This is a genomic window from Rectinema subterraneum (assembly GCA_009768935.1).
GTDB classification, from domain to species: Bacteria; Spirochaetota; Spirochaetia; order Treponematales; family Rectinemataceae; genus Rectinema; species Rectinema subterraneum.
The window spans coordinates 1-40,484 of the sequence record WESA01000023.1; the positions used below are offsets into that span (position 1 = coordinate 1).

General features: G+C 49.7%; 35 protein-coding genes and 2 tRNA genes. 18 read left to right on the top strand and 19 right to left on the bottom strand.

The genetic code is table 11. The features are described from left to right. From GAP13_RS07150 to GAP13_RS07190, 9 genes are all read right to left on the bottom strand, one after another. Positions 1-270: hypothetical protein (locus tag GAP13_RS07150; protein ID WP_503473379.1), on the bottom strand; the 270-nt coding region annotated here is incomplete at its 3' end. A gap of 77 nt (positions 271-347) precedes the next feature. After that, on the bottom strand, positions 348-1,700 hold the full coding sequence (rseP, locus tag GAP13_RS07155) for an RIP metalloprotease RseP (protein WP_158907639.1): 1,353 nt from the start codon (positions 1,698-1,700) through the stop codon (positions 348-350). Then, positions 1,694-2,839, bottom strand: a complete 1,146-nt coding sequence (gene dxr / locus GAP13_RS07160) for a 1-deoxy-D-xylulose-5-phosphate reductoisomerase (protein ID WP_158907640.1) — start codon at positions 2,837-2,839, stop codon at positions 1,694-1,696. The genes rseP and dxr overlap by 7 nt, the downstream gene beginning before the upstream one ends. A 40-nt stretch (positions 2,840-2,879) precedes the next feature. Next, the gene (locus tag GAP13_RS07165) at positions 2,880-3,758 is read right to left on the bottom strand and encodes a phosphatidate cytidylyltransferase (RefSeq protein WP_158907641.1); all 879 of its coding nucleotides are present in this window, start codon (positions 3,756-3,758) and stop codon (positions 2,880-2,882) included. After that, positions 3,755-4,447, bottom strand: a complete 693-nt coding sequence (gene uppS / locus GAP13_RS07170) for a polyprenyl diphosphate synthase (protein ID WP_158907642.1) — start codon at positions 4,445-4,447, stop codon at positions 3,755-3,757. Before uppS ends, GAP13_RS07165 begins: the two co-directional genes overlap by 4 nt. Before the next feature lie 12 nt (positions 4,448-4,459). After that, positions 4,460-5,014: a ribosome recycling factor gene (gene frr, locus GAP13_RS07175; protein ID WP_158907643.1), complete on the bottom strand. Its 555-nt coding sequence runs from the start codon at positions 5,012-5,014 to the stop codon at positions 4,460-4,462. Positions 5,015-5,102: 88 nt separating this feature from the next. Further along, positions 5,103-5,954, bottom strand: coding sequence for a translation elongation factor Ts (gene tsf, locus GAP13_RS07180; RefSeq protein ID WP_158907644.1), 852 nt, complete (start codon positions 5,952-5,954; stop codon positions 5,103-5,105). Between the two features lie 12 nt (positions 5,955-5,966). Beyond that, positions 5,967-6,848 carry a 30S ribosomal protein S2 gene (gene rpsB / locus GAP13_RS07185; protein ID WP_158907645.1) on the bottom strand — a complete coding sequence of 294 codons (882 nt, stop codon included), beginning with the start codon at positions 6,846-6,848 and terminating at the stop codon, positions 5,967-5,969. Between the two features lie 117 nt (positions 6,849-6,965). Continuing rightward, complete coding sequence (locus GAP13_RS07190) at positions 6,966-7,631, bottom strand: Maf family protein (protein ID WP_158907646.1); 666 nt, start codon at positions 7,629-7,631, stop codon at positions 6,966-6,968. A gap of 86 nt (positions 7,632-7,717) precedes the next feature. Here GAP13_RS07190 and GAP13_RS07195 point away from each other — a divergent pair. After that, positions 7,718-7,791 (top strand) — tRNA-Arg (locus GAP13_RS07195). Here the strand turns inward: GAP13_RS07195 and GAP13_RS07200 are convergent. Next, on the bottom strand, positions 7,792-8,949 hold the full coding sequence (locus GAP13_RS07200) for a cytochrome c biogenesis CcdA family protein (RefSeq protein ID WP_158907647.1): 1,158 nt from the start codon (positions 8,947-8,949) through the stop codon (positions 7,792-7,794). It abuts the tRNA gene before it with no gap. A gap of 193 nt (positions 8,950-9,142) precedes the next feature. On the opposite strand from GAP13_RS07200, the gene GAP13_RS07205 reads away from it, so the two are divergent. From GAP13_RS07205 to GAP13_RS07215, 3 genes are all read left to right on the top strand, one after another. After that, positions 9,143-10,234, top strand: coding sequence for a hypothetical protein (locus GAP13_RS07205; RefSeq protein ID WP_158907648.1), 1,092 nt, complete (start codon positions 9,143-9,145; stop codon positions 10,232-10,234). A 42-nt stretch (positions 10,235-10,276) separates the two neighbouring features. Continuing rightward, the gene (locus tag GAP13_RS07210; RefSeq protein ID WP_158907649.1) at positions 10,277-10,930 is read left to right on the top strand and encodes a hypothetical protein; all 654 of its coding nucleotides are present in this window, start codon (positions 10,277-10,279) and stop codon (positions 10,928-10,930) included. Positions 10,931-11,002: 72 nt separating this feature from the next. After that, positions 11,003-12,460 carry a hypothetical protein gene (locus tag GAP13_RS07215; protein WP_158907650.1) on the top strand — a complete coding sequence of 486 codons (1,458 nt, stop codon included), beginning with the start codon at positions 11,003-11,005 and terminating at the stop codon, positions 12,458-12,460. A gap of 5 nt (positions 12,461-12,465) precedes the next feature. On the opposite strand, the gene GAP13_RS07220 is transcribed toward GAP13_RS07215, so the two are convergent. Further along, the gene (locus GAP13_RS07220) at positions 12,466-13,035 is read right to left on the bottom strand and encodes a ribonuclease H family protein (protein WP_158907651.1); all 570 of its coding nucleotides are present in this window, start codon (positions 13,033-13,035) and stop codon (positions 12,466-12,468) included. A gap of 77 nt (positions 13,036-13,112) precedes the next feature. Here GAP13_RS07220 and GAP13_RS07225 point away from each other — a divergent pair, with 77 nt between their 5' ends. The 5 genes from GAP13_RS07225 (at position 13,113) to fdxA (ending at position 18,960) form a co-directional block, all read left to right on the top strand. Then, complete coding sequence (locus GAP13_RS07225; protein WP_158907652.1) at positions 13,113-14,912, top strand: ABC transporter ATP-binding protein; 1,800 nt, start codon at positions 13,113-13,115, stop codon at positions 14,910-14,912. Then, the gene (locus GAP13_RS07230) at positions 14,905-17,004 is read left to right on the top strand and encodes an ABC transporter ATP-binding protein (protein WP_158907653.1); all 2,100 of its coding nucleotides are present in this window, start codon (positions 14,905-14,907) and stop codon (positions 17,002-17,004) included. Before GAP13_RS07225 ends, GAP13_RS07230 begins: the two co-directional genes overlap by 8 nt. Positions 17,005-17,007: 3 nt before the next feature. Then, positions 17,008-17,904: a pseudouridine synthase gene (locus tag GAP13_RS07235; protein ID WP_158907654.1), complete on the top strand. Its 897-nt coding sequence runs from the start codon at positions 17,008-17,010 to the stop codon at positions 17,902-17,904. 10 nt (positions 17,905-17,914) lie between these two features. Beyond that, positions 17,915-18,679 (top strand): purine nucleoside phosphorylase YfiH/LACC1 family protein, encoded by a 765-nt coding sequence (locus GAP13_RS07240; RefSeq protein ID WP_158907655.1) that lies wholly within the window; start codon positions 17,915-17,917, stop codon positions 18,677-18,679. Positions 18,680-18,789: 110 nt separating this feature from the next. Then, on the top strand, positions 18,790-18,960 hold the full coding sequence (gene fdxA, locus GAP13_RS07245) for a 4Fe-4S ferredoxin (protein ID WP_158907656.1): 171 nt from the start codon (positions 18,790-18,792) through the stop codon (positions 18,958-18,960). A 71-nt stretch (positions 18,961-19,031) separates the two neighbouring features. Here fdxA and GAP13_RS07250 read toward each other — a convergent pair whose 3' ends face one another. Then, positions 19,032-20,363, bottom strand: a complete 1,332-nt coding sequence (locus GAP13_RS07250; RefSeq protein ID WP_158907657.1) for a cyclic 2,3-diphosphoglycerate synthase — start codon at positions 20,361-20,363, stop codon at positions 19,032-19,034. A 318-nt stretch (positions 20,364-20,681) separates the two neighbouring features. On the opposite strand from GAP13_RS07250, the gene GAP13_RS07255 reads away from it, so the two are divergent. Beyond that, positions 20,682-21,926 (top strand): arginine deiminase, encoded by a 1,245-nt coding sequence (locus tag GAP13_RS07255; protein WP_158907658.1) that lies wholly within the window; start codon positions 20,682-20,684, stop codon positions 21,924-21,926. Between the two features lie 128 nt (positions 21,927-22,054). Here the strand turns inward: GAP13_RS07255 and GAP13_RS07260 are convergent, their stop codons facing one another. Beyond that, positions 22,055-25,642 (bottom strand): adenosylcobalamin-dependent ribonucleoside-diphosphate reductase, encoded by a 3,588-nt coding sequence (locus GAP13_RS07260; protein WP_158907659.1) that lies wholly within the window; start codon positions 25,640-25,642, stop codon positions 22,055-22,057. 200 nt (positions 25,643-25,842) lie between these two features. Between GAP13_RS07260 and GAP13_RS07265 the strand changes: the two genes are divergently transcribed. The 4 genes from GAP13_RS07265 (at position 25,843) to GAP13_RS07280 (ending at position 28,871) form a co-directional block, all read left to right on the top strand. After that, positions 25,843-26,907: an N-acetylmuramoyl-L-alanine amidase family protein gene (locus tag GAP13_RS07265; RefSeq protein WP_158907660.1), complete on the top strand. Its 1,065-nt coding sequence runs from the start codon at positions 25,843-25,845 to the stop codon at positions 26,905-26,907. Between the two features lies 1 nt (position 26,908). After that, the gene (locus tag GAP13_RS07270) at positions 26,909-27,361 is read left to right on the top strand and encodes a GerMN domain-containing protein (protein WP_158907661.1); all 453 of its coding nucleotides are present in this window, start codon (positions 26,909-26,911) and stop codon (positions 27,359-27,361) included. 65 nt (positions 27,362-27,426) lie between these two features. After that, positions 27,427-28,719, top strand: a complete 1,293-nt coding sequence (locus GAP13_RS07275; RefSeq protein ID WP_158907662.1) for a RelA/SpoT domain-containing protein — start codon at positions 27,427-27,429, stop codon at positions 28,717-28,719. Between the two features lie 80 nt (positions 28,720-28,799). After that, positions 28,800-28,871, top strand: a tRNA-Glu gene (locus tag GAP13_RS07280). Positions 28,872-28,962: 91 nt separating this feature from the next. Here GAP13_RS07280 and thiI read toward each other — a convergent pair. From thiI to GAP13_RS07300, 4 genes are read right to left on the bottom strand one after another with little or no spacing between them, the layout of a single operon-like run. Beyond that, positions 28,963-30,195, bottom strand: a complete 1,233-nt coding sequence (gene thiI / locus GAP13_RS07285) for a tRNA uracil 4-sulfurtransferase ThiI (protein ID WP_158907663.1) — start codon at positions 30,193-30,195, stop codon at positions 28,963-28,965. A 13-nt stretch (positions 30,196-30,208) separates the two neighbouring features. Continuing rightward, on the bottom strand, positions 30,209-31,393 hold the full coding sequence (locus GAP13_RS07290) for a cysteine desulfurase family protein (RefSeq protein ID WP_158907664.1): 1,185 nt from the start codon (positions 31,391-31,393) through the stop codon (positions 30,209-30,211). Then, the gene (locus GAP13_RS07295; protein ID WP_158907665.1) at positions 31,390-31,722 is read right to left on the bottom strand and encodes a ferredoxin-thioredoxin reductase catalytic domain-containing protein; all 333 of its coding nucleotides are present in this window, start codon (positions 31,720-31,722) and stop codon (positions 31,390-31,392) included. Before GAP13_RS07295 ends, GAP13_RS07290 begins: the two co-directional genes overlap by 4 nt. Positions 31,723-31,759: 37 nt before the next feature. After that, complete coding sequence (locus tag GAP13_RS07300) at positions 31,760-32,062, bottom strand: glutaredoxin family protein (protein WP_158907666.1); 303 nt, start codon at positions 32,060-32,062, stop codon at positions 31,760-31,762. Between the two features lie 98 nt (positions 32,063-32,160). Between GAP13_RS07300 and lepA the strand changes: the two genes are divergently transcribed. Beyond that, positions 32,161-33,975 (top strand): translation elongation factor 4, encoded by a 1,815-nt coding sequence (lepA, locus tag GAP13_RS07305; RefSeq protein ID WP_158907667.1) that lies wholly within the window; start codon positions 32,161-32,163, stop codon positions 33,973-33,975. Between the two features lie 201 nt (positions 33,976-34,176). Here the strand turns inward: lepA and GAP13_RS07310 are convergent, their stop codons facing one another. Beyond that, positions 34,177-35,772, bottom strand: coding sequence for a peptidylprolyl isomerase (locus GAP13_RS07310; RefSeq protein ID WP_158907668.1), 1,596 nt, complete (start codon positions 35,770-35,772; stop codon positions 34,177-34,179). 97 nt (positions 35,773-35,869) lie between these two features. Beyond that, positions 35,870-36,805, bottom strand: a complete 936-nt coding sequence (locus GAP13_RS07315; RefSeq protein ID WP_306769196.1) for a hypothetical protein — start codon at positions 36,803-36,805, stop codon at positions 35,870-35,872. 66 nt (positions 36,806-36,871) lie between these two features. On the opposite strand from GAP13_RS07315, the gene GAP13_RS07320 reads away from it, so the two are divergent. From GAP13_RS07320 to uvrB, 3 genes are all read left to right on the top strand, one after another. Further along, on the top strand, positions 36,872-37,393 hold the full coding sequence (locus GAP13_RS07320) for a cob(I)yrinic acid a,c-diamide adenosyltransferase (protein WP_158907670.1): 522 nt from the start codon (positions 36,872-36,874) through the stop codon (positions 37,391-37,393). Between the two features lie 29 nt (positions 37,394-37,422). Beyond that, entirely contained in the window at positions 37,423-38,712 is a 1,290-nt protein-coding gene (locus tag GAP13_RS07325) for a S1C family serine protease (RefSeq protein ID WP_158907671.1), read from the top strand. Further along, positions 38,709-40,484, top strand: a 1,776-nt coding sequence (gene uvrB / locus GAP13_RS07330) for an excinuclease ABC subunit UvrB (RefSeq protein ID WP_158907672.1), incomplete at its 3' end; no start/stop codon positions are given. The genes GAP13_RS07325 and uvrB, both read left to right, overlap by 4 nt.

Below are 40,484 nucleotides of genomic sequence, written 5' to 3' on the forward strand. Positions count from 1 at the left end.
CGAAGCAGAGAAGAATCGTGAGAGTGCGCGAATGCTCATGGAAGAGCTGAGCAGGGTTTCGATCTGGGGATAGGCGATTCTGCGCTTGGCGAAGTAATCAAGGCTGAAGGTCTGGGTAGAGAAGTACTTGCCGCAGGCTTGGCAGCGGAAGCGCTGGACCTTGCCGAAGGTTTTGGTCACATAGAAGCCAGCGGCGACGAACCAGCGTTCTTTCGGTGCGTGCTGATGATACGCACAGGCCGGGTTTGGGCAGAAATGAAAGTGATGCATGAAGACCTCCTCTCTTTGTAGACGCAAGAAAAGAGGCCTTCACTTCAAATTCATATGCAGGGTTCGTGACACTATACTTATCTTGCGGCAAAAAAGAATATATCGCTCATCGTCGCAACCACAAACAGAACGAGAACAAATGCAGCTCCGATGAACTGGTACCGGTACAGCGTTTTTGCGCTGAGCGGACGCCTTCGTGCCAGTTCGATGAAAAAAACGAGGATCAAGCCGCCATCCAGGACGGGGAGGGGAAGCAGGTTCATTATGGCAAGCCCGACAGACAGAAATGCGAGAAAACTCAACACCGGAACAAGTCCTGCCAATCCTTCCACTTTGATTTGCTCGGATGCTGCAGTGCCGATCAAGTATGTAATGCGCGCAGGCCCCGAAACAGCCTTGAAAATATTGACGCCGCGGAACAAGAGCCCGATGCTCCTAATCGTCAAAGCGAATGTGGACATGGTTTCCTTTGCTCCTTTTGCTATTGCATCAGGCAGCGACGAGGCTTTATCTGTGCGCGTTATGCTGACAAAGGCAATCCCGGTTTCTTCAAGTGATTTCGCGATGATGGTTGTGCTGAGATTTTGGCCATTGCGCTCAAGTGTCAATTCAACAGGGCCATTGGCGGCTTTGAATGAATTCATGAGATCTATTGTATTGCGAATGGGCTTGCCGTTTGCAGAAAGGATTTTGTCGCCTGGCTTGAGGTCGGCAATGGCTGCAGGGCTCTGTTCCTTTACAGAAGAGACAAGGGGATCGATCCATGGGTATACACCGATTACTCCAGCTCCAGTATTTGCATCAAGCCGTGGAGTCAATACCAGATTCTGAATTGAGCCATTGCGTAAAACCTGGACAGAAAGCGCTTTGCCGGGATTGCTCGCGATGATTTCTTGAAGATCGCTGTAATCGCGAATAGTTCTGCCATCGATAGACTGCAGTATGTCTCCAGTTTGCAAGCCTGCCATATCCGCTGGGTTGGAAGACCCGGCTTGCATAGTCGTGCCTGTTTCGCTCGAGAGCACGATCCTGTTTGGCGCAGTCCGAATGGTCGTACCAATAGCGACGACGAAGGTGAAGACGAGCACTGCAAAAATCATGTTGAAGAGCGGCCCTGCGAGCGCAATCGCGATGCGTTTGAGGGGATGTGCGGCATAGAAACTTCCTTTATCAGCAGGAATGAAATCAAGCTTCTGCTCGATCGCAGCACGAAATCCATCCTCACCTTTCAATTTGCAATAGCCGCCGATTGGCAGTACTCCTAGCCGCCATTCCGTTTTTTTGCCTTTATGCGTAAGAAGAGCAGGACCCCAGCCCACTGAAAAGGCTTCTACATCGACGCCTACCGTCCGTGCAATCAGAAAGTGGCCGAATTCATGCACTATTACTACCAGCGAAAGGCCAATAAGGCCGAGAATAATCGTCACCATGCAATATGCTCCACAAGTTCCTCTGAGATCTGTCGCGCTTTCATGTCGATATCGAATATATCTTCGAACGAACTGACAGGCAAATTCCAGGAATGTGCAAGCGTTTCGGATACAACCTGCGCTATCTGCGTAAAGCGTATTCTGGCGGCATCGAAACGGGCAACCGCAATTTCGTTTGCGGCATTATAGGCAATGCACGCCGCATCTCCCGCATCCATCGCATTCCTTGCAAGCCACACAAGCGGATATCGGTTTCGCTCAGGCTCAAAAAATTCGAGGGTTTTTCCAGCAAGTTCTGCATGCCCAAATGGTGAGGGATACGTATGCGGCCAATGCAGCGCAGCATGGATGGGCAAGCGCATATCCGGTTCGGAAATCTGCGCATAGAGTGCTCCATCGAAGGTGCGGACCATTGCATGCACATAGCTCTGTGGGTGGATGAGAACCCGAATGTGTTCTTGCGGCATATCGAAAAGCTTTGATGCTTCTATGAGCTCAAGCCCCTTGTTTGCCATGGTTGCAGAATCGATGCTTATCTTTCTGCCCATTTTCCAGACAGGGTGCTTGCATGCATCATCAGCGGTCATTTCAGCAAGCCGTTCGAGAGGCAGAGTCCGGAAAGGCCCGCCGGATGCAGTGATCGTCAGTTCTGCAATTGCATGCATGCCAATTTTTTGGGTGAGCTGGAACAATGCAGCATGCTCGGAATCGACCGGTATTATGGAGAGATCATTGTCGTCGGCAAGCTGTTTCAGGAGCCGATATCCCATGACAATCGATTCTTTGTTTGCAAGCGCAAGGTGCATCCTGTTCTGCAAAGCGAGAATCGAAGCGGATAGCCCTGCTGCTCCCGCAATTCCATTCACGACAATATCTGCTTGTACAGCTGACAAAAGCTGTGCAAGCGCTTCGGGGCCAGCCCAATCTGCCCCCGTTGGTGCGCTTGCAGCATCTCCTGTATATGCCGCACGTGCGTGTGGAAATTCATTTTTAAGCGACAGCAGAACCTTGGCATTGTGGTGAACAGAAAAACCAGCGAGCACAAGGGGTTCTTCTGTGGCAGCACTCTGTCGGATGACTTCGATGGATTGTCTGCCGATGGAGCCAGCGGCTCCAAGGATTATTATTCGTTTTGGCATTGCGCTATTTTTCCGGATTCTTGCATCATACGCTTTCTTGTCATAAAAAGAAAAGCCGAGCGAGATACGAGAAGGCAACAAAAAAAGGTGCACTGAAATAGAGGCTGTCAAAGGAATCCAGCACACCGCCTCGTCCAGGCACAATCACGCCTGAGTCTTTCATGCCTGCGGATCGTTTGAGCGCGCTTTCGAAAAGATCACCAGCAATCACGAAAAAAGCCATTCCCGCCCCAAGGATCAGACTGAGTACCAGGTACCTCGAACCTTCTGGCTTCCATGATCCCGCCAGCGGTCCCAGCCCCAGAAATGCTCCAGCGATCGAACCGATAGCGCCACCAATGAACCCGGCTACACTCTTATTCGGCGAGACATCGACAACATTTCTTCGTTTGCCAAAGAGTTTCCCAAAAAGCCATGCTAGGCTGTCGTTGCCGAAGGTGAGAAGGGCAAAGGTGATAATCGCATTTTTGGCATCAGGAAAACCAGCCACAATGAGCATAAGAAAGCCTGGCAGAATGCCAGTATAGAAATGCGCAAGCGAAATTGAACCCGCGGTCGACAAAAGCAGCGGAAAAGATTCCTTTTTGCTGAAGGCGATCGGAGAGAGCACAATCATCAAGCACAATATCGATATCAGGAACATGACAGCTGCGGCCTCCAGAGGACGAGCTCCCGCTACGCAAGCGATATATACAGCTAATGACTGCACGAGCCCGACAATCGTGACAAAATTCCCTGGGTCAGCGCGCTCAGACTTGCGGAGCATAGCGCGAAGCTCAAGCGATGAGAGATACTGTACCGCAAGCACAAGAAGTGCGAGCAGAGCGTAATGGCCAAATGGCAAAAAGAACAGGACGAGAGCAAAAAGAGGGATGCCTCCAAAAAAAAGGAGGAGTCTCGATCGGGTATTCGCGTTCAATGAGCAGCTCCGAAACGGCGTTCGCGGTGCGCATAATCAGCGAGCGCGGCATGAAAATCTTCCGGCATGAAATCGGGCCAGTACTTGGGCGAAAAATACAGCTCGCTATACGCCGACTGCCACAACAGGAAATTGGAAAGCCTCATTTCACCACCGGTTCTGATTATAAGGTCAGGGTCGGGTATTTCGGGATGGTCAAGGGATTGCTGGATAGCATTTTCATCGATATGTGGGCTGTCGGTACGGCAAAGGCGCTGCACGGAACGCACGATTTCATCTCTCCCGCCATAGTTGATTGCCAGATTGACAGTGAGCGCATGGTGGTGCTTTGTGTCTTCGATAGCTTTATCCAGCTCGATGATCACTTCGCCAGGCAAGCCTGCTCGATCCCCTGAATGGACAATTCGGATTTCGTTTTCGCGATAGAAATCAAGCTCTTTTGTCAGGTGCACACGAATCAGCGACATCAGAAAGCCGACTTCCTGGGTAGTGCGTTTCCAGTTTTCTGTCGAGAATGTATAAAGAGAAAGGAATTTCACACCTTCTTTGCGGGCAGCGAGCACAATTCTCTTTGCTGCTTCGAGTCCTTTCTGGTGGCCTTCGGTGCGCGGCAGCCCTCTCGCTTTTGCCCATCGCCCATTGCCATCCATAATGATTGCGACATGCGATGGCACGCGATTTTCATTCATTTTAAGAAATCCTTACACTTCCATTATCTCTCTTTCTTTTGTTTCGAGAATTTGGCCGATCTGCGCGATGTAGGCATCTGTCAGCTTCTGCAGTTCGGTCTCTTCCTTTTTTACTGCATCTTCTGCTACTCCGCCGGCGCTCTGCAGCTTTTTGAGTTCCTCAAGTCCGTCGCGTCTGATATTCCTTATGGCGACGCGCGACTGTTCGGCAATATTCCGGGCAGTCTTGACGAGTTCTTTTCGTCTTTGCTCGGTGAGCGGCGGAATTGCGATGCGAAGGACTTTGCCGTCATTCGAGGGGTTGAGGCCCAAATCAGATTTCAGAATAGCCTTTTCAATCTCGCTGAAGAGCGAGCGATCCCACGGCTGAATGACGATTAGTCGGGCTTCGGGAACAGAAATGGTTGCTACCTGGGAGAGCGGTGTTTTTTGACCGTAGTAATCGACACGCACTTTATCGAGGAGGGCAGGGGACGCGCGGCCTGTCCTGATGGCATTGAATTCATCGTGGAGTGCGCTGACTGTCTTTTTCATTCTCTCTTCGTATGCAGCTTTGATCGATTCCATACTTCCTCCCTGATCCCATTATAGTAGGCGCGAAAAGGGCGGCCGGAAAAGACCGCCCTTGCCATGCCCAGCCTTGCTGGCATTATTCTCAGTTCTGTCCGACCTTTGCAAAATAATAATCGACAATAGCGAGCGAAAAGCCGGTTTCTTTTGAAATTTGCGCAAGCGCATCGGCAACAGATACTTTTTCGTCGCGAACGAAGCCCTGGTTCATGAGGCAAACCTCTGAGAGCAGTTTCTTTACCTTCCCTGCAAGTATGCCTTCGATAACCTTCGCTGGCTTGCTCTTCATTTTTTCATCGAGCTCCACTTGTTTCTGGAAAATATCCTTTTGCTCGGCGAGCCAGCTTGCGGGAACCTTGGATTCATCGAGGAACATCGGGTTGAATGCGGCTACATGGAGCGCCACATCATGTACAAAGGAAGCGACCTTTTCATTTTTGAATGCATTCGGATCGCTGGCTCTGAACTTTACAACCACGCCAATTCTGCCTTCTCCATGAAGATAGGAATGAAGATGCTCATTCATGCCTGCATTGAAATAGGCAACACGCTTGAGCGCGATGTTTTCCTTGATGAGCGAAGCTATGTCCTTTACCATCGATTCAAGGCTTTCGTTCTGGCTCGATGCTTTCTGGCCAAGCGCAGTTGCAGCAATTTTGGTTCCTGCATCGATGAAATCCTTGTTGCGCGCGACAAAATCCGTCTCGCACGCAAGTTCGACAAGCGAAAGCTCGCTCTCGTTCTGGGCTACGAAAATACGGCCCTCGTTCGTTGCGCGACCTGCCCGTTTCTCCACCCCTGCCATGCCCCATTCGCGAAGGAGCTTTTCAGCAGCTTCGAAGTTGCCGTTCGACTCCGTAAGGGCTTTCTTGCAATCCATCATGCCTGCGCCAGTTCGTTCGCGCAGCGCTTTTACGTCAGAAGCTTTGATTTCCACGGTATTTTCTCCTCAATTCTCTTCATAGAGCCGATCCTCGTCGATAATCGGCGCTTCGACTTCTGCCGGCTCTTCTGGTTCTTTCTCTTGAGCAATAGGAACATTCGAATACGTTTCGAGGTCGATTTCGACTTCATCTTCTTCTGTTTTAGCAGGAGGCGCAAGCTCTTGCTCCTCCTCAGCGGGAAGCGTTTCAATTATCTTGAGGCCTTCCGAGGCGCCTGCTTCGATTACTGCATTTGCAATAATCTGCGTGAAGAGGCTTATCGATCTGATTGCGTCATCGTTGCCAGGAATCGGATATGTGATTCCTTCTGGGTTGCAGTTTGTGTCAACAATTGCGACGATGGGGATGCCGAGGCGCTGTGCTTCCGCGACCGCAATGGCTTCTTTGCGGGTATCGACTACAAAAAGAATGCCTGGCAGGCTTGTCATTTCCTTGATGCCGCCGAGGTTTTTCTCGAGTTTTGTCTTCTCTTTGAGCAGGCTGGCAATTTCTTTTTTTGTGAGACTGCTGAATGTGCCATCTACTTCCATGCGCTCGATTTTTTTGAGCCTTTGTATCGATTTTCGTATGGTAGAGAAGTTGGTCAGCATGCCGCCGAGCCATCGGCTGTTTACATAGAACTGCTCGCAGCGCTCCGCTTCTTTCTGGATAGCGGATTGCGCCTGTTTTTTTGTTCCTACGAAAAGTACTGTCTTTCCGGAACTGACAACTTTCTGGACTGCATCGTAGGCTTCTTTGATTGCCTGAATGGTTTTCTGCAGATCGATAATGTGAATGCCATTGCGTTCCGCGAAGATATATTTCTTCATTCGCGGATCCCAGCGCTTGACCTGGTGTCCGAAGTGCACACCTGACTCAAGCAGGTTCTTCATGGTGACTACTGCCACGTAGACCTCCCGTGATCGGATAATGATCCGATCCCCTTCCTTTTATCTCGTCCTGTTTATTCGGAATTTGAACAACAGGCGGAAAATGTCCGGCATTTCGAGCCGGATTGTCGGTGTTCAGCCTTGAATTTCTTCAGAAGACAGATAACCCGACTGACGGAGAATGCCATATAATTCACGAATTGGCAAGCCCATGACGCCAGAGAAAGAGCCTTTTATGTCTTCTATGAAATAAGAGCCGGCTCCCTGAATCCGATATGCGCCCGCAGCTCCTTTCCATTCTCCCAGGTTGATGTACCACGCAATGTCAGCAGCGCTCATTGGTGAGAATTGGACCTCGGAAACGGAGAGGGCGACATGGGGCACATCGTTTTCCATGTCCAAAAGGCACAGACCGCTGAACACATATTGCCGATTTCCTGCTTCCATGGTGAGCATTGCATATGCATCTTGCTCGTCAATTGGCTTGCCGATAGTGTGCCAGCCTTCCGGTGTCCTGAAAGCGACCAGCGTGTCAGCTCCAAGCGCGAAACGGGGTTCTGCAGGTTTTTCCATAGGTTCAGGGAGGGGATCAGAGTACAGCTTTTTGCCTTCTATCCATCGCTCTTTTCCACGCCGCGCTTTTGTCGCAGCAAGCGCAACAACTCGCTCGCCCGGGTCGAGATGATCGAAGATCTGCTCATCTATGCGGGGGACGACAGTTATAAATGGAATATGGAGCGATTCGAGAATAGAGGCTCGCCGCGGGGATTCGCTCGCCAGGAGTATAGGATCTCCGTACATATACTATGAATGTAATAAGAGCCGCGCGGCTCGCCAAGCTTGCCTTGACTTAATACCGCTGAATCTTTATTATGCGGCAGATGCAAGGGCGATTAGCTCAGCTGGATAGAGCGTCGGCCTCCGGAGCCGAAGGTCGCGCGTTCAAATCGCGCATCGCTCATTAACTTGCCCAGACCAATACCGCGAGAGCAACAAAAAATACTGCTGATAGCAGCCGCACCAGCGCGAGGTGGCTTCCATACCAATGACGGATCTTTTCATGGCGCAGACCAAAGAAAAATAGCACAAAAACCAGGCTTAAAGGAAGAATAAAGGCAAGATTGTACATGAGCAGAAGCAGAATGCTCTTTGAAGACCGCATGCTCTGGTTCATATATGCCAGCGTCGGCAGGTAAATTTGGCCTGTACACGCCAATTCTATAAAAGATACAAGAAAGCCCGAGATCGCTGCGCCAAGAATATACAGCGGAAGCTGGTTGAAGTACCGGATGAACCGGTGATTCAGCTGTTTGAAAAATGTAGGCATCTGCAATACGGAATCGAAAGCTCTTCCCCGGGAAGCAGCAATGGCATCGCGCACATTCAGAACGGCAAAAATAGCGGCTATAGCAGATATGAAAATGTTGATATATATCGAAAATCGATTTTCCGACAAGTATTTGCGGAGTGCGCCAAGCAGTCCCAATCCTATAAGAAAATAAGCGATAAACACGGACACAATGAAAGCCAATCCAACCCACAGCAGGGACCGCTGATCTTTTCGTTTGAGCGCCATGAACGAGAGGAAAAAGAGCATGGTTGAGAATGCGCAGGGGTTAATGCCATCGAGCAAGCCTGCAAAAATTGTTGGTAAAGCAGAGGCGGCAAAAGCTGCATTTGAATTCTTTGCGGCTAGAGCAGATTGGTCAGTCTGACGAATAGTTGGCATATAGCTACCATGTGATAGAAAATATTCAATTTCTTTTGGCATATTTTCTTCGATGGCGTTGCTGCCGCGGTAGACATTGGAGCCGATGAACAATACCGGAAATACAGTGAATTTCAGCCCTCTCTGTTCGAGCATCTCGACGCACAGTTCGTATCCCTTGGTGGAAAGAATATCGTGGGTTTCAAGAGCTATGTGGATACCATATGTTTCTTCCAGTCGGGGTTTCTGAATGTAGAGAAACGAATCGCAATGGTTGCAGCCTGTTTCAGTAAAATAGGTTCCTTGCATTTCGGGGCGAGAAGCATTCTGCGGCGATACAAAAGGGGCCGCATGGAAAGAAAAAAGAATAATGCCAGCAACAATAATGTAGGAAGTTTTCTGTCTTCGCATAGGACTCCTGCTCAGCAATGCAAAATGCGCTTTGTTCGCCTTTTCCTGATGAACACCGGTTCTGGATTTATAGCCGAGAAAATGTCAGCATACAATATCTTTTTGATTAGAAATTGGTAGTTTTTTCCGATTCGGTTTATTTTTATATTTTTTACTTGCAAGATGCCAAGACATGTCTGATAATACAAATGTTATGAAAAAGAAAAAATATTTCGCTCTAGTTCTTGCAGCATATGCAATAGCTGCTCTGCTTATTGGATGTGCCTCAAAGCCAGCTTCGCCGGCTGTTTCCGCTGAATCTCAGCAAGCGAAAAATATTGTGCAGAGCACTTCGACGCCGGATATGCCCGCGACTCCGCCTGCACCATCACCATCAGCTCAGGATCCTTCTGCAGCTGCAAAATCGGTTGTAGGCAGTCAGCCCATGCCCGGGCAGGCTCAAGCCCCTGGAGCTGTCCCTGGCACGCCTCAGGCGGGTACGGCTTCCTATGAAGCACTCACTCCGGACGAAAGCCACTTCCTTCAGAATTACCTCGGCAGGCTCAGCTACCTGGTGTATTACAATGAGGCGTCCGGACTTGATCCGCAGCTTGCAAAAGCTGCAGTTTCTCAAGCCAACCGCTATCTTATCGAAAAGCTGGGTCTTTCCGTCATTGATTTCGACCAGATACAAAAAAACAAAAAGGATCAGATGAGCGCCTACCAAGCTGAAACAGGCGGCTCAATCGACATTATCACCTACATCGCCCAGAAATTGAATGCCGATGTGTATGTGGAAATCGATGCCAAGACCTCGTATTCGGGCGGGCCGGGAAACTGGTCTGGTTCTGCACAGGGAAGCATGAAGATCTTCGATGCTTCTACAGCAGCACTTTTGGGATCAATTTCGTTCATGAGCCCCCAGACCTTCAGTCCGGTATCAGCTGATGCGGCAATGATGAATGCAATCGCAGGGATAGTCTGGCAATCGATGCCTAAGGTCACCGAGCAATCAAAAGCGCTTATGAGCGCATCTGTTTCCAGGGGCGTGAGATACGAGCTTGTGCTCCAGAATACTCCTGATGCGAAAGCGATTTCGCAATTCGAGAAAAATCTTTCGAAGAAGGTGAGGGAAATCGAGCGGCTTTCATATGCCCCTGGCGAAACCAGGTTTGCGCTCTACGCATTCATGCCAGCATCCAGAATCCAGGAGGCGATTTACGATGCGGCAGCTGCAGCTGGCTATCCCGATTGCTATCTTCTATATATGAGAGGGCGTTCGTACACGTTCAATACTGGTTTGTAATAATTATTTTTTGCAAAATTGATATATGCATAGGAGGAAAAGATGAGAGTCGGGAAATTCTTGTTGGCATTGATGGCTGTGGTGCTTGTGATCTCGTGCGGTACAAAGCCGCCTCTCAGAAAAGGCGAGGTGCTCATCGAGGACAAAGGCACTGCATATGGCATCAAAACGCCCAAGTGGGTCGAGTTGGCAATAATCGGCGGATACCGGGATATCGAAAAGCTTCCGGATTACAAGGACAAGGTTGTCTTTATTGCTCAGTTTGAAGCTCAGAATCTGCAGAGCGCGCAGCTGCTCGCGGAACGCATGCAGGCTGATACCGAGATTGCCCGCTATCTTTCTACAAGAGTAAAAGATGCTTTCAAGGGTGCGAACGTCGCTGATGCGGATTCCAAGAATTTCGGCGCATATGGCGAGAGGTTTGTCGCGAGCGTTGGCGAAGCCAAATTTTCGGGGTACAGGATGGAAGCAGACTGGTGGGTCAAAGTACAGACCTATACGCCTGAAAACAAGCCTGACAAGCAAATCTATCGTGTTATCCAGCTATGGGCGATCGAAAAGGGCATGCTGCAGAAGCAATTCGATATTCTGTTCTCCCAGCTAGCTGGAACTGCACAGCCCACGCCGGAACAGAAGCGCGCCATAGATCTCGTGCAGAACACTGTCACAAAAGATTTCTTTGGCGAAAATAAATAATTTTGTTTTTCTGCCCCGGATTTCATAAGAAGTCCGGGGCTTTGCTTTTTATTTGTATGCAGGGGAATTCCCATGAAAAAAATAACGTTTGCAGGGGCGCTTGTCGTTGCGCTCATAGTATCGAGCTGTGCGAGCACTCCTTCGATTCCTGAATGGGTGAGCCAGAAACCAGCCCCGGATGCCCGATACACCTACTTTGTCGGCTCTTCATCCGCGCCGGACAGCGCGACCGCAGCAAATGATGCAACAGCCTCGCTGATTGCAGGTATCATGCAATACATGGGTGTTTCCGTAAGCGTGAGCTCGAGCGCTGAGGCTCGCGCTTCCCTCGATGATTACCAGGCGCAGATAACCCAAACCGTAAAAACCGAGTCAAAAGGGCGTCTTGCCGGCTTCGAAGTTGTCGAAAAATATATCCAGAAAGATCCGAAAACCGGTCAGTACACCGTGCATGTGCTTGCGCGTTACGAGACAAAAGAGCTTCAAAAAGAAAAAGCGCGTATCGAAGCCATTTTCCAGGAAGAGCGCGATGCCGTCGCCATCCCAGAAAAGAAAGGCGATCAGGCAGCAACAGAAGGCCGCTTGATGGACGCGATCCGCTCGTATGCTGAAGCGATGAGCGCAGCCGGCGGCTCGAATTTAGAAAATGCAAAAATAAAGCTTGAGCGAAATGCGAAAAAGGCGTCTGAATTGGCTGCCTCATTGAAATTGACTATTGTATCCGAAAGCAGCTTGAGTGTTGCCCTCGGAAGCAAGCTGCCTGCAAGCAAAGTCGCGCTCATTTCGAATTCAGGCGGCATGAAGCAGAGAGTCGCAGGCGCGCCGCTTTTGGTTACATATCCAAAGAAGCTTGCTTCCGGGCGAGTGGGCACTGGTACTATGCAAGTTTTCACCGATACAAATGGCGTTACTGCATTCGAAGTGCCTCCGATTGATATAGCAGGCAACTATCGAGTTGCAATACAGCTTGATTTTTCAAGCATCAGCGATCTGCTGTCGAGCTTGCCTTCTTGGGCCTTGCCCTACAGCGACGCTGTGGAAAACGAATTGTCGGGCATTGTCGCATATCTCAATTACAAGGTAATTTCGACAGCGAAAAATGTTCCTATGGCAGTTGCTGCATACTTGAAAGACACTGAAAGTGCTAGAAATGCAGACCCGGCCGTGTTTTTGAGCGGTCTGAAAGAGACGCTTCTGAAAGAAGGTTTTTCGCTGAGCGATGCAAAATTGCCTTCTGGTTATCAGACTCCTATAGATCTTTCGGTTTTGAGGGCGATCGCGCCTGCTGATGCGCAGCGATTTGCGCTTGCTTCCCTAGATGTAAAATCAATAACCAAAGATGGCAGCTATTTTATTGCTACGGCGGAAGGGTCTCTCGGCGTATTCGAGCTGGCAAGCGGCAGGACATTGTATTCAGCAACGAAGAGCGCACAGGGCATGGGTTTGTCCGAAAGCGAAGCTGTGTCCAATGCCCTTAAAACGCTCGGAAGCCAAGCCTTCGGGAAAGACCTTCTGAGCGCGCTGCCGTGATGCACTCATAGCGGCGCGTCAGTCGCCAAATCTTCTTCTTTTTCTGACTCATGATACACAGCTGGAGCGACGTGCTGCAGCAATTCCTCGACAGCTTGTCCCACCAGCGTATCGCAGTGTTCGTTGTCGGGGTTTCCTGCATGACCTTCAACCCATTCAAACTGAGGGTTGAGTTCTGCGCAGAGAATGTCGAGTGTTTCCCACAGATCGCGGTTCATGACGGGCTTTTTTGCTGCGGTTTTCCAGCCCCGCTTTTTCCAGTCGTGAATCCATCCTGAAATACCGTTTTTTACATACATTGAATCGGTGAAAATATGGATTGGCGTGGATATCCAGGCTGGAAGCGGAATGTACCTGCGAATGCAAGAAGCGCGTGCAGCATCAATGCGCTCCTTCAAAAAAGAAAGCGCGCGTATGACTGCTGTGAGTTCCATTCTGTTATTTGTTGTCTGGAGCTCTCCACCCCATGCTTCGCGATACCGCTCTCCGAAGCGCATAATATATGCCCATCCGCCCGGACCGGGATTTCCTTTGCAACCGCCATCGGTGTATACCACAATTGATTTCTCTTGCATGTCTGCACTATGACAAACCTGCTCAGCTCATGCAACTCCTTGCATATGCCTTTTCGCATCATTAGAATGAAAAACCAATGTTCAAAGAATATGCAACCCTGTTGCCGCATCTGAAACAGTATCGGTTCAGATACATTGCTGGCATCCTTTGCCTGATCGCGGTCGACGCGAGTCAGGTTCTTATCCCCAGATACATGAAGACTGCGATCGATACAATTGTAAGCGGTTCTTTTCAGCTGAGGGAAATTGTGCAGCCTCTTCTTATTATGATTGCGCTTGCCGTGCTCATCTCCGTCGGACGATTCTTCTGGCGCTATTTCATAAATGTCGCCAGTCGCCGGATCGAGGCGGAAATGAGGGATCGCCTCTTCGCGCACATCCTAAACATGTCAGGCGGATTTTTCAGAACCAATACGACTGGTGACCTCATGGCACGCGCTACCAACGATATCAGCACGATTCGCCAGGCCACCGGCATGGGCTTTGTTGCCCTGGTCGATGGCGTTTTCATGACAGCGATGATCCTCGTAGCCATGTTTGCGAACAATGCACGAGTAGCTGCATGGATTATTTTGCCGCTGCCGCTCATAACAGCTCTGATCCTTTTGTTCGGGCGAATTGTCGGCAAGCTCTTCAAGAAAATTCAGGATATATATGGGCGGCTTTCGAATATCGCCCAGGAATCGATTTCGGGCATACGAGTCGTCAAATCGTTCGTGAAAGAGGATTACTTTTTTGGAAGGTTTGCGCAGGCAAATAGCGAGTACAAGAATGCGATCATGGATCTTGTGAAAACTTCAGGATTTTTCTTTCCCTTTATCACTTTTTTGGCTGGGCTGAGTACGGTGCTGCTGGTGCTTTTTGGAGGCAACGCATCTATTCGCAACAAAATGACTCCAGGCTCGATTATAGCGATGCTTTCCTATCTCGAAATGCTCGTCTGGCCAATGATGAGCGCAGGCTTTACCGTCAATATCGTACAGAGAGGCGCAGCCAGCCTGAAGCGCATCAATGAAATATTGAATACCAAACCGGAGATTCCTGAATCAAAGAATCTTGTCAATGGAGAACCTCTCGGCGATATCGAGATTCGCTCGCTCAGTTACGCATATCCCGGTTCCAGCAGGATGGCGCTGGAAAATGTTTCCGTGCATATCCCACACGCCTCGATGCTGGGTATTCTTGGCAAAGTCGGTTCAGGGAAAAGCACGCTCCTGAAAATGCTGCCGAGAATGCTTGATCCCGGCGAAGGCCATATATTTATTGGCGGAACGGATATCTGTTCATTCAAGCTCGATACGCTTCGGGCAGCATTCGGCATGGTTCCGCAGGAAAGTTTTTTATTTTCGGACAGCATCCGGGCAAATATTCTGTTTGCAGCTCCCGGTCTTGATTCCGCCAGATTCGAGGAAATCACAAGAATTGCCGGGCTCGATCGAGATGTAAGCCTTTTTCCCCATGGATGGGACACAATAGTAGGGGAGAGAGGTATTACGCTTTCTGGTGGACAGAAGCAGAGGATTGCGCTGGCTCGTGCGCTCGCTGCGAATCCGTCGATTTTGCTCCTGGATGATGCGCTTTCCGCAGTTGACGGCGAAACAGAAGAACGCATCCTCAGCGCATTGCTTGAGGAAAGAGCAGGGAAGACGACATTGGTCGTGTCGCATCGCATATCGACGCTGCGGAACGCTGATCAGATCATTGTGCTGGATGGCGGCAGAATAACCCAAAAAGGAACGCACGAAGAACTGCTCGAGGATTCCGAAGGATTCTATGCCAAAATCGCTGCGCTCCAGCAGCTGGAACAGGAATCTTGTGCTTCCTGCGGCGATGCAGGTTCCGGCGAAGCCCTGGGAGAGGAGGCCGCAGGTGGCTGAATTCTTCGATGCGGAACCTGTTACCAAAGGATATGACTCGCAGATCACACGGCGCATTCTTGCGTACCTAAAGCCATACCGTCTATTTGCTCTGATCGTGCTTATTACGCTCTCCGTAAGCACTGCAGGCGAACTTTTATCGCCGACCCTCATTCGTCAAGCGGTAGACGAAGCGCTGGTACGCGAATGGTATGGCCTTGATCCTTCTGCAGCATCTCGATTCCGCAGCAAAAATGGAAGCCGCGAAATCGTAATCAATAACCGCATCTATGTGCGAACCTCCCAATTGGCAGGAATTACTGAGAAAGAACGAACGGCGATGGAAAAGCAGGGCTTGCTGGATGCATCTCCCAGCTACATTTTCCCCCTCGAACCGGATAGAGAAAAGAAAGAAGCCCTCGCATTGCGATATTCCCAGATCACAATATCCGGGGTATGGGGCATTGTTCCTTATTCTCTGCTGACTTCGCTTTCGCCGGACGATGCATACCTGCTTCGTTCGCAGGACAGCCCTGTATTGGGCCATTATGCGCTGCTGCTATTGCTCGTTCTTTCGATAGTGCTGTTGTCGACATTCGCCATGACATGGTACACAAATCATATCGGCACCCTCATCATGAAAGACATGCGGCTGCAGCTCTATAGACACGTTATCGAGCAGTCTTTGGCGTATCTCTCGAGACAGCCCGTGGGGCGCCTTGTCACGCGGCTTACAAGTGATATCGAAGTCATAAGCCAGTTTTTTACTGATGTACTCAGCGCCTTCATAAAAGATGCCACTATCATGCTCGGATCGCTTGTTGTGCTTTTCGTCCTCAACTGGAAGCTGGGCCTCGTCGTCTTCGCGACCGTGCCCCTCATTTTTGTGGCTGCTGCGATTGCGAGGGTAAAAGCGCGCGATGCATTCCGCAATCAGCGATACTGGACCAGCAAAGTGAACTCTTTCCTTTCCGAGCATATTTCCGGCATCGATATTGTCAAGCTGTTTGTCCAGGAAAAGCGTGTTTCCGAGAAGTTTGGAGAGAATAATCGGAATCTTTTGAAGGCGAACATTGCGGAGATGTATGTTTACGCAACCTTCAGGCCATTTGTGGATTTCATGTCGACTATTGCGAGCGCGCTTGCGATTTTTTTCGGAGCTATTCTCTTTTTGAGGCTGGATATTTCGATTGGCACGTTGATCGCATTTATCAACCTGATATCGATGTTCTATTCGCCGATCAAGGATCTGTCGGAAAAATACATTCTCCTTCAGAGCGCAATGGCGAGCGGAGAGCGCGTTTTCGGCCTTCTGGATTCTGATGATCGTTTGCCGGAGCAGCTGCCTGTTTTGGCGGACAAGGAAGCTCCTTCTGTCATACGCGGCCATATCGAGCTTTCGAATGTGTGGTTTGCATACAAAAATGAAGAATGGGTGCTCAAGAATATATCCTTTACTGTGAATCCCGGAGAAAAGATCGCGATTGTGGGATATACCGGTGCGGGCAAATCGACAATCGCGAACCTCCTTGCCCGCTTCTGGGATATCCAAAAAGGGGCCATTCTCATCGATGGCGTTCCGATCGGGCAATACCCGCTCAAAAGAATTCGCAAATTCATCCAGCCAGTGCCCCAGGATGTATTTCTCTTTCAAGGTTCGATACGAGAAAACATCGCGCTGGGGCTTGATCTGTCCCAGGAACAGCTCGAAACAGCAGCAAAGGCAGTCTATGCGCATGAGTTCATAATGGCACTGCCTAAGGGGTATGATACGCTGCTGTCTGAGGGCGGCCTCAATCTCTCGCTCGGGCAGCGCCAGCTCATATCGTTTGCACGGGTTCTTGCGCATGAACCATCTATCATAATTCTCGATGAGGCGACGAGTTCTATTGATACCGAAACCGAAAAGCTTCTGCAGAAAGGCATCGAAGGCCTTTTGAAAGACCATACAAGCATTGTCATCGCGCACAGATTGTCTACGATCCGCGATGCTGACAGGATTATTGTGCTTGGCCAGGGACATGTGGTAGAAACCGGTACTCACAGTGAATTGATTGAGCGCCGGGGGCTCTACTGGAACCTCTATCGCTTGCAGAACAGAGAGATGGAATAGACAATGCCATTTTCGGAGCAGAAAGAGCCATCGATTATCACGATCGCGCATGGAGCGATAGCTGTTTTCAAGCCGGCTGGCTGGCATTCGGTATTTCAAGGAGTCGAGCTGAAATCTCCTAGAGCCCTGAATGAGCGAAGCGCGGCGGACTTTGAGGATATGGTGTCATGGCTTTCCTCTCATGCGGATCTTTTGCCTGCATCTGAACTGAAAGATGCTGCCAAAGCTTGGCAAGCGCGGTTTGCTGGATTGCAGGCGCAAGTCCAGCCAAAAGCGGCTGACAGGTTCTTGTCAGAGCTTGGCATGCTCTATCGCCTCGACAGAGAGACTTCCGGAATCATGCTCTTTGCGCTCGATAGAGCAACGATGGAATCGATGCGCGCCGCGCAGAACGCTTTCATGCTGAAAAAGCGATATATTCTTATGAGCGAAGCTTCAGATATCGAACTTGCAGGATCCTTGCCCAGGAGCAGAAGCGCAGAGAGGGAAGTGCTGCTTTCCGCACTGTATGAGGGCAATACAATGCCGATCGTGAGCTATTTCAGATCCTATGGTCCACGTGGCGGGCTTGTTTCCTGCATCGAACCATCTTTCAGGCTCAAGGCCAAGAAAAAGATAACTAAAGATCGATATCAGACCGATTTGTCAGCTGCAAAGCCAATGCAGTGGCCCGCTGCGGGCGCAATTTGCATAGAAGCAGAAATCCGTAAAGGCTTCCGTCACCAGATACGAGCCCATTGCGCATGGTTGGGCCTTCCCATTATCGGCGATTTGCAATATGGCGGCGGCTCTTCAAAAAGGCTCTGGCTGGAAGCGTTTTCTGTTTCTCTTATGGATGGCAGGCAATGCGTGGCCGAATGGAAGCTTCATGATGGCCCAACAGCAATTCTGCAGCAATAAAGAAGGTGCAATGCATATTGAATTTTCTTTCCCTGTCAAGTCGGATATCAAGCCTCGCGCAATTCTGAGCCTGAAAGATGCAGGTGATATGACATACAAACCGAAAAGCGAATCGCCCTCGCGGCTAGCCTTTTTCGATCGCTTTGGCATAGAGCCTACAAGAATTGCCGGCATCGAACTCAAGCACAGCCGTAATGTTGCCTTCGTAGAAAGCATACAGGAGTTATCGCATGCATGTGCTGCGAATCGCGATGGCTTTGATGGCATTATCACCACCAATCCCTGGCTTGTGCCGAGCATTACGGTTGCCGATTGCATGCCCATTTGGCTTTTTTGCAAGGAATGCGGCGCTTTTGGCGTCTTGCATTCTGGATGGAAGGGAACAGGAATACTGAAGACTGCTGTCGACGGCATGACTAATCGCTATCGATGCAATCCGAATGATATTTCGGTCATTTTCGGACCTGCAATTGGCTCATGTTGCTATTTGGTCGATGAGAAGCGAGCGCGAGCATTCAAGAATGAATTTGGCTCGCAGGCGGTGGATGAGCATATGCGCAACGGCACGCGTGTTTTTTATCTTGATTTACTCGCTGCAAATCTTGCAATTGCCGAAAAAATTGGCATTGGAAGCTTCTTTGCATCAGGATCGTGCACCTCGTGCGATGGCCGCTTTGGAAGCTACAGAAGAGAAGGGGCTTCGTCGTTTACGAGAATGATAGCGCTTTGCATTTTCGGCAATGCAGAGGCAGAAAACCGGCAGCGGTCCATGTAATGCGTCACCATAGATGTTGACCGGAATGCCCATTCCCATTCAGCGGGCTAGGTGGTATAATAATTTGCTGCTCCAGCAGAGCAGCATACATCTACAAGAAGAGGTCACAAATGGCATACAAGGTAACCGATGCATGCACTAATTGCGGCGCTTGCGAAAGCGAATGCCCGGTTAGTGCGATCAGCGAAAAAGACAACGCACGATGGATCGATCCAGACACCTGCATTGATTGTGGTGCATGTGCCTCCGTATGTCCGGTTGAAGCGATTATCGCTGGCTGATAATGCGTCACCAAGAAAAAGGCCGCCTTTTTAAGGGCGGCTTTTTTAATTTTCCAGAAGATGCTTTTGCTTCAGACTAATTTGTGTCTGGCGCAAAAATCATCCAGAACTTCGTTTAGATCCGGTTTGCCAATCTCCTGCAAATCATAGCCAACCCGTACTGTCGGTTTGCGGATTTTTACCACACGATTTAGGTCGATTGGTGTTGCGATAATGACGGCGTCGCAGTCGGTGCGGTCGATAGTCTGTTCAAGGTCGCGCGTCTGTGTTGTGCTGTAGCCCATGGCGGGAAGCAGTGTGCCGATCTCCGGGTAGGTCTGGAAGGTCTTTATGAGTTCGCCGCTGATGTAAGGCCGCGGGTCGATTATCTGCGCAGCCTGGAATTTTCGCGCTGCAACAATTCCTGCCCCGTACTTCATCATTCCATGCGTGAGGGTAGGGCCATCTTCGACGCACAGTACCCGTTTCCCCCGAATGAGCTCAGGGTGATCGACGCTAATCGGGCTTGCTGCGTCTATAACGAGGGCAGCAGGGTTTGTTCGGGCAATATTTTCTCGTACTATCTGTATTTGCTCAGGCGAGGCTGAATCAATTTTGTTGATAATGACGACATCAGCCGTCCGGAGGCTGACTTCGCCGGGATAGAAAGAGACTTCATTCCCTGCCCGCAATGGATCTGCCACCGTTATCATGAGATCTGGAACATAGAAAGAGAAATCATTGTTCCCGCCATCCCACAGAATGACATCCGCTTCTTTCTCTGCCTCGCGGAGAATAGCTTCATAGTCGACTCCTGCATAGATGACATTTCCGCGCGCAATATGCGGTTCGTATTCTTCCATCTCTTCGATTGTACAGTTATGGCGCGCAAGATCTTCGATTGTTGCGAAACGCTGCACCTTCTGCTTTACAAGATCGCCATAGGGCATAGGATGACGGATGGCGACGACTTTCAATCCGCGCTTCATGAGCATTTGCACAATTTTTCGGGATGTCTGGCTTTTTCCCGAGCCGGTACGTACCGCGCATATTGCTATGACTGGCTTGCTCGATTTGATCTGCGTATCTTTCGGCCCGAGCAGCGTAAAGGAAGCGCCTGCCGCGTTGACAATTGCTGACAGTTTCATCACATGCGAGTAAGGAACATCCGAATACGAAAATACACATTCATCCACTTCATAATTTTTTATCAGGTTGGGCAAATCTGATTCCGCAAAGATTGGAATACCCTTGGGATATAGAGGACCTGCAAGTTCTGCTGGATACTTGCGGCCATCGATATTCGGAATTTGCGCCGCAGTAAATGCAATCACTTCAACGCTTTCGTCGTTGCGGAAGCGCGTGTTGAAATTATGGAAATCCCTTCCTGCTGCACCGATGATGATAATTTTGCGCTTTTTCATTGCTGGCTCTTCCTTTCATTGAAAAATTGAAGGAACAAGGGTCGGACGCCCGTTTTGATCTGGCCTTTTTGGCCTGCCCATTTCGAACCGCCTGTCTTGATCCACCATTATCCTGAGCCAACAATAATGCAAAGTCAACATGCCAAAATAAAATAATTTTTTGTACTATAAGTATTAAAATGAATAATGATACGCGATTTTCTCAGCTTTTTATAGTATATTTGCACCTATAGACAGAAATGCTAAATACATATGCATTTTTCAGCCTTATTGCGTCCTTAGAGACTTTTTCTTTTTTTTGGGACATACTTGCCGACCATGGAAAGCGTTCGTATAGATAGCGAAATCGGCAAATTGCGCCGCGTGATCATCCACAACCCTGGCTCCGAAATAGAAGCAATGACGCCGCGGGAAGCAGAGAGAGACCTGTACAACGACATCATTCCGCTTTTTGCAGTTCAACGGGAATATGCAAAATTAAGAGATTTTCTCCACAAAGTAACAAAAACATATGAGCTTGCGGATTTGCTCGCGGAGTGTCTTGCCAATGAAAACGATAAACTGGAATTTCTGAAAGAGTACAGCCACATCAATCCGATCGCGCATATCGTCGATCAGCTTGCTCTGCTGCCTGCACAGCAACTTGCCCAGTCTCTTCTTGCTGGCATTATCGCACCTAAAGAGAGCCTTGCGCAGCACCTCAATCCGCACAGTTTTATAGCGAATCCGCTCCCCAACGCATATTTTATGAGAGACAGTGTGGCAATTATAGGCAACCAGGTGATATCTGCCGCTTTTACCTTCGATGTGCGAATGGCCGAGGCGTACATCACGAGGTTTATATTCAAGAAACACCCTGCTTTTCGGAACAATGGGTTATTGATCGATGGCCCTGCTGAGCGGAATAGGCTTTTCACGATAGAAGGTGGTGATATCCATGTGCTTTCCTCCGATGTGCTCGCAATCGGCATATCGGAAAGGACGACAGCATTTGCAATCGATCGAATCGCCCAAAGAATTGCGAGAGCGGAAGCGAGACCGATGACGATATTCGCCATAGACTTACCGAAAGAAAGGGCAACTATCCATCTCGACATGGTGTTCACGATGATCGACCGCAATGCAGCGCTTGCGTACAAACCAGTCATGCTGGGCGCGGGAAGGGCACAGGTCTACAAGCTTGATGTTCAAGCAAATGGCTCTGTTCGCTACAGCGAAGAAAAATCGTTGTTTGAGGGGCTTCGGGGCGTTGGTATTGATCTCGAACCGATATTGTGCGGAAACGGGCATTCCGTGTTCCAGGAGCGCGAGCAATGGCTTTCGGGAGCCAATTCCTTTGCGTTTGGGCCTGGCAAAATATTGATGTATTCATGCAACGCATATACTCTCGAAGCGTTAAATGCAAAAGGCTTTGCCATTCTTCCGGCCCAGGATTTTCTGGACGGAAAAGCCAATCCTGATGATTATGCGCGGCTGGCTGTTGCCTTTGATGGCATAGAGCTCGCGCGCGGTGGCGGCGGCGCCCGGTGCATGACGCTTCCCGTAGAGCGAGATTCCTTATAGCGAATAGAAAAGCGAATAACATCCCCGATGAAAGACTCGGGGCGATCAAAGAAGAGAGCATAAAAAGGGGCTATCCGAGAGAAATTCTGGGCAGCCCCTTTTGTTCAGACCCTTATTCTAATGCGTTTTCAACTGCATCCTGTCGTGGAACCGCACGTCTCGCATTTGAGGCATGTTCCGTTTCGGACCAACGTCAGGTTTCCGCAGACGGGGCATGGGTCTCCCTCATAGCCTTTCTGGCGCGCAGCTCGAATCAGAAGCACTGTTTGGTCTTTGGCAGGAGCAGGCGCAGCTGCAGCTGAAGGCTTTTTGGGCCTGGGTTCGCTTACTACATTTTCGGATTTGGCTGGCGTTTGCTTCTTGCCGCTTTCGAACGCTTGCGAACCTTTGTCCAAAATCGACTGAGTCGAGGTCGAAATCAAGTCTTCGGGCTTGACCTGGCCAAGGTCGTAGCGGTGCAGATAGGATATCGCAAGATCCCGGAATATAAAGTCCAGAACGCTCGTGGCCATTTTGAGGTAATCGTGGCCGTTGACCATTCCATTTGGCTCGAACCGCGTAAAGGTGAATGCATCGACGTATTCTTCGAGCGGTACGCCATATTGCAGACCCAACGACACGGCAATGGCGAATGAATTGAGGATACTTCTGAATGCAGCGCCTTCTTTGTGCATATCAAGGAATATTTCTCCAAGCGCTCCGTCCTCATATTCTCCTGTGCGAAGGAAGATGGAGTGTCCACCGATTTTTGCTTTCTGCGTGTATCCTTTTCGGCGGTTTGGAAGAGCTCTGCGAATGCCGCGCGGCGCAAAAGGCATGCCCGGTAGCTCAGGTTCCGGGGCTGTCTGCAACCTAGCCGGAATTGTTGATCCGGCTGTATTGTCGGCAGCCTGCGATGCTGCGCTTTCCGAAAGCTGATTTGTCTGGAGTGCGACAATTGAGTCAGCGATGAGATCGGAACCGGGAGCAAGCGCTGCCAGAGGCTGGGAAAGCTTGGATCCGTCGCGGTAGAGCGCAATGGATTTGAGCATTGATCTCCAGGCGAGCATATAGGCTCCCTTGACGTCGTCGATGCTGACATTGTTGGGCATATTGATGGTTTTCGAGATTCCGCCGGTTATGAATGGCTGGACAGCAGCCATCATTGCAATATGCGCCTGCCACGAAATACTTCGCGTTCCTCGCTTGCCGGAAGGAGTGGCGGTATCGAATACCGCGAGATCTTTTTCGGCTAGATGCGGAGCCCCTTCCAGCCCCATAGTGCCGCACGCATAGAGCTCGGCTGCCTCAATGTCGTTTTCGCTGTAACCAAGACGCGCAAGCAGGCTGAATCCGGGCACATCGGCTTCTTCTTTGGATATGCCAAGCTTTTCCAGCACATCGTAGCCAATGACATAGGGCGAAAAACAGCCTTCAAGACTGATTGAGTTCTGCAGGGCTTTTTCTGCTTTCAGGAGAGCAGATTCGGGAATGCCTTTTTCAAGGAGCGATTCGCGCGAAATGCCTGGTGCGCCTTCCAGCGTTCCTCTCCCGAGCGCATAGGCAATGATGTCGCCAATCTTGTCTTCAGAGTAACCAAGGGACCTGAGCGCTGGCGGAACCGATGTATTGATGATCTTGAAATAGCCACCTCCAGCGAGCTTTTTGAACTTCACAAGGGCAAAATCGGGCTCGATGCCTGTGGTGTCGCAATCCATAAGTAGGCCAATCGTGCCAGTGGGCGCAATAGCAGTTACCTGCGCATTCCTGAATCCATATTTTTCGCCAAGCTCGAGTGCCTCGTCCCATGACTGGCGGGCTGCTTTTACAAGGTTTTCGGGGCACAGGTGCGCTTCAATACCTTTTGGCAGCACGCTGAGGGATTCATATTCTTGTGGTGCAGCATTGTATGCGGCGCGCCGGTGATTTCGGATTACACGCAGCATGTGATCCTTGTTCGGGTTATACCGAGCGAATGGCCCAAATTCCTTTGCCATGCGTGCCGACTGCGCATAGGATTCTCCTGTCAGAATTGCAGAGAGAGCGGCGGCTACTGTGCGGCCTTTGTCGGAATCGTAGGGCAAGCCCATAACCATGAGCAGGCTTCCAATATTGGCATATCCAAGCCCCAGCGTGCGATAATCATAGCTTTTCCGTGCGATTTCTTTTGACGGGAATTGCGCCATCGCAACAGAAATCTCGAGGACGATCGTCCATAACCGTATCGCATGCCGGTAGGCAGCGTCGTCAAAGGTATTCGTTTTTTCATCGTAGAATGAAATAAGGTTCAAGGAAGCAAGATTGCATGCTGTATCATCGAGGAACATATACTCGGAGCAAGGATTGGAACCGCGAATTTCGCCGTCGGCAATGCACGTGTGCCATTCATTCACAGTCGTATGGAATTGCAGCCCAGGATCGGCACAGAGCCATGCAGCTTCAGCAATTTCGTTCCAGAGCTCGCGTGCTTTTACCTTGCGGAAGGGGCTGCCAGTTGTGCGGGCTATGAGATCCCAGTCGAGATCGTCGATCACAGCCTGCATGAATGCATTGGAAACGCGAATCGAATTGTTGGATGACTGGCCAGACACAGTATTGTAGGCTTCTGATTCCCATGCGGTGTTATAGAGAGGCAAGCGCGGTGTTTTGCCTGTCTGTGAATAGAAGGTAAGGACCTGGTGAATCCATGACGAAGGAACGCCTGCATCAAGAGCCTGCTTCACCACCTTCCGCAAAAGTATATTGCGATCCAGCAGATAGCTGTTTTCATCATCGGCTCCCATGTCTTCGATCGCAGATACCATTTCATCTGCATAGTGATTCAGCATCGCGCTGCCTGCCGCCAAGCAGGCAACTTTATATTCTTCTTCGGTTTTCCAGCGGACGAATTCGCTGACATCCGGATGATCAGCATCGAGGATAACCATTTTTGCAGCACGGCGAGTTGTGCCGCCGGACTTTATCGCGCCCGCGGATCTGTCAGCAATCTTGAGGAAAGAGAGCAGGCCGGACGAAACGCCTCCACCGGAAAGTTTTTCATTTGCGCCCCTCAGCCGGGAAAAATTCGAGCCGGTCCCCGAGCCGTACTTGAAAAGCCGCGCTTCTCTTGTGACGAGATCCATTATGCCGCCTTCATTGACAAGGTCATCCTGGACATCGAGGATAAAGCAGGCGTGCGGCTGAGGTCTCTGGTATGCTGATTCGGATTTGACTACTTGATTGGTGGCTGGATCGACATAGTAATGCCCCTGGGCAGGTCCCTCTATGCCATATACAGCGTGCAAGCCAGTATTGAACCACTGCGGGCTGTTTGGAGCGGCAATTTGATGAGCCAGCATGTAACAGATTTCGTCATAAAATGCTTTTTCATCTTCGTCTGTGTCGAAATAGTTCGCCTGGCGGCCCCATAGACACCAGGTATATGCCAGCCTATGAAAAACCTGGCGCGCATCATGCTCGGAATCATCGCCGACATCCGCTTCGCTAAGCGTTGTCTGTGAGGATGGGACGAATTTCGTCCAATCGAGAGCTTTATCCTTGGGAACGCCAGCTTTGCGAAAATATTTCTGCGCAATAATATCGCTTGCGATGGGACTCCAGAACGAAGGGACAATGACTGAATCCATCGAGAACACCGAGGTACCGTTCGGGTTCCGGATCTCGCTCCTCCGCTTTTCCCATTCGATTCCTTCGTAGGGTCCGCGCCCCGCTTTCGTAAACAAGCGCTTTATTTTCATTTCTCCCTCCTGGCAGATATTATTACACTACCTGTATTAGTATCAGATCTCAAGTCCACAATATATTGTGGTGTCTGTCGTATGGTTATATACTGCATTCCGCAGCAGGGCGCAAGGGCTTTGGCGCAGATTTTTTGAAATATTTACTTCAGCTTTATGATGACAGAATACAGTATCCCTGATATTGTTTGTGCAGAGATATGATTGTGGCGAGAAGGCTTCGATTGAAAGGAAGAGGGCTCTGGCAGACGCGAAGGGCTTTAGTTGTGCTCATTCTATCGGTTACATGGTTTATAAACCCAGCTTTCGCTGCTGAGCCTGCAGAAAAGGATATTACTCTTTCAAGCCTCGCCCAGTCGCTCAACGCCATGCTCGAATATGACCCTCTTACGCGTTCAGGAACCCTCGAAAAAAACGGAAAAACCGCTCGCTTCGCACTCGACACTCCCTATGTGCTGTTCGACTGGACTGCGCTGAAGACGCTTCCACCCCCGTACGAAGATCAAGACTCGATTAGGGTGAAGAAAGAATTCGACATTGCGCTGCGCCAGTTTTTTGACACGAAACAAGCTCCGCTGTCGAAATACTCGGTAAAGGCGATTGTCATAGATCCCGGCCACGGAGGGAAAGATCCTGGCGCAATAGGCGAATTCGAAAATTTCAAAATTCAGGAAAAAGATGTAAATCTCGCCATTGCGCATCGCCTCGCCGAATTGCTGCGCATACGATATCCAGAAAGAACCATCCAGCTCACACGTACCGATGATACCTATCCAAGCCTTGAAGAGCGGGTCGATATGGCCAACAAGATAAAGCTGGCAGAAACCGAAGCCATTATCTATATTTCGATTCATGCTAACGCATCATTCAACAAGAATACACATGGCTTCGAGGTCTGGTATCTGAATCCGAGTTACCGGCGGACGGTCGTCGACGAGCAGACAGCAAAAGAAAAAGGCGAAGATATAGCTCCCATTATCAATACGATGCTGGAAGAGGAATTTACAACGGAGAGCATCATCCTTGCGCAGAAGGTATATCAGCGCATGGGAAAAATGATCGGCGACCAGAGTCCGGCCAGAGGAATCCGCGCTGAGGAATGGTTTGTGGTACGTAACGCAAAAATGCCGTCCATACTCATCGAGGTTGGCTTTGTAACAAACAAGAACGAAGCGACTCTTCTTTCCCAGGCAGGTTACTTGAGAAGAATTGCCGATGCCATATACAATGGAGTATGCGACTTTATCGAGCATTTTGAGTATTGAAATGAGTACTGATTCAACCCGAAGGCATGCTGAGCGGTATGTAATCGCAGCGCTTATTTTAGGAGCTGTGATATTTATTCTATTGCGCGGACCAATTCTTCAATTCAACGGGATGCGTCTCTATTTTCCTGACGAGAAAGGGCAAAATCTCAAACTAGAAATGCGCCATATCGCCCCGATCGGCTCGCTCGAAGAAAAGGCCAGCGATGTCATACGAGAATTGCTCCTCGGTCCTCTTACAAGAAATTTGCAGCCTCTGGTGCATTCAGATATATCGCTTTTGCGGGTCGTAGCAGGCAAAAACAGCATCTATCTCGATTTCAGCACTGTTTCGTTGGAAGAAATCTCGGCGAGCTACAAACTGTTCAAGGAAGCAATAGAAAAGAGTCTGCACGAGACTATACCCGGAAACTATCACGTATATATTTATATCAACAGCATTTTAACCCGCTGATACCCCAAAAACGGGCTCAATATTTTTGTTTGTCATTCCCTGCGATTCATGATACTTTTACATGTATGAGCGACATCGAGAACAGCATTCCCGACAAAGCAGCTCTTGCGGAGATATATGCGAATAACCGGGCCAATTATGAAGAAGCTCTTGCCAGAGCCGTGCACGATATATCGAAGCTGCTGCAGCGCAGGGGCATTCACCCGACGATCAAAAGCCGAATCAAGGATTTCGAATCTTTGTTTGCAAAGAAAATTCGCCTGCTGAAAACTGCATGGGACGAACACCGCGATCCACTGCCAGTCAACGATGTCCTCGCAATGCGCATTATATGCCCCTTTCTCCGGGATCTGGACGAGGTGGAAAATGCACTCGCCGAGCACTATGAAATCATCGAGATAGAAAGAAAAGGACAAGACAGATCGTTCAGGGAATTTGGCTATGAATCCATTCACGTGCTCGTACACATTCCTCCTGAATTGCAGCCTCTCTGCAAGGGGCTGGAACGAGATGTCATCGAAATTCAGCTCAGGACTATTCTCCAGGAAGCATGGGCAGAGGTCGAGCACGAGCTGGTATACAAAGCGGAATTCACGCCGTTCGACGAGCCTCTCAAGCGGAAGCTTGCAGCGCTGAATGCGACGCTCACGCTTTCCGATATCATTTTCCAAGAAATCCTCGATTACCAGAAGAAGTTGAACGATGCGCTCAAGAAGCGGCGTGAAGCTTTTTACGGAAAAATTGAACAGGCGAGCGCAAAAGTATTCGGCATCGAAGAGGAGCTGAGCAGCACAATCCCGAGGCCAGTGCGGCTGAAAAAAACTTCGGGCAAAGCAATCCCTGAAGCAAGATCGAATCAGGACAGATGGGCTTCCTTGGACATCGACACGCTGCTGCTTTCGGCTCTCGATGCGCACAACGCTTCGGATTTCGATGCTGCAATTTCAATATACACCGAGATTCTCTCGCGCAAGCCCGAAGCGACGATTGCTGCGGTTGTCTATAAACACCGAGGTATGGCGTTTTTTGCGCAGTCGGATTATCCCGATGCGCTGTCCGACTTTACCAGCTGCATCATGCTGGACCCTGAGTGCTACAAAGCTTTTTACTATCGGGGCGTCGTCAAGAGCATCCAGGGCGAGCTTCAGCAAGCCATCGATGATTTCAACAAAGCGCTTGAAATACACCCCTATCATTTTTTCTCGCGCTACCGGAGGGCTTTGTGCTGGTGGCAACTGGGAGATTATGTTCAGGCGCATGCCGATTGCGAGATTGCACTGCGGATCAAGCCTGAAAACAAGCTCGCCCAGGAATTGCAGAAAAAGATTGGCGAGCATCTTGCGCGAGACGAGATATAGGCGCACCCTGAAATATATTGACACTCTCATTAAATTCTGATAGGTTCTCTCCCGTTCGGCTCAAATCGCCGGTCGTCAAGGTCCCCATCGTCTAGCGGTTAGGACAGCGGGTTTTCAACCCGCCAACAGGGGTTCGATTCCCCTTGGGGATATCAAAAAATGAAAGCAGGTCGAAAAGGCCTGCTTTTTATATAGCATGAGCCTTTCAATTCGAGCGCTGTTGCTGAAATGCTGACTGAATGATCATGCGCGAGGCCCGCCTGCATTCCAGAATTCGGCATATGCATCCAGTCCGTATTCTCTCAATGCGTCTCCGAAGCTGAAAAATTTCTCTTCGGCTTTATCTACCGCTTTCAGAATCTCGCTTTCGAGCTCAAGAGAAGAAAAATACGCACGAAGATCCTCGAAATCAGGCTTGAGAACTGGATGTTTCGGGCTGAACAGAACACAGCAATCCTCATAGGGAAGGATTGAGATAGTATAGGTCCCGATACGCCGGGCGGTCGCAATGGTTTCTTCCTTATCGATTCCTATGAGAGGCCTCAATACTGGCAGCGATGTCATGCTTTGAGAAAGGCGCAGATTTTCAGCAGTCTGGCTTGCCACCTGCCCCAGACTCTCGCCAGTGACGATCGCACGAGCCTTTATGCGGCTTGCGATCACATCCGCTGCTTTCATCATCGCCATTCTCAGCATCAGGGTGTTTGCTTCTTCTCTTCCGCCTTTTTTTATCTTGAGCTGGACTTCCGTAAAGGACACGATCCATGCATGCATGCTCCCAGTCCAGATTGCAATTCGCCTTGCGAGCTGTTCAACTTTTTTTTGCGCTTCTTCCGATGTGAAGGGGTAGGTATGAAAATAAACGCTTTCGATTGCAAGCCCTCGACGCGCCATCATATAGCCCGCAACTGGCGAATCGATGCCTCCTGACAGCAAGAGAACGCCTTTCCCCTGGCTCCCCACCGGCAAACCTCGCGGCCCTGGCGAAGTGCTTGCGTAGATATAGGCTCGTTCACGGATTTCGATGGCAATGATAAAATCCGGATTATGCACATCTACCGAAAGAGAAGAGAGCGCTTGGGTCACCGCATCTCCTGCCGCAGCAGACATTCCGTAAGAATCGAGAGGAAAGCTTTTATCCGAGCGGCGCGTTTCCACTTTGAAGCGGCGAGCCCCCCTGGCTGCTTCTTTCGAGGCTATTTCGATTGCAGCTTTTAGAATCCGTTCTGTCCGTTTTTCGGATTTTATCGCTTGCGCAATTCCATTGACGCCAGGGCAATGCTGAAGGACAAACAGAGCAAAATCCGTATCTTTTTCTTCAACGCTGAGGAAAAATCTTCCAGGATATTCTTCCAGATCGAAATGGATTCCATGCAGTCTTTTCTGGATCTGCTCTTTCAGTCTATGCACGAATTCGCGCCTGTTGCCAAGTTTAAGTTCGATTTCTCCGGGTTTTATGAGAAAAAAAGTGCGCATGAAGGTTGTAGTATCAGGTTTTCAGCGTTCTGTACAAGTCCTCGGCCTGTTCAAGGAATATATCGATTTCGTGTTCTGATGTGAGTATGCCTGTCGAAACACGGATCGAAGAAAAGGAAATGTCTTCCGGGACGCCCATGGCCTTGAGTATCCTGCGCCCTTTTTCCTTATGGCGAGAAGAACAGGCTGATCCAGTAGATATCGCTATTCCTCGATCCGAAAGGGCGCGCACCATGGTTTCGCCTCCGACGCCCGGGAAGCTGAGCGAGACAATGGAAGGCACAAATCCATTGTCCTTGGGTTTTCTCTCAGGAACAACCACTGCTCCCTTGATGCGAGCGACGCCTTCGAGGAGGCGCAATTCCAGTGATTGGGCATGAGCGACATATGTTTCCAGCAATTGCTGCGCTTTTTCTCCTGCCAGGCTGAATGCAAGCGCGCCGAATAGATTTTCTGTTCCGGGGCGGATACCTTTTTCCTGGCCGCCGCCGCATACAAAGGATTCGAGCGGACGACCAAGCCAGAGCGCTCCCACGCCTTTCGGGCCGCGTATTTTGTGCGCCGAAAGTGCAATGCTGTCCGCGCCCATGCAGTATTCAGCGACAGGCAGCTTGCTGAGCATTTGTACGGCATCGACATGGAACCATGGCTTTTTAATTTTCAATGTGCGGGCTGCATCGTCAATCAAGGTCGAAACTGCGCGAATATCCTGAATCGCTCCTGTTTCGTTGTTGACAGCCATTACGCTGATAAGCGCTGTTTCCTTCCGGATATGCGAAGCGACAGCTTCCGGCACGATGTGGCCGTACGTGTCCGGGGCGACCCACGAAATCTCGATGCCTGTTTTTTGCAGCATGCGCGCCTGGCAATCGATTGCTGCATGTTCGATGCCGGAAATGATGATATGGATTTTTTTGCCCTGCGAAGCAACGCGGTTGAAATGCTTCAGGAGTGCAAGCATGGGTATATGGTCTGCCTCTGTTCCGCTAGCGGTGAATATGAGAGAACCCTGTTTCATTCCAAGGGCGCCAAGAAGGCGTGTTCTTGATTCTTCGAGGATGCTGTTTGCTTGCTTGCCTGCCCAGTGGCTGCTTGAAGGGTTTCCATAGGCTGCAAGGCTGAGTTCGAGGGCTCTGCGCATAAGTTCAGGATCGGCAGGCGTGGTGGCAGCCCAGTCGAGATACACAGGTTGCGTCATTTCTTAAATCTGCGATCGGGAATAGCTTGCGGCTCTTTTCCTGAAGCTGCGAATTCCTTGGAAAGATACAAAGCGCAATAGCAGTGCCCGTACTGAAGGATATCTTCTTTTGACCAGACGCAGGGGCAGATCGCGGGAGCATCGAGTTCGCGCGAGCCTTCTGAATCCCTGCATGGACAATGATAATAGCCGTAACGATTATAGTTTTGCGTAAGGCCGTCGACGAGGCTGTTATAGAATGCTGTATCCGGATTCAGTACCCAGCCTTGTTTCTTCGCCACCATCTGAGTGAATATGATGGTCTGTTCCCTCGTTTTCTGATTTGCCATTCGTAGTCTCCCTTCGATCAGTTCATGTGCAATGCGATCAAACTCCCAGCGTCATTTTCCAGTCAGCTTCTATAAACCCGATCAGATATTTCTTGTCATCGATCACCGCAAATGGGAAAGCGACATTTTCCTTGAAACGTTGTTTCAGCTCCTGCTTTATGGCGTTTTTTGTATCGATGGGGATAAGATCAACATAAAGATAGCGGTAAGCAAACTGGTGTGCATCGAGAAAAGCGAGGGCGCGCTTGCAGAAACCGCAGGTCGAAAGCGCATAAACCATAATCTCATGGTCAGCTCGTGATCCATCTTTTGCTACAACAGGCAAGTTCTGCAGATTCATGATACCTCCGATTTTCTTTTATTATACTATTTTCCCTGACTGCGGCATAGAGTCCGGCGTCCGTTGATAAAAGCATGCATTTCATATACATTGAGCACATGATCGAACCTTCGCGCATTCGCAATTTTTGTATTATCGCACATATCGACCACGGGAAAAGCACTCTTGCCGATCGGTTTATTGAAAAGGCACATCTCGTCGACCTGCGAAAGTTCCAGGATCAGATGCTGGATAACATGGACATAGAGCGCGAGCGAGGCATCACGATAAAGAGCCAGGCGGTATCATTGCCCTATACTGCAAAAGATGGCCAGACCTATATGCTTAATCTTGTCGACACTCCGGGGCATGTTGACTTCTCGTATGAAGTGTCGCGTGCAATCGCTGCCTGCGAAGGGGCTATTCTGGTCATTGACGCGACTCAGGGCGTAGAGGCGCAGACTCTTTCGAATATGTATATGGCTCTTGAACACAATCTGGAGATAATTCCGGCGATTAACAAGATCGATATGCCGGCAGCGGATGTCGAAGGAGTCAGGCGGCAGATCGAAAAGGATCTGGGCCTGGATGGAGATTCAGCCCTTGCGGTTTCCGCCAAACTGGGCATAGGTATCGATGAGCTTTTCGAAGCAATCGTCGAGAGGATTCCCGCGCCGGAAGGAAAGCCTGAAGATTCTCTGCAGGCGCTGATTTTCGACTCGCATTACGATCCGTATCGCGGTGCGGTCGTGCATCTTAGGCTGAAGCAGGGCACAATAAAAAAAGGCATGCATATCCGTTTCATGTCCAACGGCATTGTCCACGAGGTTGAGGAAGTAGGGCATTTCATAATAACCGCGACCCCTTCGGAAATGCTCATCGCTGGGGAGGTAGGTTACTGTATTGCGGGTATCAAGACTGTCAAGGAAGTGCATGTCGGTGACACACTCACCGATGACGAGCATCCTTGCGCACATCCTCTGCCGGGTTTCAGGGAAGTGAAGCCGGTTGTATTCAGCTCGATTTATCCGATCGATTCGGCAGATTACGAGGAACTGAGGGACAGCCTGGAAAAGCTTGTTCTGAACGATGCATCGCTTATCTTTGAAAAAGACCATTCGCTTGCGCTCGGATTCGGCTTCCGCTGCGGATTTTTGGGGCTTTTGCATCTGGAAGTTGTGCAGGAACGGCTCGAGCGCGAATACAATCAATCGATTATTATGACTGCGCCATCCGTCCGTTACAAGATTCTTCTCAAGAATGGAACCACTGTCTATATCGATAATCCCAGCGAATATCCTGATCCCGCAAGGATAGAAAGCGCGGAAGAACCATATATCAGAGCTCAGATCATAACGCCCGTCGATTATGTAGGCAATGTGATTTCGCTGTGCCTTTCGAAACGCGGAACACAGCAATCGTTCACCCATCTGGACGAAAAACGCGTGGAACTTGTTTTTGAGATGCCGTTGGCCGAAGTTCTTTTCGATTTTTATGACAAATTGAAATCGACTTCGCGGGGTTACGCAAGCTTCGATTATGATATCACAGGCTACAAGCCGACAGAATTGGCAAAATTGGATTTTCTGATAAATGGCGAACCACTAGATGCGCTTGCTATGCTTGTCTACAAACAGAGCGCATATGAGCGCGCACGCCTTATCTGTGAACGTTTGCGCAATAACATTCCGCGACAGCAATTCAAAGTGCCAATACAGGGTGCGATCGGCGGCCAGATCATCGCCCGCGAAACCGTGAATCCCGTTCGGAAGGATGTGCTTGCAAAGTGTTATGGTGGAGACATCACGCGCAAGCGCAAGCTCCTCGAAAAACAAAAAGAAGGAAAAAAGAAGCTCAAGCGCATAGGCAATGTCGAACTCGGGCAGGACGTTTTCCTCTCCGTGCTACGTGCAAGTGAAGAGGAAGAGCGCTGAGCGATTTTATAAATTGAGCGCCACGCGCGCCCAGCAAACCTAAAAATTAGCTGCCGCGCGAGCTTTATAGCCTCAGCCAATCGCCCTTTCATAGCCGCAACAAACAAAGAGAGCCGCCCATCGTGAGCGGCTCTCTTTCTGTTATGCGTGCAATTCCAGCGCGGAATATGCCGGGGCGCCAATATGATGCCAATTTAGTGCCTATTTAGCGGCGGGCGTAAAAAGCCTTGCAAATGTAGTATTGAATTCATCCTTGAGTTTTTTGGACGAAAGAATAGTATTGCGGATCTGGCTTTCCAGAGCGGTCTGGAAAAAGTACGGATAGGCGAATTTTGTATATGATGTCTCCTGTTCTGTACCTTCCGTATCTCCGGTCACCGTCATGACTACAACAGAAGCATCGAGCACAACAGGCTTGGAGATAGCGCCTTTCGGTGTCGAAAAAAGCGTTGTAAGGAACGTTTCGTTTTCTTCGGCGCCAACAAGATCGTTATCCAAGGAACGGTAAGGCTCCTGAAAAAGACCGACTTGCTGCCCATAGAAATAGAAGCTCGGTTTTCCGTAATTGAGAATGAAGGGGCCCGCTGTTTTGGCCTCAAGGCCTGTTTTCTTTGCCGCTTGGGCAAAGGAGCTTTTAGGAGCTTCCGCGGCAAATTCATCGGCTTTTGCCAGAGCCCACGACTCCATGACGCTTTTCTCTCTGTCGAAAAGATAGCTTTTTACCTCATCCAGGACAGATTGCTTCGAAAAATCGGGGGCGCTCGATTCGCTATTCACACGATAGATTGCCCAGGCATTATTGCTGATTTTGTATACAGGCGAAATTTCGCCTTTCTTGAGAGCCATTACCGCATCTGCATCCTTTTCATTCTGGAATTCATTTTTCAGATCGTAGAATATTCTTGTTCCCATGTCTCCGCCCTTGTCGGCATAGGAATCCTTGGAATGGCTCTTAGCGGCATCTTCAAAGGAAAGGCTGTTAGCCTTGATCTGGGAAAGCACCTTCTCGGCATCTTTCTGTGAACTTGTTATGGTAATTTTCGACAGGCCAATGGACCGGAAAAGAGACTCGTTGGCTTTTGCCCATTCTATCGTTTTGTCTTCCGGAAAGTTGGCATAGGAGATGTCGACATATTGGATGGATCGCTGGGGCTTGGCCATCGAAGAAACGAATTCTATTTCTGCAGTCGAAGGCGCAACCGCCATAAGGTCGCCATAGTAATTCTGGATCAGCATGTCATCCCGGAGCCTGTTTCTTATGGAAAGACGCGTGGCGAGCGGGGTCTTGTTGTATTTTTCCAAAGAAAATTTGCCGTCCACCTGGAACTGCACGTCTTTTGCTATTTCTTCGTCGATAGTCTGCTCGCTCACTTTCATTCCAGCACGCTTTGCAGAATCCAGCAGTGCAGTACGGACGACCGTGTTCTGGAAGGCGAGTCTCCAGACCTGATAGGCGTAGAGCTGGGATTGCGATTGATCCATGCCCTGCTGTTTGAGATAGTCGTTGATTTGCGAAACCTGATCGGCAAAATAGGAGTCCGAACTGTATTCAATGCGCTTGCCATTCCAAGTGCCAAAAGAAGGCGCTTGGCCTCCGGAAGAAGTACCGGTGCTGACCCCCGGTATAAGCACAAATGCAATGATCGTCAGCACGAGGATCACGATTGTACCAATATATACAAAGGGATTCCGGAAGTTTCTTTTGAGGGAACTTTCGGTTTTTTTATTTTCGGCTTTCTTTTCGATTGGGCTTTTGCCGTTGTTTGTCGTCTGTTTCTTGTTTTCTGAAGATGCCATAGTATTCCTTTCGTCCGGAAACGTAGAATAATCCTTAGATAAGCTATCATGAGCAAGTGGAATAGTCAACGACGAGCGAGCGCAAGGCAAATCAGCATCAAATTTGTAAAAAAGGGCCAAGCCCCGGCATACGGACATCGCGCAAATATTCCAGAGCTTCGAGCCGTGAGCCGAATTCATGCCATTCGGGCAATGCAATTTCAAATGGAGCGATACGCGCTTTATATTCCATTTTGGGAGATCCGGGGACCCAGAATCCCAGATAATACCAGCCTGAGTTTTTGCGCGTATTTTCCCTGTTTGAGTAATACGATACAACAGCTGCTGTTTCTATTGATACTAATTTTCCATTAAGAAGATGTGCGGCGCTTGTTGCAATGTACGCTTCCGCCATAATCGAAAAAAAACCGAGACTTCGATCTTTTGCCTCCGGAGCGAAAGAAAAATAAACAGAAGAAATTCCGTCTGGAAGCGGGTCTAAATGACTTACGGCGACCAGCCGATTCTGCGCTGCCATTTCGCGGTATTCCAAAATGAGGCTCCATGGCTCAAAAAGGCCGCAATATACTTCTTCGGTAAGATCCCCTGGTCCTGAAAAATGTTTCAATTTAGAATAACTTTTCCACAATTCAAAATGCTCGGCATTGAAAGAGGGTGGTTTTACAACTATCTGCAAATCTGAATTGAGCCGGAGGATTTTCTTCAGAGAACTGCTCAAGCGGATTTTTTCGGCATTGATCCTCAGGGGGATGCAGATATTGCAGCCGGGACATGCCATGCGGTACAGTTCGCGGCCATATCTTCTCCAGCCATGGCTGATCAGACTTCCATACAATGCAGGGTCGACAGAAGGCGCAAAGATCATATGATCGCTCAAAGATGGGCGATGATCGGGTAAATATTGACAGATGCTCCTGGTCTGAAATTGTATCGGTGATTGTCGGCTCGATAGCATCGATGTTTCCTTATATGCTTTCGTCTTCGGTTTGCAGCGGCTAGCGTATCGGATTCCTGCTTTGAATTCATTATACATTTAAAAAGCGCCTCTTTCCATCAATACTGCTTGATTGAGAGCTCTGGAGTGGATACTTTTTAATCTATGAGTATAGTCACCAAAACAGGCGATGATGGAAGTACTGGTCTTTGGTCCGGCGAAAGAATAGGGAAGGACTCCCTTCGGGTAGAGGCGTATGGCACCATTGATGAGCTGTCTTCGGCGCTTGGAATGGCCAGACACCTTTGCTTTCAGGATAATGTGCTGTATGCGATAGAATATATTCAGCGTTTGCTTTTCAGGGTTGCAGGCGAGCTCGCCTCGCTCGGCACAAGCTTCGATCGGCCGATCACTGAAGAAGATGAAAAGACTATTGAAGCCAAAACATCAGAGATTGAAGCGCGCATCCCTCTGCGCGGCTTTGTCGTTCCCGGCATGACACAAGGCTCCGCTGCGCTCGATATTGCCAGAACCATAGCGCGCAGGGCAGAGCGCCGCGTTGTTGCGCTTTCGCGTACGGATGAGATATCGCCGGTTCTCTTGCGAACGCTCAACAGGTTGTCTGATTTTATTTACATGCTCGCGCGGGAAGAAGAAGCAGCTCAAGGCAAGTTGACCTTCGTCTGAAACTTTTTCGCATTGCATGGAGGATCTCTATGAAGCTGTATTCCAGGACACAAATAATAATTGCGGTAATTGTTTCTGTTGCAATTACTTCGCTTTCGATTGCCGGAATAGTCTTGCTTCTGAATCAGCCATCGCGCCCGAAAGTTGTTTCCAGCAGCAGTTCAGCTGCCGGAGCGATCAATATGCCTGCAGCACAGCAGGGCGCAGCACAGAACGGCACAGCCTCAGGCCTCACAGCGATATCCCCTGTTCCTGCATCAGCTGAAGAGGCAAAATCGGCAAACCTCACTCAATATCTATCGGGTTACAGCCCGGAAGAAACCGAAAACATCAGCATTTATGAAAAATACAATGAATCAGTCGTCAACATCACGACAGAAGTGCTCGGCATCAACTGGTTCCTGGAGCCTGTCCCCCAAAGCGGAGGTTCCGGCTCAGGATCAATAATTGATGAACGCGGCTATGTGCTCACGAATAATCATGTTGTGGAAAAAGCCTATAAGCTGTACGTGAGCCTTTCGGATGGCAGTCGCTATGAAGCGAAGCTTGTAGGCGCTGATCCTGAAAGCGATCTGGCTGTGATAAAATTTACGCCCGAGCCTGGCAAGAAGCTCAAGCCCGTTCCTTTTGGCTCGGCAAAAAACCTGAAAGTAGGCCAGAAAGTGCTCGCAATCGGCAATCCATTCGGTCTTGAACGTACTTTGACCACAGGTATAGTGTCCGGTCTGGGGCGCCCAATCCAGAAAGATGAAACAACTATTCTGCAGAATATGATACAGACAGATGCATCGATTAATCCCGGCAATTCGGGCGGTCCGCTTTTCAATACGAAAGGGGAAATGATCGGCATCAATACGATGATCTATTCGCCATCGGGGGGGTCGGTTGGCATTGGATTTGCCATTCCTGTCGATACGGCTGTGCGCATTGTGCCGCAACTCATCAAGGATGGGAAAGTCCGGAGGGGCTGGATTGACATGCAAGCAATTCAGCTTTTCCCCAGCCTCGTCGACTACCTGAAGCAATCGGGCAAGGGGGCGCCAGTCGAGAGCGGCCTTCTTGTCTCGACCGTGACACAGGGAGGCAATGCAGACCGCGCAGGACTCAAAGGCGGCAATATGGCTGTCCGCTATGGCTCGACCGTGTTCTATATCGGCGGGGATATTGTCGTCAGTGTCGACGGCAAGCCGGTGACGAGTATCGCCCAGCTGTATTCCGCTCTTGAAGATTCGAGCCCAGGGCAGCAAGTGGTTGTTGAATTCTACAGGGGCACAAAAAAAATGAGCACTACTATCACGCTTTCGGAGCGTAAGAAGTGAAGCCATTCAAAGTTGTTGCTCCATACGGACCTGCGGGAGACCAGGGACAAGCCATCGAATCGATTGTCAACGCTCTTCAGAATGGAGAGCGATATGTGACGCTCAAAGGAGTTACTGGCTCCGGAAAGACATTTACGATGGCCAAGGTTATCGAGGCTATCCAGAAACCCGCCCTTGTCATTTCTCACAACAAAACGCTGTCTGCCCAGCTGTATCGGGAATTCAAAGGCTTCTTTCCGGAAAATGCGGTTGAATATTTCGTTTCATATTACGATTATTATCAGCCAGAGGCCTATGTCCCGTCGAAAGATCTGTATATCGAAAAAGATTCGGATATTAACGAGGAAATCGACAGAATGCGGCTTGCAGCCACCGCTGCGCTCATGGAACGCCGCGATGTTGTGATTGTTGCGACTGTTTCCTGTATATATGGCCTGGGATCGCCTGATCTGTACCGCGACATGCGTTTGTACATGGATAAAGGGTCTACAGTCGACCTCGACGAGATCAAGCGCACGCTTGTAAGTCTCCAGTACGAGCGCAATGATATGGTCCTCGAACGAGGGCGCTTTCGAATCAGGGGTGATGTGCTGGAGGTATTTCCCGCCTATCTTGAGGAAGCGTACAGAATTGAGCTCGATTTTGATACTGTTGTCCGTATCAGACGACTCAATCCCGTTACTGGAGAAGCTCACGACGAACTCGAAGAAGCAGTGATATACCCCGCAAAGCATTTTGTGATGCCGGAAAACATGGTTCAGCGTGCAGTCGAACGCATAAAAGCCGAGCTTGAAGAGCGGCACAGATTCTTTCTGGAGCATGGCAAATATCTCGAGGCAGAGCGCATAAAAGCCCGCACGGAGTATGACATCGAAATGCTCGAGGAAATGGGTTACTGCACAGGAATTGAGAATTACTCCGCCCCTTTGTCGGGCCGTAAACCCGGCGAGAGACCAGGGGTGCTTCTCGATTATTTCCCGAAAGATTTTATAACCTTTATTGACGAGTCGCATGTTACATTGCCCCAAATCGGAGCCATGTATGCAGGGGATCGCAGCAGGAAGCTTTCGCTTGTGGAATATGGTTTCAGACTGCCATGCGCGCTCGACAACAGGCCGCTTACAATCGCTGAATTTGAATCCATTGTGCCGCAGACGGTCTATGTCTCAGCCACACCTGGAGAAATCGAATTCAAGCGATCGAAGACAGTGGCAGAGCAGATTATCCGTCCCACCGGCCTTGTTGATCCTGAAATTCAGGTGCGTCCGACCGAAGGCCAAATGGAAGACATCTACGCCCGCGTCCGCGAGCGAGCGCAAATCGGCGAGCGGAGCCTGATCATTACGCTCACCAAGAAAATGGCAGAAGAACTTTCGGAATACTTGAGCGGATTAGGGCTTCGCGTCAGATACATTCATTCTGAAATCGAGACAATAGAGCGAGTCGAAATTCTGACCCAGCTGCGAGCAGGGGAATTCGATGTGCTCGTAGGCATCAATCTTCTCAGAGAGGGGATCGATTTGCCCGAGGTTTCCTTCATCGCTATTCTGGATGCTGACAAAATCGGTTTCTTGCGTTCAGCGACAAGCCTTATACAGATAATAGGTAGAGCTGCGCGAAATGCCGCAGGGCTTGTAGTGATGTACGCTGACACCATGAGCGACGCAATGCGCAAGGCTATCGCGGAAACCGAGCGCCGCAGAGCAATGCAGACCCAATATAACAAGGAGCATGGCATTACGCCACAGACCATTCACAAGAAAGTGCAGGAT

Excerpts from the sequence above, each read along its gene's own strand:
- rseP (WP_158907639.1), bottom strand. The coding sequence starts at position 1,700 with ATGGTGACGATTATTCTCGGCCTTATTGGCCTTTCGCTGGTAGTAATA.
- dxr (WP_158907640.1), bottom strand. The coding sequence starts at position 2,839 with ATGCCAAAACGAATAATAATCCTTGGAGCCGCTGGCTCCATCGGCAGA.
- uppS (WP_158907642.1), bottom strand. The coding sequence starts at position 4,447 with ATGAATGAAAATCGCGTGCCATCGCATGTCGCAATCATTATGGATGGC.
- frr (WP_158907643.1), bottom strand. The coding sequence starts at position 5,014 with ATGGAATCGATCAAAGCTGCATACGAAGAGAGAATGAAAAAGACAGTC.
- GAP13_RS07190 (WP_158907646.1), bottom strand. The coding sequence starts at position 7,631 with ATGTACGGAGATCCTATACTCCTGGCGAGCGAATCCCCGCGGCGAGCC.
- GAP13_RS07200 (WP_158907647.1), bottom strand. The coding sequence starts at position 8,949 with ATGCGAAGACAGAAAACTTCCTACATTATTGTTGCTGGCATTATTCTT.
- GAP13_RS07205 (WP_158907648.1), top strand. The coding sequence starts at position 9,143 with ATGAAAAAGAAAAAATATTTCGCTCTAGTTCTTGCAGCATATGCAATA.
- GAP13_RS07210 (WP_158907649.1), top strand. The coding sequence starts at position 10,277 with ATGAGAGTCGGGAAATTCTTGTTGGCATTGATGGCTGTGGTGCTTGTG.
- GAP13_RS07215 (WP_158907650.1), top strand. The coding sequence starts at position 11,003 with ATGAAAAAAATAACGTTTGCAGGGGCGCTTGTCGTTGCGCTCATAGTA.
- GAP13_RS07220 (WP_158907651.1), bottom strand. The coding sequence starts at position 13,035 with ATGCAAGAGAAATCAATTGTGGTATACACCGATGGCGGTTGCAAAGGA.
- GAP13_RS07225 (WP_158907652.1), top strand. The coding sequence starts at position 13,113 with ATGTTCAAAGAATATGCAACCCTGTTGCCGCATCTGAAACAGTATCGG.
- GAP13_RS07235 (WP_158907654.1), top strand. The coding sequence starts at position 17,008 with ATGCCATTTTCGGAGCAGAAAGAGCCATCGATTATCACGATCGCGCAT.
- GAP13_RS07240 (WP_158907655.1), top strand. The coding sequence starts at position 17,915 with ATGCATATTGAATTTTCTTTCCCTGTCAAGTCGGATATCAAGCCTCGC.
- fdxA (WP_158907656.1), top strand. The coding sequence starts at position 18,790 with ATGGCATACAAGGTAACCGATGCATGCACTAATTGCGGCGCTTGCGAA.
- GAP13_RS07250 (WP_158907657.1), bottom strand. The coding sequence starts at position 20,363 with ATGAAAAAGCGCAAAATTATCATCATCGGTGCAGCAGGAAGGGATTTC.
- GAP13_RS07255 (WP_158907658.1), top strand. The coding sequence starts at position 20,682 with ATGGAAAGCGTTCGTATAGATAGCGAAATCGGCAAATTGCGCCGCGTG.
- GAP13_RS07260 (WP_158907659.1), bottom strand. The coding sequence starts at position 25,642 with ATGAAAATAAAGCGCTTGTTTACGAAAGCGGGGCGCGGACCCTACGAA.
- GAP13_RS07265 (WP_158907660.1), top strand. The coding sequence starts at position 25,843 with ATGATTGTGGCGAGAAGGCTTCGATTGAAAGGAAGAGGGCTCTGGCAG.
- GAP13_RS07270 (WP_158907661.1), top strand. The coding sequence starts at position 26,909 with ATGAGTACTGATTCAACCCGAAGGCATGCTGAGCGGTATGTAATCGCA.
- GAP13_RS07275 (WP_158907662.1), top strand. The coding sequence starts at position 27,427 with ATGAGCGACATCGAGAACAGCATTCCCGACAAAGCAGCTCTTGCGGAG.
- thiI (WP_158907663.1), bottom strand. The coding sequence starts at position 30,195 with ATGCGCACTTTTTTTCTCATAAAACCCGGAGAAATCGAACTTAAACTT.
- GAP13_RS07290 (WP_158907664.1), bottom strand. The coding sequence starts at position 31,393 with ATGACGCAACCTGTGTATCTCGACTGGGCTGCCACCACGCCTGCCGAT.
- GAP13_RS07295 (WP_158907665.1), bottom strand. The coding sequence starts at position 31,722 with ATGGCAAATCAGAAAACGAGGGAACAGACCATCATATTCACTCAGATG.
- GAP13_RS07300 (WP_158907666.1), bottom strand. The coding sequence starts at position 32,062 with ATGAATCTGCAGAACTTGCCTGTTGTAGCAAAAGATGGATCACGAGCT.
- lepA (WP_158907667.1), top strand. The coding sequence starts at position 32,161 with ATGATCGAACCTTCGCGCATTCGCAATTTTTGTATTATCGCACATATC.
- GAP13_RS07310 (WP_158907668.1), bottom strand. The coding sequence starts at position 35,772 with ATGGCATCTTCAGAAAACAAGAAACAGACGACAAACAACGGCAAAAGC.
- GAP13_RS07315 (WP_306769196.1), bottom strand. The coding sequence starts at position 36,805 with ATGTATAATGAATTCAAAGCAGGAATCCGATACGCTAGCCGCTGCAAA.
- GAP13_RS07320 (WP_158907670.1), top strand. The coding sequence starts at position 36,872 with ATGAGTATAGTCACCAAAACAGGCGATGATGGAAGTACTGGTCTTTGG.
- GAP13_RS07325 (WP_158907671.1), top strand. The coding sequence starts at position 37,423 with ATGAAGCTGTATTCCAGGACACAAATAATAATTGCGGTAATTGTTTCT.